Annotated in this window: 54 protein-coding genes, 5 tRNA genes and 2 pseudogenes (1 of these 61 only partly in view); 20 read left to right on the top strand and 41 right to left on the bottom strand. The window is 42.2% G+C overall.

Features of this window, described 5'->3' with window-relative positions:
* The first annotated feature begins 274 nt into the window (after window positions 1–274).
* Together glpT and MHB62_RS01315 are read left to right on the top strand one after the other, a co-directional pair.
* Window positions 275–1,609: a glycerol-3-phosphate transporter gene (glpT, locus tag MHB62_RS01320; protein WP_003246460.1), complete on the top strand. Its 1,335-nt coding sequence runs from the start codon at window positions 275–277 to the stop codon at window positions 1,607–1,609.
* A gap of 98 nt (window positions 1,610–1,707) precedes the next feature.
* Entirely contained in the window at window positions 1,708–2,589 is an 882-nt protein-coding gene (locus MHB62_RS01315) for a glycerophosphodiester phosphodiesterase (RefSeq protein ID WP_003246382.1), read from the top strand.
* Window positions 2,590–2,635: 46 nt separating this feature from the next.
* On the opposite strand, the gene MHB62_RS01310 is transcribed toward MHB62_RS01315, so the two are convergent.
* On the bottom strand, window positions 2,636–4,255 hold the full coding sequence (locus tag MHB62_RS01310; protein WP_015715164.1) for an APC family permease: 1,620 nt from the start codon (window positions 4,253–4,255) through the stop codon (window positions 2,636–2,638).
* Between the two features lie 268 nt (window positions 4,256–4,523).
* Between MHB62_RS01310 and MHB62_RS01305 the strand changes: the two genes are divergently transcribed.
* Window positions 4,524–4,784, top strand: a complete 261-nt coding sequence (locus tag MHB62_RS01305) for a hypothetical protein (protein ID WP_003234883.1) — start codon at window positions 4,524–4,526, stop codon at window positions 4,782–4,784.
* Window positions 4,785–4,824: 40 nt separating this feature from the next.
* Here the strand turns inward: MHB62_RS01305 and cypC are convergent, their stop codons facing one another.
* Window positions 4,825–6,078: a fatty-acid peroxygenase gene (cypC, locus tag MHB62_RS01300; RefSeq protein WP_003234884.1), complete on the bottom strand. Its 1,254-nt coding sequence runs from the start codon at window positions 6,076–6,078 to the stop codon at window positions 4,825–4,827.
* A 170-nt stretch (window positions 6,079–6,248) separates the two neighbouring features.
* Between cypC and blaOXA the strand changes: the two genes are divergently transcribed.
* The gene (gene blaOXA / locus MHB62_RS01295; RefSeq protein WP_003234885.1) at window positions 6,249–7,052 is read left to right on the top strand and encodes a class D beta-lactamase; all 804 of its coding nucleotides are present in this window, start codon (window positions 6,249–6,251) and stop codon (window positions 7,050–7,052) included.
* A gap of 26 nt (window positions 7,053–7,078) precedes the next feature.
* On the opposite strand, the gene MHB62_RS01290 is transcribed toward blaOXA, so the two are convergent.
* The 4 genes from MHB62_RS01290 to MHB62_RS01275 all read right to left on the bottom strand — a co-directional run bounded on the left by MHB62_RS01290 (window position 7,079) and on the right by MHB62_RS01275 (window position 10,537).
* Window positions 7,079–7,270 carry a DUF5370 family protein gene (locus tag MHB62_RS01290; protein ID WP_003234886.1) on the bottom strand — a complete coding sequence of 64 codons (192 nt, stop codon included), beginning with the start codon at window positions 7,268–7,270 and terminating at the stop codon, window positions 7,079–7,081.
* Window positions 7,271–7,286: 16 nt separating this feature from the next.
* Window positions 7,287–7,535, bottom strand: a complete 249-nt coding sequence (csgA, locus tag MHB62_RS01285; protein WP_003234887.1) for a sigma-G-dependent sporulation-specific acid-soluble spore protein CsgA — start codon at window positions 7,533–7,535, stop codon at window positions 7,287–7,289.
* A gap of 111 nt (window positions 7,536–7,646) precedes the next feature.
* The gene (locus tag MHB62_RS01280) at window positions 7,647–9,035 is read right to left on the bottom strand and encodes an amino acid permease (RefSeq protein WP_015252942.1); all 1,389 of its coding nucleotides are present in this window, start codon (window positions 9,033–9,035) and stop codon (window positions 7,647–7,649) included.
* Between the two features lie 317 nt (window positions 9,036–9,352).
* Window positions 9,353–10,537, bottom strand: coding sequence for a DUF4885 domain-containing protein (locus MHB62_RS01275; RefSeq protein ID WP_014478665.1), 1,185 nt, complete (start codon window positions 10,535–10,537; stop codon window positions 9,353–9,355).
* 131 nt (window positions 10,538–10,668) lie between these two features.
* On the opposite strand from MHB62_RS01275, the gene MHB62_RS01270 reads away from it, so the two are divergent.
* Complete coding sequence (locus MHB62_RS01270; RefSeq protein ID WP_015715159.1) at window positions 10,669–11,526, top strand: hypothetical protein; 858 nt, start codon at window positions 10,669–10,671, stop codon at window positions 11,524–11,526.
* 85 nt (window positions 11,527–11,611) lie between these two features.
* Entirely contained in the window at window positions 11,612–12,382 is a 771-nt protein-coding gene (locus tag MHB62_RS01265; RefSeq protein WP_017694962.1) for a protein kinase domain-containing protein, read from the top strand.
* On the opposite strand, the pseudogene MHB62_RS01260 reads toward MHB62_RS01265, so the two are convergent.
* The 21 genes and pseudogenes from MHB62_RS01260 to adaA form a co-directional block, all read right to left on the bottom strand.
* Window positions 12,367–12,626 (bottom strand): annotated as a pseudogene (locus MHB62_RS01260) (hypothetical protein). The gene MHB62_RS01265 and the pseudogene MHB62_RS01260 sit on opposite strands and share 16 nt — an antisense overlap.
* A gap of 58 nt (window positions 12,627–12,684) precedes the next feature.
* Window positions 12,685–13,671 carry a two-component system sensor histidine kinase YbdK gene (gene ybdK, locus MHB62_RS01255; RefSeq protein WP_017694961.1) on the bottom strand — a complete coding sequence of 329 codons (987 nt, stop codon included), beginning with the start codon at window positions 13,669–13,671 and terminating at the stop codon, window positions 12,685–12,687.
* Window positions 13,668–14,339: a two-component system response regulator YbdJ gene (gene ybdJ / locus MHB62_RS01250; protein WP_015252948.1), complete on the bottom strand. Its 672-nt coding sequence runs from the start codon at window positions 14,337–14,339 to the stop codon at window positions 13,668–13,670. The genes ybdK and ybdJ overlap by 4 nt, the downstream gene beginning before the upstream one ends.
* 1 nt (window position 14,340) lies before the next feature.
* Window positions 14,341–15,318, bottom strand: coding sequence for an alpha/beta hydrolase (locus MHB62_RS01245; RefSeq protein ID WP_015715154.1), 978 nt, complete (start codon window positions 15,316–15,318; stop codon window positions 14,341–14,343).
* A gap of 248 nt (window positions 15,319–15,566) precedes the next feature.
* Window positions 15,567–15,992 carry a sporulation killing factor biosynthesis/export protein SkfH gene (gene skfH, locus MHB62_RS01240; RefSeq protein WP_003246390.1) on the bottom strand — a complete coding sequence of 142 codons (426 nt, stop codon included), beginning with the start codon at window positions 15,990–15,992 and terminating at the stop codon, window positions 15,567–15,569.
* 4 nt (window positions 15,993–15,996) lie between these two features.
* Window positions 15,997–16,512 carry a sporulation killing factor biosynthesis/export protein SkfG gene (gene skfG, locus MHB62_RS01235; protein ID WP_003234897.1) on the bottom strand — a complete coding sequence of 172 codons (516 nt, stop codon included), beginning with the start codon at window positions 16,510–16,512 and terminating at the stop codon, window positions 15,997–15,999.
* A gap of 46 nt (window positions 16,513–16,558) precedes the next feature.
* Complete coding sequence (gene skfF / locus MHB62_RS01230) at window positions 16,559–17,974, bottom strand: sporulation killing factor system integral membrane protein (RefSeq protein WP_003234898.1); 1,416 nt, start codon at window positions 17,972–17,974, stop codon at window positions 16,559–16,561.
* A complete protein-coding gene (gene skfE, locus MHB62_RS01225) occupies window positions 17,967–18,686 on the bottom strand; it encodes a sporulation killing factor ABC transporter ATP-binding protein SkfE (protein ID WP_003234899.1) in 720 nt (239 codons plus the stop codon). Before skfE ends, skfF begins: the two co-directional genes overlap by 8 nt.
* Before the next feature lie 18 nt (window positions 18,687–18,704).
* The gene (gene skfC, locus MHB62_RS01220; protein WP_032722868.1) at window positions 18,705–20,195 is read right to left on the bottom strand and encodes a sporulation killing factor biosynthesis protein SkfC; all 1,491 of its coding nucleotides are present in this window, start codon (window positions 20,193–20,195) and stop codon (window positions 18,705–18,707) included.
* Window positions 20,192–21,424, bottom strand: a complete 1,233-nt coding sequence (skfB, locus tag MHB62_RS01215) for a sporulation killing factor system radical SAM maturase (RefSeq protein WP_003234902.1) — start codon at window positions 21,422–21,424, stop codon at window positions 20,192–20,194. Before skfB ends, skfC begins: the two co-directional genes overlap by 4 nt.
* A gap of 66 nt (window positions 21,425–21,490) precedes the next feature.
* Window positions 21,491–21,658, bottom strand: coding sequence for a sporulation killing factor (skfA, locus tag MHB62_RS01210; RefSeq protein WP_009966416.1), 168 nt, complete (start codon window positions 21,656–21,658; stop codon window positions 21,491–21,493).
* Between the two features lie 415 nt (window positions 21,659–22,073).
* Window positions 22,074–22,490, bottom strand: a pseudogene (locus MHB62_RS01205) (hypothetical protein); the annotation flags it as partial.
* A gap of 77 nt (window positions 22,491–22,567) precedes the next feature.
* On the bottom strand, window positions 22,568–23,740 hold the full coding sequence (locus MHB62_RS01200) for an MFS transporter (protein ID WP_003234904.1): 1,173 nt from the start codon (window positions 23,738–23,740) through the stop codon (window positions 22,568–22,570).
* 126 nt (window positions 23,741–23,866) lie between these two features.
* A complete protein-coding gene (locus MHB62_RS01195) occupies window positions 23,867–24,169 on the bottom strand; it encodes a helix-turn-helix transcriptional regulator (protein ID WP_003234907.1) in 303 nt (100 codons plus the stop codon).
* 496 nt (window positions 24,170–24,665) lie between these two features.
* The gene (locus tag MHB62_RS01190; protein WP_003246482.1) at window positions 24,666–25,040 is read right to left on the bottom strand and encodes a DUF2294 domain-containing protein; all 375 of its coding nucleotides are present in this window, start codon (window positions 25,038–25,040) and stop codon (window positions 24,666–24,668) included.
* A 57-nt stretch (window positions 25,041–25,097) separates the two neighbouring features.
* Window positions 25,098–25,388, bottom strand: a complete 291-nt coding sequence (locus tag MHB62_RS01185; protein ID WP_017694954.1) for a DUF6407 family protein — start codon at window positions 25,386–25,388, stop codon at window positions 25,098–25,100.
* A 60-nt stretch (window positions 25,389–25,448) separates the two neighbouring features.
* Window positions 25,449–25,979, bottom strand: coding sequence for a carbonic anhydrase (locus MHB62_RS01180; protein WP_017694953.1), 531 nt, complete (start codon window positions 25,977–25,979; stop codon window positions 25,449–25,451).
* A gap of 76 nt (window positions 25,980–26,055) precedes the next feature.
* Window positions 26,056–28,668, bottom strand: a complete 2,613-nt coding sequence (locus MHB62_RS01175; protein WP_029726933.1) for a DUF2309 domain-containing protein — start codon at window positions 28,666–28,668, stop codon at window positions 26,056–26,058.
* Window positions 28,669–28,682: 14 nt separating this feature from the next.
* Window positions 28,683–30,200: an NADH dehydrogenase subunit 5 gene (locus tag MHB62_RS01170; RefSeq protein ID WP_029726932.1), complete on the bottom strand. Its 1,518-nt coding sequence runs from the start codon at window positions 30,198–30,200 to the stop codon at window positions 28,683–28,685.
* 518 nt (window positions 30,201–30,718) lie between these two features.
* Window positions 30,719–31,258 carry a methylated-DNA--[protein]-cysteine S-methyltransferase gene (gene adaB / locus MHB62_RS01165; protein ID WP_032722867.1) on the bottom strand — a complete coding sequence of 180 codons (540 nt, stop codon included), beginning with the start codon at window positions 31,256–31,258 and terminating at the stop codon, window positions 30,719–30,721.
* Complete coding sequence (gene adaA / locus MHB62_RS01160; protein WP_032722866.1) at window positions 31,245–31,880, bottom strand: bifunctional transcriptional activator/DNA repair enzyme AdaA; 636 nt, start codon at window positions 31,878–31,880, stop codon at window positions 31,245–31,247. The genes adaB and adaA overlap by 14 nt, the downstream gene beginning before the upstream one ends.
* 272 nt (window positions 31,881–32,152) lie before the next feature.
* Here adaA and alkA point away from each other — a divergent pair, with 272 nt between their 5' ends.
* Window positions 32,153–33,064 carry a DNA-3-methyladenine glycosidase II gene (alkA, locus tag MHB62_RS01155; protein ID WP_032722864.1) on the top strand — a complete coding sequence of 304 codons (912 nt, stop codon included), beginning with the start codon at window positions 32,153–32,155 and terminating at the stop codon, window positions 33,062–33,064.
* 266 nt (window positions 33,065–33,330) lie between these two features.
* On the opposite strand, the gene MHB62_RS01150 is transcribed toward alkA, so the two are convergent.
* The 12 genes from MHB62_RS01150 to MHB62_RS01095 form a co-directional block, all read right to left on the bottom strand.
* Window positions 33,331–33,471 carry a hypothetical protein gene (locus tag MHB62_RS01150; RefSeq protein WP_017694947.1) on the bottom strand — a complete coding sequence of 47 codons (141 nt, stop codon included), beginning with the start codon at window positions 33,469–33,471 and terminating at the stop codon, window positions 33,331–33,333.
* Window positions 33,472–33,517: 46 nt separating this feature from the next.
* Window positions 33,518–35,320, bottom strand: a complete 1,803-nt coding sequence (gene glmS / locus MHB62_RS01145) for a glutamine--fructose-6-phosphate transaminase (isomerizing) (protein ID WP_015252962.1) — start codon at window positions 35,318–35,320, stop codon at window positions 33,518–33,520.
* 433 nt (window positions 35,321–35,753) lie between these two features.
* Window positions 35,754–37,100, bottom strand: coding sequence for a phosphoglucosamine mutase (gene glmM / locus MHB62_RS01140; RefSeq protein WP_014478651.1), 1,347 nt, complete (start codon window positions 37,098–37,100; stop codon window positions 35,754–35,756).
* Between the two features lie 18 nt (window positions 37,101–37,118).
* Window positions 37,119–38,573, bottom strand: coding sequence for a CdaA regulatory protein CdaR (cdaR, locus tag MHB62_RS01135; RefSeq protein WP_032722862.1), 1,455 nt, complete (start codon window positions 38,571–38,573; stop codon window positions 37,119–37,121).
* A complete protein-coding gene (gene cdaA, locus MHB62_RS01130; RefSeq protein ID WP_032722861.1) occupies window positions 38,566–39,387 on the bottom strand; it encodes a diadenylate cyclase CdaA in 822 nt (273 codons plus the stop codon). The genes cdaR and cdaA overlap by 8 nt, the downstream gene beginning before the upstream one ends.
* A gap of 160 nt (window positions 39,388–39,547) precedes the next feature.
* The gene (gene rsiW / locus MHB62_RS01125; protein WP_029317269.1) at window positions 39,548–40,174 is read right to left on the bottom strand and encodes an anti-sigma-W factor RsiW; all 627 of its coding nucleotides are present in this window, start codon (window positions 40,172–40,174) and stop codon (window positions 39,548–39,550) included.
* Between the two features lie 13 nt (window positions 40,175–40,187).
* Window positions 40,188–40,751: an RNA polymerase sigma factor SigW gene (sigW, locus tag MHB62_RS01120; protein WP_014478649.1), complete on the bottom strand. Its 564-nt coding sequence runs from the start codon at window positions 40,749–40,751 to the stop codon at window positions 40,188–40,190.
* Between the two features lie 230 nt (window positions 40,752–40,981).
* A tRNA-Gln gene (locus MHB62_RS01115) sits at window positions 40,982–41,053 on the bottom strand.
* Window positions 41,054–41,057: 4 nt separating this feature from the next.
* Window positions 41,058–41,142: transfer RNA gene (locus tag MHB62_RS01110), tRNA-Tyr, on the bottom strand.
* A gap of 22 nt (window positions 41,143–41,164) precedes the next feature.
* Window positions 41,165–41,237, bottom strand: a tRNA-Thr gene (locus MHB62_RS01105).
* A 4-nt stretch (window positions 41,238–41,241) separates the two neighbouring features.
* Window positions 41,242–41,317: transfer RNA gene (locus tag MHB62_RS01100), tRNA-Val, on the bottom strand.
* Between the two features lie 3 nt (window positions 41,318–41,320).
* Window positions 41,321–41,395, bottom strand: a tRNA-Glu gene (locus tag MHB62_RS01095).
* Between the two features lie 179 nt (window positions 41,396–41,574).
* On the opposite strand from MHB62_RS01095, the gene MHB62_RS01090 reads away from it, so the two are divergent.
* The 13 genes from MHB62_RS01090 (at window position 41,575) to MHB62_RS01030 (ending at window position 56,005) form a co-directional block, all read left to right on the top strand.
* Entirely contained in the window at window positions 41,575–42,030 is a 456-nt protein-coding gene (locus tag MHB62_RS01090) for a DUF523 domain-containing protein (RefSeq protein WP_021481932.1), read from the top strand.
* Window positions 42,031–42,042: 12 nt separating this feature from the next.
* Window positions 42,043–42,525 (top strand): GNAT family N-acetyltransferase, encoded by a 483-nt coding sequence (locus MHB62_RS01085; RefSeq protein WP_032722859.1) that lies wholly within the window; start codon window positions 42,043–42,045, stop codon window positions 42,523–42,525.
* 109 nt (window positions 42,526–42,634) lie between these two features.
* The gene (murQ, locus tag MHB62_RS01080) at window positions 42,635–43,549 is read left to right on the top strand and encodes an N-acetylmuramic acid 6-phosphate etherase (RefSeq protein WP_015252967.1); all 915 of its coding nucleotides are present in this window, start codon (window positions 42,635–42,637) and stop codon (window positions 43,547–43,549) included.
* 16 nt (window positions 43,550–43,565) lie between these two features.
* Window positions 43,566–44,417: a MurR/RpiR family transcriptional regulator gene (locus MHB62_RS01075; RefSeq protein WP_032722858.1), complete on the top strand. Its 852-nt coding sequence runs from the start codon at window positions 43,566–43,568 to the stop codon at window positions 44,415–44,417.
* Window positions 44,418–44,442: 25 nt separating this feature from the next.
* Window positions 44,443–45,810 (top strand): PTS transporter subunit EIIC, encoded by a 1,368-nt coding sequence (locus MHB62_RS01070; RefSeq protein WP_015252969.1) that lies wholly within the window; start codon window positions 44,443–44,445, stop codon window positions 45,808–45,810.
* Between the two features lie 56 nt (window positions 45,811–45,866).
* Window positions 45,867–47,192: an N-acetylmuramoyl-L-alanine amidase gene (amiE, locus tag MHB62_RS01065; RefSeq protein WP_029317272.1), complete on the top strand. Its 1,326-nt coding sequence runs from the start codon at window positions 45,867–45,869 to the stop codon at window positions 47,190–47,192.
* 27 nt (window positions 47,193–47,219) lie between these two features.
* Window positions 47,220–49,148, top strand: coding sequence for a beta-N-acetylhexosaminidase (gene nagZ / locus MHB62_RS01060; protein WP_032722856.1), 1,929 nt, complete (start codon window positions 47,220–47,222; stop codon window positions 49,146–49,148).
* Window positions 49,149–49,161: 13 nt separating this feature from the next.
* Window positions 49,162–50,406 carry an exo-beta-N-acetylmuramidase NamZ domain-containing protein gene (locus MHB62_RS01055; RefSeq protein WP_404978343.1) on the top strand — a complete coding sequence of 415 codons (1,245 nt, stop codon included), beginning with the start codon at window positions 49,162–49,164 and terminating at the stop codon, window positions 50,404–50,406.
* Between the two features lie 190 nt (window positions 50,407–50,596).
* Window positions 50,597–52,186 carry a bacillibactin transport transcriptional regulator Btr gene (gene btr, locus MHB62_RS01050; protein WP_032722854.1) on the top strand — a complete coding sequence of 530 codons (1,590 nt, stop codon included), beginning with the start codon at window positions 50,597–50,599 and terminating at the stop codon, window positions 52,184–52,186.
* A 90-nt stretch (window positions 52,187–52,276) separates the two neighbouring features.
* Window positions 52,277–53,230, top strand: a complete 954-nt coding sequence (feuA, locus tag MHB62_RS01045; protein WP_032722853.1) for an iron ABC transporter substrate-binding protein FeuA — start codon at window positions 52,277–52,279, stop codon at window positions 53,228–53,230.
* An 18-nt stretch (window positions 53,231–53,248) separates the two neighbouring features.
* The gene (locus MHB62_RS01040; protein ID WP_003234979.1) at window positions 53,249–54,253 is read left to right on the top strand and encodes an iron ABC transporter permease; all 1,005 of its coding nucleotides are present in this window, start codon (window positions 53,249–53,251) and stop codon (window positions 54,251–54,253) included.
* Window positions 54,246–55,256, top strand: coding sequence for an iron ABC transporter permease FeuC (gene feuC, locus MHB62_RS01035; protein ID WP_003234980.1), 1,011 nt, complete (start codon window positions 54,246–54,248; stop codon window positions 55,254–55,256). Before MHB62_RS01040 ends, feuC begins: the two co-directional genes overlap by 8 nt.
* Entirely contained in the window at window positions 55,253–56,005 is a 753-nt protein-coding gene (locus MHB62_RS01030) for an alpha/beta hydrolase (RefSeq protein ID WP_003234982.1), read from the top strand. The genes feuC and MHB62_RS01030 overlap by 4 nt, the downstream gene beginning before the upstream one ends.
* Window positions 56,006–56,014: 9 nt before the next feature.
* Here MHB62_RS01030 and MHB62_RS01025 read toward each other — a convergent pair whose 3' ends face one another.
* Complete coding sequence (locus MHB62_RS01025) at window positions 56,015–56,935, bottom strand: bile acid:sodium symporter family protein (protein WP_010886390.1); 921 nt, start codon at window positions 56,933–56,935, stop codon at window positions 56,015–56,017.
* Between the two features lie 145 nt (window positions 56,936–57,080).
* Window positions 57,081–57,671, bottom strand: partial view of a SulP family inorganic anion transporter gene (locus MHB62_RS01020; protein WP_003234986.1) — the end only. Its footprint extends 846 nt past the window's final position; 591 of the gene's 1,437 nt are visible here — the last part of the coding sequence; its start codon lies beyond the right edge, outside the window — the gene reads right to left on this strand; it ends in the stop codon at window positions 57,081–57,083.

Raw genomic sequence — 57,671 nt, 5'->3', positions numbered from 1 at the left:
TTTTTATGTTACTAGTAAAAAAATATAATTGCATTTAGTAAAAGGATAATATTCACTTCCCTAAGGCCCAATTTGAAAATTACCCGTTTACATTCGCTCCGGACTATGATAATTTAAGAAAGCGCTATCATGATAAGTTAATAGCTTGGATGGAGATGAGGAGAGCCAGGAATCCAACCCCTTTTGACAAGGGGTGTTTTCTGGCTCTTTTTGTTTTTCGGGAAAGGAGGCACGCCACACATCCAGCACAAACAGCAAAGGGGGATAATTATTAATGCTTAATATATTTAAACCGGCTCCTCATATTGAGAGACTGGATGATTCAAAGATGGATGCGGCATACAAACGGCTCAGACTGCAAGTATTCATTGGTATTTTCATTGGCTACGCAGGCTACTACCTGCTGCGGAAAAACTTTGCCTTTGCCATTCCTTATCTGCAGGAACAGGGATTTTCGAAAACAGAACTGGGTTTGGTGCTGGCCGCTGTGTCCATTGCGTACGGCTTCAGCAAATTCATCATGGGAATGGTGTCTGACCGCTGTAATCCGAGATATTTTCTGGCGACAGGCCTATTTTTATCAGCAATCGTTAATATTCTATTCGTTTCAATGCCTTGGGTGACTTCGAGCGTCACCATCATGTTTATTTTTATGTTTATCAACGGATGGTTTCAAGGAATGGGCTGGCCGCCATGCGGCAGGACGATGGCCCATTGGTTCTCCATAAGTGAACGCGGCACAAAAATGTCGATCTGGAATGTCGCCCATAACATAGGCGGCGGTATTCTTGCTCCGCTTGTCACTCTTGGGATCGCGATGTTCGTCACTTGGAAAAGCGTGTTTTTCTTCCCTGCCATCATCGCCATTATCATTTCATTTTTAATTGTTTTATTGGTTCGTGATACGCCTCAATCCTGCGGACTCCCGCCAATTGAAGAGTATCGGAATGACTATCCAAAACACGCTTTTAAAAATCAGGAAAAAGAATTAACAACAAAAGAAATTCTTTTTCAATATGTGCTGAACAACAAATTTCTTTGGTACATCGCTTTTGCCAATGTATTTGTTTATTTCGTGCGATACGGCGTGGTTGACTGGGCGCCTACTTACTTAACAGAAGCCAAAGGCTTTTCTCCTGAAGACTCACGCTGGTCGTATTTTCTTTACGAATACGCAGGCATACCGGGAACGATCTTGTGCGGCTGGATCAGTGACCGATTCTTCAAAAGCCGCCGGGCACCGGCAGGCGTTTTGTTTATGGCGGGTGTTTTCATTGCCGTATTGGTGTACTGGCTGAATCCGGCCGGCAATCCGCTCGTGGACAATATCGCCCTGATCAGCATTGGCTTCTTAATCTACGGACCTGTTATGCTGATCGGCCTTCAAGCAATTGACCTAGCACCGAAAAAAGCAGCCGGAACTGCAGCCGGTTTGACCGGATTTTTCGGATACATCGGCGGATCCGCCTTCGCAAACGCCATTATGGGCTTTGTCGTGGACCGTTTTAACTGGAACGGCGGCTTTATCATGCTGATCTCATCCTGCATTCTTGCCATCGTCTTCTTGGCTTTGACGTGGAATACAGGAAAACGGGCAGAGCATGTTTAAGAAAGACACATAAAAGATTAATAGTTTTCCAACACGCCGTTTACATCCGTTTTTTATTATGAAAGACAGGTAGTGCTTATCTATAAGGAGGAGAAATCATGAGAAAAAATAGAATACTGGCCTTGTTTGTTCTGTCGCTGGGCTTACTCTCATTTATGGTAACGCCAGTGTCGGCAGCGTCAAAAGGAAACCTGCTGTCACCTGACCGTATCCTGACCGTCGCGCACAGAGGGGCTTCTGGATATGTGCCTGAGCACACGATTCTGTCTTACGAAACCGCTCAGAAAATGAAAGCTGATTTTATTGAATTGGATCTGCAAATGACAAAAGACGGAAAATTGATTGTCATGCATGACGAAAAACTGGACCGCACCACAAACGGAATGGGTTGGGTGAAAGACCATACGCTCGCAGACATTAAGAAGCTTGACGCCGGTTCTTGGTTTAATGAAGCCTATCCGGAAAAAGCAAAGCCGCAGTACGTCGGCCTTAAAGTTCCTACATTAGAAGAGGTATTAGACCGTTTCGGAAAGCACGCGAACTACTACATTGAAACAAAATCGCCTGACACCTACCCAGGTATGGAAGAAAAACTGATCGCTTCTTTGCAGAAACATAAATTACTGGGAAAGCATTCTAAGCCAGGCCAGGTGATCATTCAATCGTTCAGCAAAGAAAGCCTGGTAAAAGTCCATCAATTACAGCCAAACCTGCCGACCGTTCAATTGCTGGAAGCCAAACAAATGGCGTCAATGACAGATGCTGCCCTGGAAGAAATCAAAACATACGCTGTCGGTGCGGGCCCGGATTATAAAGCTTTAAATCAAGAAAACGTCCGTATGATCCGCAGCCACGGCCTCCTGCTTCATCCTTACACAGTCAATAATGAAGCTGATATGCATCGCCTGCTTGATTGGGGCGTAACAGGAGTGTTCACCAACTATCCTGATCTTTTCCACAAAGTAAAAAAGGGTTATTAAAAGCAAAAAACCTTGCGACAACTATCGCAAGGTTTTCTTCTATATTTTATTCTTTTCCGGCAGCAGCTTCTGACTGTCCATTAAGCAGCTGAGAATTTATCTCTTTCGCATCCTTTAAGTATTCTGTCTGGTAGCCGCTCTTCAGCGCCCACACATAGAATACAAGGGATACCATCGCAATCAGAACCATATCCCAGCCATAATGAATGACATTCAGGCCGCCGAATTTATCACTGCCCAAATAAGAAATAACCATCATGGCCAGCAGATAAAACACCATCCAGACGCCGGCTTTAAAGTTCCGGCCAAACCCTTTCCATTTCGCCTTCGCCTGATAATAGAAATAAATCGGAAGACCGATCAGGATAATAAACAGAACCTGTCCTGTTAACGGCCAGCGCGCCCAATACAGCACCAGTGACGCAAAGATAAATCCAAGCGGAGCAATCACATTTAAGCCTTTTAAACGAAGAGGCCTGTACAGGTCTTTCCCCGTCCGTCTCAATGTCATCACTGTGATCGGGCCGGTGATATAAGAAATTAACGTAGCAACAGAAATAATTTCCGCTAATACGCCCCATCCTCTGAACAGGAACAAAAAGATGAACGAAACAATCAAGTTAAAGAACATTGCTTGTCGCGGAACGCCGTAAATCGGATGAAGCTTCCCGAATATACTCGGCATGTATTTGTTTTTTTCCATTCCGTAAATCATTCGGGACGTTGTCGCCGTATACGTAATCCCAGTTCCAGACGGTGATACAAATGCATCTGCATATAACACAATAACAAGCCAGTTAATATTCAGCGCAATCGCCAGATCAGCAAAAGGAGAATTAAAATTCAGATGGCTCCAGCCGTGAGCAATATCAGAAGGATTCACCGCTCCGATGAAGGCGATCTGCAGCAGGACATAAATCACTGTCGCAACGAAAAGAGAGCCGACAACCGCAATCGGAATTGATTTCCCCGGATTTTTTGCTTCACCCGCCATATTAATCGGGCTTTGGAAACCGTTAAACGCAAAAACGATACCGGAAGTGGCAACCGCCGTCAGCACACTTGCCCAGCCATTCGGCGCAATGCTTTGACCGCTAGTAAAGTTTTCTCCATGGAATCCGACAAACAGCAAAGCTCCAATCGTAAGACCCGGAATAATAATTTTAAAAATCGTAATTAATGAATTCGCTTTGGAAAATAGATTAACTGTCCAGTAGTTCAGCAGGAAATAAATGAGAAGCAATACAGAGGCAAATGCTAGTCCTTCCCCAGTCAGCGTTCCATTCTTCACCAAACCGCTTGTCCATTTCGCCCATTCCCAAGGCCAAGAACTCATATATTGAACGGAGGCCACCGCTTCAACCGGAATGACGGACACAATCGCAATCCAGTTGGCCCAGCCTGCAATAAAACCGATAAACGAACCGTGTGAATATTGCGTATATTTTACCATTCCCCCAGCTTCAGGGAACATAGATCCTAATTCACTATAAGAAAGAGCAATAAATAAAATGACGACCATTCCAATAACCCACGAAATAATAGCAGCTGGTCCTGCTATTTGGGCCGCACGCCACGCCCCGAACAGCCAGCCTGAGCCAATCATCGACCCGAGCCCGACCATCATGAGGGAAAACGTTCCCATTCTTCGATGCAATTGATTCATATCGTTAACACCTTTCATGTAGGATGACATTTTCTTGCTAATTATATTATTATTCTGATTACTTTACTTTGTCAATATTTATCGAATTTTGACTGAAAATAATAATAAGTCAATGTATATTACCTTCCAATACAGGAATGAAGTCACTAGTTTCTTTCTAAATAGTATTTACTGTAAATTTCAATGATAAAAACACAAGAGGTTTAGCTATAACCAAAACGGGAATGATACAGGAAACACTATTCTTAAAATAGAAAGGAGTATCACCATGAAACAAAAGCTGTTACTTTCAGGTCTCGCTGTTTCAACTGTCGGCATCACTTCTTATCTATTAAAAGACCCGTCAAATCGCCAAAAGGCAAGAGAATTCATTCACAGCATGAAGATGAAAATAACAAAACAGCCAGACATGGAAACGTTCCCAGTCGATAAAGCCGGCCACCCGGACCCGCAAGATATCGAGGACAACAAAATGGTATCTGAAGGCTCCATGTATCCCGTCCAATACTACGATGAAAAAAAGAAGTAATTAAAAAGCTCTCTTCGATAAGGAAGAGAGCTTTTTTGATTTACCTTTTCCGTCTGATTCCGCTCATTACAAAGCCGCTTTCAGGCAATGACGGCATTCTGGCGAGACTGTAATGCAGTGATTGTTCCGGAACGTCGTATTCAATCTGATTGACGAGAAAATCCAGGCTTGCTTTCATGACTTCAATTGTAATGCCTTCCCCTGGACAGCGATGACCTTTCTCGGCGTGTCCCCCGCCTTGAGGAATTAAATCAAACGGATTTTCTTCCCGCTCCGCAAATCGTTCCGGCCGGAATTCATCGGGATGATCCCATAGACGAGGATCGTGATTTGTTCCATACACATCAAGCAATACCGATGTTCCCTTCTTAAACTCACAGTTATTCCATACGAAGTCTTTTTTGACTAGCGCCCCTAAAAACGGGCCGAACGGATAATATCTGCGGACCTCCTGTACAAACATTTCTCTTTCCCGGCTGCTTCCCGACCGCAGCCATTCCTTATACTTCGGATGCTCATGAAGCGCCAAAGCTGAAAACACAAGAAAGTAAGAAATAGCAACAATCGGCCGCAGTACATTAATCAGCTCAATGGCTGCCATGCGGGAATCCAGCTCGCTTCCATCTTCTTGTTTGTGAAACGCCATTTCATGCAGCGCTGTTCCGGGAGTCGTTTTCAGCAAGCCGGCACGAGCATCTTCAATCATGACTTCAATCCACTCTTCCGCACGCGGCCTTGCTCTTCTTCCCTTCCAATGCCGCGGTCCCACAGCACCAAACGCATCGACCATGTCAATGAAGTCATCCGCTCTCTCTTTGACTTCCGTTTCCTTCAGCGGAACACCTGCCCAATAGCACGCTACCCGGCACAGGATTTCTTTTGCTTCTTCAAATAACACAACCTCATCTGCCTTCTCCCATCTTGTGACTGCTGCTTTCCACTCCTCTGTCATCAACTCAGCCAAACGTTTTTGATGCGGCGGTGTCATCAATGACAGAAAAAGCATCTTCCGATGGATATGCGCGCTGCCATCCATCGCCTGAATTGCATTGACGCCAAACAACGTTTTCTGCACCCGCTTAGGCAAAGCGTTCTGCCGCTGGAATCGATCCGTATCATAAAACACCTTCGCCGCCTCAGCGCCAGTCATGCAAATAAAGTTTTTTCCCAACAAACGGGCCTGAAACAGATCTGAATTGTAGCTCTCTGTTCTGTTTTTAATAAATAAATACCCTTCCTTTAGCAGTGTCAGACTGTTATCGAGACTTTTGTCATGTGGAATCTGCTCATTCATCCGCTTACCCTGCCTTCCTTTTTACCCTCTATTTTCACGTTATCTTCCGACTATAAACCCAGTAACAGTATTTGTTTACAAAACCAAATTTAAGCGCTTTTTGATTATTTTTTAAAGGAAGAACAAACGAAAGAGAGAAAAGGTTTAATCAAAACGAAGGGGAGAACAAAATGAAAAAATGGATATATGTTGTGCTTGTGCTGAGTATTGCAGGGATCGGCGGCTTTTCCGTCCACGCAGCATCATCTGCTCATGAAAAACACTTGAATGTCAGCAGAATGAATGTCGATGATGAATTCAAGGATACGGATGGAACCTTCATTCTTCACGATTTACAAAAGGATCAGACATTTGTCTATAACAGAAAACGGGCAAATCAAAGACAAACTCCGCAATCCACCTTTAAAGTCGTGAACGCTTTAATCGGTTTGCAGGTCAAAGCTGTAAGAGATGAATACGATGTTAAACGATGGGACGGGGTCAAGCGTGAATTCGAATCATGGAACCGCGACCATACGCTTGGCTCGGCCATGCGCGAATCCGCAATCTGGTATTATCAGGCATTAGCGAGAGATATCGGCGAGGAAAGAATGAAAACATGGCTTCATACTCTATCTTACGGCAACGAGGATATCAGCGGGGGAATCGACCAGTTTTGGCTGCAAAGCTCGCTCACAATATCTCCGCTGGAACAAGAAACTTTTTTGGAGAAACTGGCTAACGAGGAGCTTCCATTTGACAAGCCGGTAATGAAAACCGTCAAGCGCATGATGATTCAAGAGGAAGGCGATCATTACACGCTCTACGGGAAAACCGGAACTCGCCTGACAGATATGGGATTAGGATGGTTTGTCGGATTCATCAAAACAGAGCATGGCTCTTATGTCTTTGTCACCAATGTCGATGATTCCGGCACAAAAGCCAAAAACATCACCGTGGATATCCTGAAAAAGTATGGCCTGATCACATCCTAAATAAAAGAGCCCTGCACGGCAGGGCTCTAAATCTCATGCTCAAAACAATAATGATTCACAAGCTCTTCAATCAAATCATGATCGGGATATTCCCCGTTAAATTCAAATTCGATTTCTTCCACAAATTCTCCTTGATGGTACACATGGATGGCTCCGTTTTGACGGACAACGCTAAACTCCGGCTGAAATGTATATCCGCTTCGTTCAATTGCTCCCATTTCTTACCCGCCTTTCTCAAAGCAGTAATTCATACACCTCGTTTAATTCCTTGGCCCGTTTTTGATCCTGTTCATTCTGGGCATACTTAATTTCTTTTTCTAATACATGGTTCAAAAAAGACATTTCATTATCATCTAAGTCTTTTACAAATTCCTCTTCATTTGCATAACGCTTCGCCAGCATCTTCTTGCAAATACGCTGGCAGACTTCATTTTCTAGATGATTCGAAAGTGATTCGCGCAAATAACCGAGTGTAACATCCATTTTATGAACACCTTTCCTTCTGCTATCTTTACCCTATAGCTTGCTAAAATAGGGAAAATCCATACGCAAAAAATAAAAAAAGAGACATCCGCGAATGTCTCTTTTTTATCGTTATTCAGCTGCTTGTTCGCTTTTTGTCAAATTGGCCTGCGTGCGTTTGCCAATCCCAAACACATAATAACTAATGACCACAAGCGCTAAGAAAATCACGCCTACAATCAGGGAGATACGAGTATCATCGTTAAACCACATGCCAACCAGAACCATCAGCAAGAAAGCAATCGTCAAATAGTTAGTAAAAGGAGCAAACGGCATTTTGAATGGATGTTTATCTAATGCAGCACCCTTCGCTTTTCTGAATCCGATATGGCTGATCAAAATGATAAACCAAGGAATCATCCCTGGGAGCACGCTTGCGCTGTATACATAGACAAAGATCTTCGGCGGCGCGATATAGTTCAGTACAACACCGACAGCCAAACCGATCAGCACCGCAATTGTGCCATACAGCGGCACACCATTGCGTGAAATCTTCTTAAAGAATTTCGGTGCTTGTCCATTGACACCCAGTGTATACAGCATGCGGCCCGCGCTGAAAATACCGCTGTTACAGCCGGACATTGCCGCAGTAATCACGACAAAGTTAATAATGCCGGCCGCTGCCGTAATCCCGATTTTCGAGAACGTAGACACAAACGGACTTCCGAGTGAGTTGAGCTCATCCCAAGGATACACCGTCACGATCACAAAAATAGCGCCAATGTAGAAAATCAAAATACGCCAGATAATACTTTGAATCGCATTTCTTAGCGTGTTTTGCGGGTCCTTCGCTTCACCCGCTGTAATCCCGATCAGCTCAACTCCTTGATAGGCTGCAATGACAAGAGACAGTGCAAAGAAGAAACCTGAGAAACCTCCTGCAAAGAAGCCCCCGTGAGACCACAGGTTCGACAAACCGATCGCATCTCCGCCATTGCCAAAACCGAAGAAAATAATTCCGATTCCCGCAATAATCATCAAGATAATCGTCACGATTTTAATCATCGCAAACCAAAACTCAAATTCGCCAAACGACTTAACAGAAATTAAATTCGCCGCACCAAGAATCACCATTGCCACGATACCAGGTATCCAAGCAGGCAAATCCGGGAACCAATACTTCATATAAGAACCGACAGCGATAATTTCTGACATGCCGACGATAATCCACTGGAACCAGTTGCTCCATGCTGTTATATAACCTGCCATCGGATGAATATATTGATGGCCGAACGTCGCAAAAGAACCTGTGCTCGGCTCGACATACAGCATTTCACCCATCGCACGCATAATAAAAAAGATAAAAATTCCGCATATTGCATAAGCCAGAAGGACAGATGGGCCAGTCCATGAAATCGTGCTGGCAGAACCCATAAACAAGCCAACACCGATTGTACCGCCCAAGGCGATCATCTGAATATGGCGCGCGCCCAGGCCCCTCTTTAATTCTTTATTTGCCACTCCTCTTCCTCCTCCTAACAAAATACTCATAAATGAGAAAACAGCAGACCTGCTTGCCTTCACATGAATCAGTGATAACAATCAGAAAATTCAAACTTAAAATTGTTATATAATCTCCTAAATTACTTATTTCATCATAATAAATTTCTCTGGAAAATACAATTGTTTTTTTCAGGCAAACACCTTTGTTCAGAGTTTTGAATCGTTCACTTCTTTTAAAATCTTTTATATAAAAATAATAAAATTATTTGAATATTGGGATTAATTCACCCCTTAGATTCTCATAAAAAATAAGCTGTCCTACATGAACAGCTTACCTAATAATTCACACCCGTTTGACGCTTTAATGCTTCAAGCCACCCGGTATCTCCGGTCCCATAGCTCTTGCTTTGTCCCACATCTCTCAGAGATCCATTGCTGTAATCAATTGAAAGGATGAAATCCGGAATGGCATTATACCCGGCTTCCGCGATTTTACTGAGCTCTGAACGATAGTAAGATATAGCATAAGAAGCCGTTTGTTTCTGCACTGGATCTTTTTCAAGCTCTTCCTTATATACATCCATTAAGTCACGTCCCTCAGGCGTGACGTACCGCCCATCAATCACTTCTAAATCCTTCAAATGGTAGCCTGTAACTTCATACATCTCACGAGCAGCCTGATACTTTTGATAGGCCTCTTCGGAAAATTGTGCTGAATCACTGCTTTGGCTTTTCATGATGTGCAAAAATAGTTCTTTGCTGTTGTCTCCAGATTGCAGCACTTGCTCAATTTGCTTGATCAGATCCTGATCGTCTGACCCGCTTACCCGCACCTGATAGTCAATCGGTGTGATTGTAAACGTCAGCTCTGTCCCCTCTGGAATATGAATATGGTTTCGATTCAACAGTACTTGCAGCTGCTGGTTAACCTGTCCCCGCTGATACACCTTTTCATTCTCAGCTTCCACTTCCCCATGAAATGTGACATTCCGAAACACAGCATCCTGAAGGTTATAGTTTTGCGCCTTCCCTTTGAATAACCATTCTGTTTCATTATCGTAAGCGGCCTGTCTTTCTGCAGCTGACAGATCACTTCTGAAATAAGGAGACTTTGAATTTTGGTACTTATCCTTAATATAGCCTAATGGATCAGACTTTGTTTTATTAATCGCATTCATCCTGCTGTATTTTTCATCTAGTATTTTGATTCTGATATCACTCTCAGATTCATAGTGGTTTTGGGATTGAATCACTGTTTCTTCCCCTGTGTCTGTCACTGTTCGATCATTCGCTGATTGATACACTTTGCTGAACGCCCCGCTGTTTCCCGACACGCTGGTTTTAGAATAATTGAACTGATTGATTCCCCCAGTTGAAGATTGTGACTTAAGCCTGCTGTATGCCTTTTCCAGAACTGCCGCTGGATTTTCAGTCGCATTCTCCCGTTTGGCAGGCGCATTCTTGCTCAATATGTTCTGTGCCATCAGCTGAGTGCGGATAAATTGCCGATTCAGACGCATTGAATTCCCTCCCGAGTATTCTCTCTTATTCTTTTTTATCGGCAAAGATAATGTATATATTAACCTCAAAAAACATTTATTTACACCTAAATCGTTATTATGTATGATGGAAATAAAAGGAGGTTGTTTGCATGGTGAAAAAATGGCTTATTCCATTCGCTGTTATGCTGTCTGTCTTATTCACCTTTACGTATTCGGCATCAGCTGCCGGAGTCACTGCTATCACAGGAAACAATTCATTTGATACCGCAATGCCGATCGGTTATTGGAAATATAAAAATATCGATACAACAATACTGGAAGCTGGTCAAGATGAAGCCTATTTCACTTTTACGGCTAATAAGGGAGAAAAAGTATACGTGAGGAGTACATACCAGAGCGCGTATACAGGGATGAAAATTGAAATTTATGATAAGAATAGAATACCTGTTTCTCAAGGGACAGAAGTCATTAACCCTAATACGTTTTCTTCTTTTATTTATGCAAATGCAGACGCCCAAAACACGACGGATACCTTTTATGTGAAAGTGTCACGAGGCACCTATACCGGAAACATGTATTTTACACTTTCAATTGAAGACCGAATCAAATCAGGCAGCGGAACATTCCAATTCAGCGGCGTTGCTGAAAATAAAGGAAATACAAGCCTTAGCCCCTCAGGTTCTGATTCCAGCGTGATCAAGGTTGATTTAACAAACCAATCCGGGATACCGCGTGATGCCATTGTAACCAGAGTTCAGACAACCGCCACTCAAACACCAAGCCAGGGAAATACACGCCACCTGATCATGACGAGCGAAAACAACGAATGGCGCCGTGCTCTTGTAAACAGCTCGACTTCAGGGTCTTATGATATCTCTTTGTCAGATCAACTCAGTGTGGCAAAGGTATGGAGTTTTAAATATAATACATTAGCGACAGCCAGATCGACGATGAGCAACGTAAAAGCAAAAATAGATTATGAATACGACGTGACAAAGCAGTTTTAACTTATACCGAGCCGGTGATCCGGCTCTTTTTTATTCTCTGTCTAGAAGGTAAACTATAGTCAGTACAACCAAGGGAAGTGCAGACATGGCATTAAAACTTCTAAAAAAACTGCTATTTGACCGCCCTCTAAAGAACGGCGTTATCTTAAATCATCAATACAAAATCGAAGAGTGCCTCGGTATGGGAGGCTACGGTTTGGTTTATTTGTGCACCGATATCCTAACTCAAACACCTTATGTCTTAAAACAGCTTCGGCCGACAAAAGCGAAAAAGGAAAAAGAGAAAGTCCGATTCCAACAGGAAATAAAACTGCTCAATAGCATTCACCACCCGCAAATTCCGGGCTTCATAGATGAGTTCATCATAGACGGACAGGCTTATTATGTCATGCAGTTCATTGAGGGAGAGAATATAGAAGAATTATTATTTTTTCGAAAACAGCCGTTCACAGAGCTTATGGCATTACAACTGATTTCGCAGCTGCTTGAGATTATAGAATACCTGCATGATCGCCTTATCTTCCACAGCGACATCAGAACGCCTAATATCATCATCAATGACGGCAGGCTCTGCCTCATCGATTTCGGCCTTGCCAAACAATTGACTCCTGAAGAAATGGAGGAAATAAAGGTACGAAAACAGGATGACTTCTTCGATCTCGGAGAAACGCTGTTATTCCTGCTGTACTCTCAATATAAAGGAAAAAAGAAGAAAAACGGCACTTGGCTGGAGGAATTAACACTGACAAAGGAAGTAACCTTGCTGCTGAAAAGATTATTGGGCATTGAGGAAGAGTATCAGCACACCGCTTCCATTCGCGAGGATCTAAACCGGGCCATTCAATCGGTCACATAAAAAAACCCTTGTCCCAAAAGCGGAACAAGAACTTTTTTGGATTAACTGCTGCTGTAGCTCCGGCGTTTGTAACGATGACTGCCGCCATAACGGTCGTAGTGTCTTCTTTTGCCCGAGCTGCTGTAGCTGCGATAATGTCTGCGCCGGCTGCTGCTGTAATGCCGGTGTCTGCGATATCGGTCACTAGAACTGCTTGAGAGGTACTTAATCGTTTTGATGATTTTTTTAAACATATGCTGTTCACCCCATTTCTTTCTCCCTATTATATAAATTTTATAGGAGAAAGAAAAACATCAGCGGGGTCACTCTTTTGAAAACAAGAACCCCGTTCCGCTATCATTTGTATGCAGCTCATAAGTAATCGCAAGCAGCCTGCATGTATCCTCAATAATCTTTAACCCAAGTCCCTCACTGCTCTCATTCCGATCAAATCCAATACCGTCATCACGAATAAAAACATTGTCATGTTCAATCGTGACTTCCATCTTTTCAGCTTTTGAATGCTTTAACGTATTTTGAAAAATATTATCAAACAGCCTTTGCATCCATAACGCGTTGCTCATCCATATCACATCTTGATCTGCCGCCTTATAGTGCAGCTCAATCCCACTCATACTGTATAAATAATCCCACTTTTTCACCGCTGTTTCTAATAGCTCGTTTAGACGCACTTCTTCATTTACAATATAAGAGCTTTCCAGCGTCTCAGCGGAATATAGATTGAATTCATTGGTTAATTCCGAGATATATTCGATTTGCTGATACAATGATTCGAATACAGCCTGACCATGACATTGGTCTTCCAAATAAAATAACTGCAGCCTGAGAGCCGTTAAAGGTGTATTAATGTCATGCCGCAGTTTTTGCAAAAGCTCCTTTTTGATTTCCTCTTGCTGTCTCAGCTCCAGTTCACGATATGTCGTCCGTTCAATTAACAAATTGACCGACTTGATCAGTTCCCCGATTTCATCAGCACGCTTCACTTCAATTTTATCGGGCACCCTTTGATCACTCGCCAAATGCCGAATGGTTTGATTTAATAGATTGATTTTATGCAACAGAGAATGAATCGACTTTGAAAATAAAAAAGCTAACAATAAGAGTGATATCAAAAATACAACGATCATTGCCGGGTACGCAAACGACCTGTGAAAGGGCATACCATGATTCATCGGTTTAAACATGCTGTCATAAATCACCGACATCAAAACACTTACCGCCAGCAATAGCATTGGAACACTAATGACGGCCGTAAACAATAACAACTGATATTTTGTCTTAAGCTTCATTTCTTCACAACGGTATTCAGCCGATACCCTTCTCCATATATATTTTCAATCATCTCACCCGCTTGATCATTGATTTTAGCTCTAATTTTTTTAATATGCACATTGACAATATTCGGGTTTCTATCTTCGAGTTGCCATAGATATTCAAAGAAATGTTCCTTTGTCAGGATACTGTCTCTATTTTCATATAAATAAAAGAAAATTTTCCGCTCAATCGCAGTAAATAATACCTCATCATGCAGGCTTTCATTGAACACTTTTTTCGTTACCGCATCAATATACAAATGTTTGATTTGCGTAAAGGTCCCATAATGATGCTCAAGCATATTCCGCATTCTTAATAGCAGCTCTCTCGGATCAAAGGGCTTTACCATATAATCCTCGCCGATCTGTAAACCTTGAAGCTTGCTGTCCATATCATTACGGGCCGAAAGAAAAATTACCGGAATGCCCAGCCCCAGCTCTTTGATTTTTGCAGACATTTGATACCCGTCTTCACCCGGCAGCATCACATCCATAATGACCAAATCCACCTTCTGAATCACCGAAAGCACATCCGCTCCATCTGTTTTCCATATCACACGATATCCCTCACGCTGCAAAATCTTTTGCAGCAATTCACCAATCATCACATCGTCTTCCACGATTAAAATATGATATCCCTTCATCCTAGCGAACCTTTCTCATAAACTCCATGGACAGTTTATATATTTGATCAGGCTGATATAAATAAATACTGTGTGTTCCCCTCAGTTCCTTTATATCGGCAGTATTGAATTGAGCCGCAAACGCTTCATAGTCTTTTCGGTTTTGTATAGCATACTTTGAATGTCTATTTTGGTCAGAGACCGCATCTAAAATCAAGACGGGAGTTTCCTTTGGTGCCGGCAGATTCACAGATTTGCTGCCGTTTTGGTAAGACTGTAAAAGCTCATGCTCCATATCTGCATTAAAAAATTGCTTAAAGTTAATGGCTTTATAGATTTCTTTTTCTTCATCAGTTAAAAACGACTGCCGAATCACCTCAGGATTATATACAGCGGAAGGCATAAACCGATGAAAACCAATCGAGGTTAACAGGTGGAACCCTCTCACTTTCAATCTGTCAACTCCGCTCAATTTATACGTGACGTACTGCTGGGGCAATCCAATATCCATCGCAATAATGGCCTTGATTTCCTTAGGATATTTCTGTGCCCAATACATCGCTTCAATCCCGGATATCGAATGAGGCATTAAAATATAAGGAGGCTTATTTCCGCTTTTCATAAGCGCTTTCCTCGTCTGTTCCAATACCGTATCAATATCTCTGTCATCGTGAGACACTTCACTGTATCCATAACCTGCCCGATCTACAACAGCAATCTTATTTTCTTTTGAAAACTTGCTGTACAGCCCCTTCATTTCATAAGCAGGCGCAGCAATCCCCGAACCGGACATAAACACAAACGTATCCTTCCCGCTTCCCTCTTGATACACATTCATCTTTTTACCGTCAACATCGACTACTGTGCCTTTACCTTTCAGCAGTGCCGCCTCCTTATTTAGCTGGAAATGGTGATAAATAAATACCGAGACGGATACAAGCAAAACCAAAGCAGCCAAGCTGACAAAAACAATTTTTAGGACTTTCCATAATGTTTTCATATGATGCTCCTTTCACGTGATACTGAAAGGATACAATATGAAAATAAATTTCTGATTAACTTTGGAACAGTTTTATTTTCACATTTAACTTTGCCCTTACGGAAAGGTGTACATTTGGAGCATAGCAGAACATTTGATGAATTTACCTACTAATAAAAAAATATTTCATTAAAAAACCTTCCTGCTTATAGGAAGGACCGTTTCATCATAATATTCAACCGTTTGTCGCACATACAAGACGGAAAATTTCACAAGCCTGCAATCTTTTTTAACATCTTATCCCAACCAACATCTCCCATCGTTTTAGTAATGATCTGACCGTATTGACTTAATAGACAAAAGCTGGGGATGCCTTGTACGTGACAAGTTGTGACGATCTCATAGTTTTGGTCTAATACAATCGGAATAGCTAGTCCCCTATCAAGAGCATACGTCAAGACAACCTCCATAGATTTCTCTTCTTCTATATAGGGGACATGTACTCCGATTACTTTCACATTCATATCCTTTATATCTTGAAGGACTTTGTCTGTTAATTGGTGACAGTTTGGACAGCTCATTGACCAAAAATAAAGAAGAAGATATGTGTCACTTGGAAATGTAAAATCATTCTGTGATTGATTCAACCATGGTAAATGACTTGGCCATTCAGTCAACATTTGTTCATCTTTCATCCTTTCAGTCCTCCTTATCTTTCAGCTGAAAAGCAATCAGCTTTCCTAACGCCTCTTCAGCCGCAAACGGAGCAACTATTCCTGAAGGATGTTCATGCTCGTATTTTAGACATTTATACATCTTAGGTTCAATGCAAGACGGATCAATCCATGCAATACACCAAGATGCCCAAAAGCACGATTGCCCTTCACTTTCTTGAGCGATTTTGATGACAAAGGGCAGACTGGGCTTCCCGATTCTCATTAATGAAATCGCCGCTGCCATTCTTGTATCTTCGGCATGACTTTTTAATAAACATGATAGCTCCTCCGCTGCTTCACTCGCGTCTTCCCCAAACTCACCTAAAACAGCTGCAGCAATATTACACAAAGAGCCTTCCTCTTTTAAGGCCTCAACCAAAACTGGTATTGCATCTTTTCCCGATTTCTTTAGCTCACCTATCGCTTGAACAATTGTGATCTCATTTGTATTCGCTAAATTCTGAACAGATAACGACAATTTATCACCATTTGAATTCATAAAAGAGCCCCTCTCCTCGTTTTAAAACAATAACTCTACATAACCACTATCTGAAACGATAAAACAGGCACCAACTTAGGCTCCCTATGCAGACGACCACCACTAATGTATACCAGTCAGCAGTCAATAAATGAATGACATACAAACAAATGCCGCTCAGGCCTAATGCCATAAAAAATGACTTGTAGTATTGAGGCAATGAAAGCTTAATATCGTTTCGGTTTGTATGGGTAAAAGCAAAAAGCCTTATTGTCATGAACCATATATATATCCCTAAGCCATATATATACCAATAAACTAAATTCCCAACTGCCATAAAAGTAATAGAAACACAGTAAAGAATATACAACCAGACTGTATTCGTCAGCTCTAGAATAATGATTTTTTTCCAAAGGGCACCGGGGAATAAATGAAGGGTGCCTGATTGAGAATGTCTGACAATTCCTGAATAATAGGAACTTAACATGACTGCCGAGACGATAAGAAAGAAAAGAAGATAAAACCATTCTGGATACATGAAAATGACGACATAAAAGACGCCACTGAGCATGACCGTATGAATGCTATGAAAAAATAAATATTTTTTAAAAAGCAACAGTTCCAACCACAGAAAAGACCAAATGCCATTTAGACCTTGCAAGCCCCACCAAGTCGTTTTTGGTTTCTGTATAATTTGACCTGAACCAAATTGACGTTCTTGAAATTCCTCCCAGAATTCAGCTTCTTTCACCAACGATTCCTTCATTTCTACCTGACGGCTCGTAAAAGCAATTGTCATAAAAGAGACTGTGATAATCCCAATAAATACAACCACATACAACGGTGACAATGTATCAAACACTAATCCAACGCCACTAATAAAACGGGCAATGCTCTCCCATATCCCAGATGAATGTTGGAGAAAGAAGAAGCGATAAAGACATATGGAGTAAATGCCTAACATTAGAAGAAAGACTAAAACGTATACCCTTTTCATTTTCTTCACTGTTCTGGCACAAGAGACCGACATCAACCACACTTCAGCGATAAAAAAGAGCCCTACAAAAATTATGGATCGGCCTAATAAATTGATATGATCACCAGACAGAAGCACAATTAATACATCACCGAATATGGCTGAGATGATCCAAAGCAACGCCTTCCAAGTGACGCTGAAAAATAAAACACTATACACAACTTTTGAAAAAGATGTGGCAGTGCCATAAAGCCATATAATATCTGCCATTTGACTTGGTAATCGATTTGAAAAAAGTCCAAATGCCGTATAAAGGATAAAAACACCTGTAAGTACCCAACCAGCAATACTCATATCCCATGTCGTAGATCTAGAAACAAAACTTACTTGAAATCCGATGGCCCCAACAAAAAGGAGCATGATCAAAAAAGGCATTTTTTTTTCCTGACCTTGACTTACAAAACGCCTTTTTGACTGAAGCCATAAAAAAGAAATGATATTATTCATCTGACCATTCCCCTAGAAGACGAATCACTTCTTTTCTCCATTCCGCTTGTTCTTCGAATTGAGGAACATACAAATCCTGCATGAGTTTGCCGTCTCTAATTAATATCACCCTGTCTGCTGTCTCTATAACAAACTCTAGACTATGAGTTGATACAAATGCTGAACACCCTTGATCGGTTTTAGTTTTTAACCAGTTAGAGAGCCACTGTTTTGATGGGATATCAAGGCCCACAGTCGGTTCGTCTAATATATACAGCAAAGCGTCTTGAACAATCGCCCCCGCCAGGACAACCCGCTGCTTTTGGCCTCTTGACAGCTGACCACACAATTGGTTTGCTTTCTCCTCCAAGTGCACTTCCTTCAATGCATGATAAACCCTTTCTTTTACATCTTTTTTACCTGGATGATATCCTCTTGCCCTAAACTGAATATGTTCAGCAGCAGTTAAAGCGGGATACAAATATGGCTGATCAGGAATAAGCGCGACTTTTTTTTGAACATTTATATCTCCTGGAGGAGAACCCTCAATGAGGATATCTCCTTTATCCGGCTTATAGAGACCTGTCAAACATCGAATTGTCGTTGTTTTTCCAGCTCCATTTGGCCCCAATAGCGCCACGATTTCTCCTCGTTGAATTGAGAAAGACAAATGTTCAACCCCATCACCATTTCGATAGCATTTGCTTAAATTTTGTACTTGCATCAATTGCATCAAATCTTCTCCTAATCATTAGAGTGAAGTATGCTTTGGCTGATCATGATGCATATGTTTCTGAAGCTTGAACTGCCACAGCGGCATACAGACGAGTACTAAATTATGAATGAAATGAGCTACTAATACACAAATAAAACCAAATTTGATGAAGAGAACTCCCAGAAAGCAACCGAATATAAATAGATGCAGCCAACGTATCCACCTTGGGTCATATCCAGTTACTTGGTGCATCACCGCCCATAAAAAGGAAGATACAATAATGGAGATGAGGATATTTCCACTCATCCACCAAATGACTGGAATCATTAATAGCCGATAGATGACCTCTTCTCCAATTGAACTTTGTATGCTCATATTCAATCCTTGCCTAAAGGTAAAACCTGATAGAAAGACAGTTCGGTTAGAAAGCTCAGGTGAAATTCGTAAATATTGCTTTTTCTCCAATAAGTTAAACAGCAGAGAAGTCACTCCTAAACTAATGAGCCCTGCTCCTATTCCATAGAAAATCTGAACTATTGGTTGTTCAAGCGTTTTCCATCCAAAATCACCAGCAAGCGCATTTCCTGCCAATGAACATATAAATACTACAAATCCTGTTAATAATCCTGTAAGAAGTGTAGACAAAATACCTAATAAACTGACCGTTTTGACACTCATTCTTGCATCATAAGCATTTACAATTGTTAATTGAATATCTTCTTTCAGCGTCAATGACTGGCATATTATAATCAACAAACCCAGAACAAGACTGAAGATTATGCTTGTTTGCACATCCATAAATACAAGGATGAGAATCGCAAGGATCATCGCTAAAGCTGAACCCAGCATACCAGATACTCCGAATGTCGATTCCACTTGTTCATCTCGAATGACTTTACTCATTTGATCTGTTAGTATTTCTTGTTCAGTACCAATATAAGAAATTCGGCCGCCCTGTAATTCAACAGTCACTTTGAGCCGAATATCTCCCGCTTCCGCTATGTACCAATAAGTACTGACCTCGCGAAAATCCTCCTCTTTTTTACCAGTACCAGTCATATTTGCTCTAGACCAAAGTCCATCAGGTGAAGCCATTAACCTCTGCTTGAGTGTCTCTGGAGAAACTTGTTCAAACTTCCCCGAAAGGGTTTTTTTCGGAACATCCGCATAAAAAAAAGTGATTTCTCGATTGGCATTGACACCAACTACAAATGATTGATTCTGGTGAACGAAACGGACTCTCCATGATTCGACCAACCCAACATCATATAAAACCTTTCTATTTTTCTTAAGTATGCCTAAGTGATGAAGTTTATTTACTGTATCGTGGTCATACCAATATACTGAATAAAAATCCCAGTTCTCTACATCTATCCCAACAAACTCTTTTATAAATTGAATGCTTATTTCTTTTGCCTCATCTTTGCTTAAGAGTAGTGAAGCAATTGTTGGGGGTTTGAATTTAATAAATAACAGTAATCCAACAACTGCTAAAATACTCCAGAACACCAATGATAGACTATTCATTCCTGAATCCCTGCCTTGACTTCTTTTTGAAAAGGTAAGTCCGGTTCAGATAGCTCAATTTTCCCTATACATTTGCAATTTTTTGCTTCACATTTTAACTGAAGCAAACGAGCAGGTGAACCAATGTCAGCCATGCTATCTTCTAAAATATGCCCTAGCGGCAAATCTTCTAATTGGCAAGGAGTTACGTATCCATCTGCTCTTATATACCAAGCAAGATATCCTGGTGTACAAAAATCTGTTGTGAACGAACTCTCTTCGTGCTCCCAATCAATTATGTTCAGGCGATCTCCCCATTTATGACGTGCTTCCCTAAGCTGTATTTGAACCATTTCTTCAAAATCAATATCCAAAGCCTTAAAGCCTTCTGTCGCACGTCCAACAGATAACGTTTTTCCTGCACGAAAGATAAAAGCACCCGCATTGGCACATTGCTCCACCACATCTGATACTTCATCAGCATTGGACTCATTAATGGTCATAGCGACAATCACTGGAATGTTTGCTTCTGATAATTTTTTAATGGTATTCATACTTTCTTTAAAGCCGCCTTTTCTGCCTCTTAATTGGTCATGTGTATTATCCATACCATCAATACTAATCTGTACAGAAACATTGCCTAAGTGACTAAGTAATTCAACTTCTTCATCTCGCCAGTTCAATCCATTACTAAATACATTCACATTGGTAAACAACGAACTTGCAACAACGACTAATTCTTTAAACCCTTTGATCAGCTTTGCTTCACCCCCGGTCAGCGTAATATCAGCAACTCCATGGGCTGCTAGCTTTTGCATAACCAATATCCATTGTTCACTAGATAATTCCTCAGGATATGGTTTACCTGAGCTGGCATAGCAAAACGAACAGCTTAAATTACAAGCATTTGTCAACTGTAAGGTACAACTAATAGGTAAATATGAATCTAGCGAACCCGAAACGTGTAAAGGCTGATCTAACAGCCCTTCCGTCCAAGCCTCCGTAAATGGATGGGCACTAAGCTCTTCTTTTAATTGGTCAGCACTCATCTCTTCTTTTTTCATAATCTCCCAAATACGTGCCGTTTTATGAAGATTTTTGTTTTTTGATAACAGAAACGCCAACTGTGCTCCACGTCCACTGAGTCTGAAATAAAACATACTTTTTCTATCAATCATTACAGCACCATGAGGCTGTAAATGAACCGCTAACTCTGGCAAATCAAAATCTTTAACACGATCATATGACATATAAAATCCCCCTTAAGAGAAAATAAGGAGTATAAGCAAATACGCTCAACTCCCTATTCTCAAATGTTAAATAGCTCTCATAGCAGGATGCGGAAGTGCACAAACACGTGTCATAGCAATACTCTTCGAGGCCCAACAGCCCATGCAGCCAGCAGCTTTCACAATCGAAGTACCTCCCGGCTTCATAAGTCCTTTTTTACTCACAGATTCCCATTCTTTTTGGTTTCTTTTCATAAGTAAACCTCCTCTCAATTTTTGCATAGAGTCTATTGACATAGCTCCCATGCGATACGATAATACCAGATTGCAATTGTCGAAGTAAGGGGGATTTTGTATATTATCCTAAAAATTACATTAATTAGTATAAATAGAATATTTTAACCCTTTAAAAATAGAAAAGCTGACAAGCTATCCTCTCGAGAAAAACAGGAGCTCACCCCTAATTTTCCACTTATGTTTTGAATATTTTCTTGTTCTATAAACAAAACGTCAAAAAGACGGTCCATTATGTTATAAAAATTCTGATGCCTAATAGATTGACAAAAAATCTCTTCGAGGAAATTAAATCAAGAGATTATTTTCAAATAAACTTTAGTGATTAAGAAAGCAATGACTTTGGTTAAATGAATGAAGTCTCCTGTAATTTAAATCAAATATCTATACTAAAAACCCCTTCGGCTAAAATATCCAGAGGGGTTAAACATCTTACTCCACAGTAACACTCTTCATTACGCTGCTTATCGACATCACAACCGAGATGCAGGGCAGCATTAGTAAGCAATCAGCTGCAATCGACAACGGAAACAGAGCAAGCGCTGTGTTTACTTCCGGCAATACGAATCTGTCATCCGCATTGTCTAGGCCTTTCAGCGAGATGATGCAAGTGTTTACTCCCCAAGTGGCAACTTCCTTGACGTTTACGCGGATGTTCAGGTTTACGTTCTCTTGTGTTTCCAGTGTTCGATCAAGGCAATCGTACTGTACTTCAGCTCGCCGCGGCAAAGCCTTAAGAAATCTCATTCAGCTTCAGTGCACCTTCGACACATACAGAACGATGTCGGCCCTTGGAAGACTCATGCATGGACTGACTACGCTAAAAAAAACACCCGCTTGTATAACGAGCGGATGTTAGAACTTTCGAAATTATTGATTGATATCTTTTAGCGCTTGTTTCGGTTGCGAATTGAAAATCAGCAATGATGCAATAATTGCAATCATAACCCCTAACGCACCAACCCAGGTAATCGAGGCCAATGATACGTTTTCCACAAAAACCCCTCCTATACCTGCGCCGACCGCCATGGCGAATTGCATCATTGACTGATTCATGCTAAGCAAAACACCTGACATTTCCGGTTCTATTGTAGCCAGGTGAAATTGCTGTGTCGGACCGGTGGACCATGCGGCAAACGACCATAATATGAGAATCACCAACACTCCGATATAGGAATGAGTAACAAGTGACAGCAGAATCAGTGTGACGATATGCAACGTCATCCCGCCAACGAGTGTAAAGGGTACTCCCCATTTATCGGTGCTATATCCCCCAAACTTTGATCCAACCAAACTAGCAATTCCAAATATAAGCAAAACACCGCTAAGCAACTTGCCATTTATACCTGAGATGTTCAAGAGATACGGTGACAAATAAGTGTAAGCAACAGAATATCCCCCGAGCCAGAAGAAAGTGATTGATAATCCCATAGCAACTTTCCGTTTTTTGAAAAGAGCAAGCTGTTGAAGCAAAGGCACAGGCTTATCCCCTTCAGTATACGGAAGAGTAAAGAAAATAACGACCATTGCGATCAATCCCAACAAAGCAATTGCTCCAAATACAGACTTCCAGCCTAATGCTACTGCTATCATTCTTCCAAGCGGAACACCAATGATTAAAGAAGCGGTAAATCCCATCACGACCGTAGCGATGGCACTGCCCTGCTTCCCTTCCGATGCAATCTTAGCCGCAATCGTTAATGCGGTGACAACAACCACACCTGCTCCCATCGCCATAATGATCCGCGCTGCAATAAACCATCCATAACCAGGCAGTACAAAAGCCAGGACATTACCGAACACAAACAAACCTAGGGCATACATCATCAATTTGCGTCTATCCATACTTGCTGTCAACGCCATAAGTATGGGTGTAGAAAGAGCATATACAAGTGAGAAAATGGTAATAAGCTGGCCCGCGGCAGCTAAAGTGATCCCGAGAGTATGAGCAATTTGATCCAAAATTCCGGAAATGATGTACTCTGAGGTTCCAACTAAAAAGCTGACAATGGCTAAAATATAAATTTTCCAAGTGTTAGACATAAAACATTCACTCCTTAATTATTAATAAACATATCACGAATTATCGATATGTTATTATAAAAAATAAACACATCGTAATATGTCGATATGTATGATATAAAAATAAACATCTTTTGATGTTTATTTTTATATCTCTGTTTTAAGAAAGTCAGCAAGTTTCCCAATGGCTTCTTCATCTCTTTTGTAATACGTGTACTTTCCGATTCGCTCCGCCTTAATTAGGCCGGCTCTTAAAAGGATGGTAAGATATTGAGAAGCTGTCGATTGCGTCATTTTCAATTTGTCTGTTATTTGACTGACACATACCCCGATTGTGTTCATATCAATCCCTTCATGGGGTGCAAAATGACGATCGGGCTCCTTCAGCCATTGTAAAATTTGCAGCCTTGATTCATTTGATAAGGCTTTGAATACTTCAATTGGTTCCATATCGATTATTATATCGTTATATTTCGATATGTCAATCCGTTTTTTGGATATATTTAATTAAAGGTTTATCTCTGACTAATTCCGTGAAATGAAACTGAAGACAGCATATCAATTTTGTTCACCGCTTAAATTTATCATCAAGCTTTACGAAATTGGTCTCATAATCATTTCACAAAACACTTGGGTGAACCTGGAAGGTGACAAGGATGTTTTCAATTAAAATGAATTTAATATTGTTCAAGTGACTAATCACCAGCATCAAATTCATGTATTTAAAATAGATGTAAAAAAACATCCGCTCATAACAACAGCGGATGTTAGATCTTTCGACAGGAATAACAAGTCAGTGTACTATGAATTGACATCTCTTTATGTCCGCTTAGGATATGAATAAAAGTTATCAATGATACCATAATTGTAAAACAAAAGAATCGGCAGTTCTTTATGTTCAATTCACAACAAATTCCATACCGTCTTAACATTTATTTTCTTTAGATTATAAGATCTTTTCCAAATTTTTCTCTAGATCATTACATAATTTAAATACCATCACTCGTTCACCTGTCCGGGAGCTTAAATCAGTATGAAAACTTTTCACTTTTTCTCCGGTTATTTTTAAGATAATATCCTTAAGGCCTTCTATACCTGATTCAACTAACTCCGAACGAGTTTGTTTGATAGATAACATACCCTCTTTTGATCCACAAACTACATATTCGGCTGGTGTTAAAATCCCTTTTAAATTGACGATGATCATGTCCCGCAGTATATCAGTCTTAACAGATACAGACCCCCGCCCAAGATAATCCTTCTCCCATTGAGTAATGGACTTACTGATCTCTGATTCAATAGAACCCTTAGACTTTTTCATATCTAATACATCTCCTGAGCAAAAAAATTGGCATATTCTATTTGTGATTTCGTCTCATTAATATTCTCTTACAACATATCCTTCATATACACCTTCAATATCCAAATCAGTTTTACCGTTTCTTGTGACCACTATCATTTTGGATAACATATTTTCTTCCATCATAGAGTGGACATGCAAAAATCGAACATTTCCTGAATGGGTTTCCTCAACTTCTTCATAAGACTTTAGATGATAAAAATCAATTGCTTTTCTAATTAGTTTTTTCATAAATTCCATATTTTCACGATCAAACGAGTTCATGTCCTCTATTGTTTTCGTGACAAAATCAGTTAAATTAGCGCTCATACAATCTCCTTAGAACTGCTTTCTCCATATATGGGTGCGTTTAGAAGTTGAACCTGTATTTCATCGTGACAAGCAATGATCAGGTATGGCTTGACCTGTTTTAGCATCAGGACCCTCCGCGATTGAGGGTTTTCCATCCTTATGATGAACGAATAAACCTCTAACTTTAACATATGACGGCACTAGGGGATGATGTCGAATCATATCAACACTTTTTTCAATGGTGTCACTGCTATTTTCATTTAGCCATTCATCGACCGTACCACCTAAAAATTCAGGCTTGCAATTTTGAAAAAGATAATCCAATGTTTGTATTTTATCTTTCATTGTTTCAAGTTGAGTTAGTCCATTACCTGCGGAAGTCTTCTTATCTTTTGTTCCTACTACAAAAATCTCCTCAACATCTTCCTGGTAAATCGCAAAAATAACAGACCTCATGATTTCTCCATAAGGATGTGAAATACCGGCACCATAGCTTTGTATAGTCAACATATTCTCTGCAGAAGTGTTAGTCGCTTCTTGTAAAATAGGCTCCAAACCGTTTTCAATATCCGTCAAAAATAATACTTTTTTATTTTGGTTTACATTCATACAGCACACCTCTTCCTTATGTTTATCATTTTTATTTTGAATAACAAATCCATTTGATAAATGCTTAGATTCATCATTACCAGCTTTCCCAACATCCTTCTGGATCAAGACTAGCCAGTCGGACCCATCCATTTTGAACTTTTTGCAGAAATGCTGAATCATTATTTAATAACCGTTCTACATATTCTCTAGGTGCTTGGATGAGTATCAATAAACGAAGAGGAGAATGATAGGCCTCGTGATCTGATTCCATGACGGATTGCCAAGGCAGTCCGGCTAACAAATCGCTTGCATTCCCCTGCATAACGCCGAGACCTGCAGTAACGGTTTGAGTTGCTTTATTTCCGCTGCCATAATAATGAGGTGCTACCGTTGATGCGTAATATTGTAAATTAATCCATTGGGCTACAGTTCCAGGTCCTGCAATAATATTTGCTAGGAGTTCACCGCTTTCATCCTGCTTCCAATCATAATTATGGAGAAAGGCTCTGCCTTCCAAATCACAATCCTGAGTTAGTTCACGTTTACCGATAATAAAAGCGGCATTACGAGCCAGTCCCCATTCCGGACGTATCTCACTCCAATCTTCCGCAAATCGGTTTGCCTCAGCCTTCGGATTTTTTAGCTTCGATTGGAAATTCGGTAATTGGGCTAGACGTTCTGCGTTTACATGATGTCTCACTTTCGGCATAACGGCTTCAATTTGTTCAAATGCTTCTTGTGCAGCTTCGGAAAGCTCTGGTACATAAAGCCAATGTAATTCATCTACTGTTGTATTATGTTCAGCTGCTGCAAAAACCGTATCCTCAGGAATTTTAATTCCTTCAGCTAAAAGAGCTTCTCGTACCTCTGATAGATTACATAAAGCAGCTAAAACTCTTGCATTGAATCCACCGGCCGCTCCACCGCAGGCACCACAATCAAGGGCTGCAGAATAAGGATTATTAGTGCTTTGACTGCCATGCCCGCAAATTACGACCAATGGTGCGATGTTCTCTGTTAACCCCATCATTTTTAATGCTTGGCGAGCATAGTTCACTTTTTCTTCATCAGTAAAACCCACAGGTATTTCTGCCTCTGTAGCATCATGATGAAGCGAGAGTTTTGTATCAGGTTTGCGTAACCAAGCCTCACGGAGATTACGAATGAAACGACCCGCCTTTCTTGGCACAAAGCTACGGGCTGCCATTTGCAGAGTAAGCCAAGGTCCGCTTAGCTCAGGCAGTAGTAAGCTCGAAAGCGCATTCTGCTTCATCGTTTTAAAGGTATGGCTTAAAGAATGAATTGCTTGCTTCCGTTGATTGTATTTTTTGAATACATCCTCATCTGCGAACTCTTTTATTTTATATTGCGGTTTTTGTATGATCGGCAAGGAAGCATGACTGTGTTTACTGCCAAGTTCACAAGTTGCAATTGGCACCCCGAAGAAACCAGCAATACCAATCGTTTCAAACGGACCTTCTTTTTCTAGTTGACGACGAAAAGGTTCTGATCGTACATCGATGCAGAATGCTAATTGAGCTAATGCAGATTTTTCACCGCCGGTTTCACGTTGTTTCGAGATGATCTTCTGGCTTAATCGATCAGTGTACGTTTGTTCCCAAGCTTCTAACCAAAGTTTCTTGCGAAGTTTCTCATCAAAGCTGTAGGCAAATGATAAATATTCGTTTTGTTCAATGGCCGTCATCTGTGACCATTCTTCTAATGTATGCCCACCCCAATGAATCCAAGCTGCTATAAGGGGAGCAATTGAAATTGTTTTCTTAGATCGTTCATTCAAAGGTAAGTATGGCTTTATAAGAGCCCACTCCATGGATATTCGAACCGCTAAGTATTCTGTTAGGAGTGCATGTTCGTGGCTCGATTGCTGGGAGCGCCAAAGCATCATCCCTGCCCATCCAGGTAATGAAAGTAAATGACCTTCAAGATAAGTCTGGATTTCTGACTCTGGGATTTCTAGTGCGAATAAGGCTTCCTGTAAAGCCAAATGTGCCTCTTTCGGCCAACCTTTTAACCTTTCTCGCTGCTTTTTACTAAGTGCTGGATCATATTGAATGAGATGCTGCCAAGCACGATAGAAACCTTCCTCACGATTAGGCATTGTCCAGCCTGCTTGAGAGTCATCAAGATATAATTTACTCCATTTAATGACATGATGATCTAGTATATTGACTAGCCTTTCACCATCTTGATTCTCTATATACGAACTTAGTGGCTGCATAAACACATTCTCGATATGATCCAATCCACTACATTCACCTACTAATTTCTCCAGCTCATGTGATGATAAAAGGTCGGAAGGCAGGGGATCTAACTTTAATGCAGCATGACAAAATCGCTCTGCCACGTCCCGTGGAATGTGATAGGAATGTGAATCAAGCCAACGCTGCAGCCCCATTTCCACAAAATCTTCATCAATCTCACCTTTATTCTTTGCTGAACGGATCATAGACGCACTAGGGTATATATCAACATCACGAGTGTTTTTCAACCAACTTGCAACCTGATCAAAAGGTTGGTTTTCAAGTCCCATCCACGGATTACGTGCAGCAAATGTAGAAATAGGCCAAAGTGGCGCAATCACTCGGCTGGCAGATGTAATGAAAACGTTAAGATCCCTTTCTTGAACATCAATATCTGTATCTATCTTGTTTACATTATCTTTCGTTAATACGGATGTAATGCCCATCTCAGATTAGCTCCTTATGAAATATATTGTTTAAGGTAGTCTGGGTGACTCTCTACTGACTTTGGTTTTGCTTCACCTAATCGAACTAACCAAAGATAGAGTACCGCGAAAAAAACGGAAGAACGATGACGAGCAACCCACGTACCTAAAGCACTGCCAAATAGTAAGAGACATACGACAATCATGACAGCTGACATTGGAGGTTGAACACTTTGAAAAATGGTTGTATGCAGCCACTTATAGAAAAGGTGATGAATGATAAAATATACGAGGGCTGCTCCTCCTAAAACAGTTAAGCCGACAATTCGGCCAATTCGGCCCTCTCCAAAAGCGACAAGCTGATTCCAAGAAACGGACAATGACCACCCTAAGATCAGCGCACTAATGAATTGAGATCCCTCTCCAGGAGCAGCGAGCCAAAAAGCAACACCTATAACTAAGGATAAAATCCGACCAGCCATGATCCATAAATAGGATGTTCTTTCATTAGTGCGAGCCGATACTTCATGACGCCCTACTGCTGAACCAGCTTGTAGAAACAACGTAGCTTTGAATAAACCATGTAAAATAAGATGAATAATGGCTGCTATATAGGCGCCTAATGCACACTGAATGAGCATAAACCCCATTTGTCCAATCGTGGAGCCTACTAACTGGCGTTTATAATCAACCTGAACTAAACTAATTCCAGTTCCAATCAATACAGAAATGCTAGCAAGCAGAAGTAAGATAATCGAAGCGATACCACCATGAAATAGAGGTGAAAATCGAGTTAGTATTATTCCTCCAGCATTTACTAAACCTGCATGCATAATTGCAGAAACTGGGGTGGGAGCAACAATAGACTCAACCAACCATCTTTGGAACGGCCATTGAGCTGCAGGAATGATCACCGCCAGTACAATCAATAGCTGAATCCCTGTTCTCTCCCATTCTCCCAGCCCAGCTAAACTTTCATTTGTTACAACCAATGATAGCTGCCATTGACCTGTGGCATGAAAAAGCCACATCATCGCAAAAAACAAAGAAAACCAACTTAACAAAAATAACCGGCCAGAAATTTTGGCTGCTTCACTAGCCACTTGCCAAGCACTGTTTAACCTAATAAGTAAGGTTAATCCAACAAGAGTCGCTCCCCAAAATAGAACCATCAAGCGGAGATCACCACTTAACCATGTCATTGAAGCAGCTCCTGTTGTGAAAGTAAAAAGCGTAAAATATTTTCGATAAGATCGATCCCCCATTAAGTAACGTACAGAAAAACGCTGAATGATGAATCCAATTGCAAGAACAAAGAAAGTCATTAAACAAGCTAAGGAATCTAAGTGCCAAGGGCCAACATTTCCACTCACACCACTATTGGCAAGAATCAGTAAGGAAACCAAAAGTGGTAAAGCCAAGATCCCAATATGAATGCGAACAAAACTCAAGGGTACTCGCGGATGTAAAAACAATAGTCCACTAATCCCAGAAGCCATAAGCATAATAAAAAATAATGTTAATAATGATGACAAACTCAGCGAAACTAACATTCTAAATTCTCCCTTTTTTAAAACTCATTATTGGTCAAAAGACCTTTCAATCAGATCATATTTGTCTATTATTTATTTCAATTTTTATTTATCTCTATTTTTTTCCAACAAAAAAGCCGACAACTTCAAAATTTCAATGATTATGTTAGATCATTGAATCCTGAAAATTGTCGGCTTCACTTCAACTAACTTCAGCGAAGTTTTTTGAAGTGCTACCTTATTATTGGTCTTTACTTTATGCTATGTTTTCATTTCCTTTAATATAGTCCTGATTATCAAATAAATCGACTATGTTCTCTTCCTTTTTTATTAGGATACTTTTTCATCCTATCAATATTTAAAATTAAATATGAAAAGAATGCTAAAGGCCTACATATTTTAAAAGGAAAAATAAACATCTGCATCGATTTATTAAGTTACGTATAAGATATGCTAAATTTTAAAAGTTGTCAAGTTTATCAGTAAACTGGTCTTTACTTTCCTCTAAAAGAATCCAACCCATTATAGATGATTCACTTTCAATGAGGAACATCCATTTCAGATGAAGCTCGCTTTTCCAGATCGAGGAGCAGTGTCTTCATTTCAAATCCGCCCCGATAGCCAGTTAATGAGCCATTCTTTCCTATTACACGATGGCACGGTACAGTAATTAATACCGGATTAGCCCCAATAGCCGCACCTACAGCACGAACAGCTGCTGGTTTATTTATATCATTTGCAATGTCGGAATAGGATTTCGTCTGTCCATAAGGAATTTCACAAAGTGCATTCCAGACGGCTATCTGAAATTGCGTACCGGCGTACTCAACTGGAACAGTAAAGTTTTTCCGCTTTCCTTCTAGATATTGAGTGATTTCAACAGCATAGGGTTCAAGCTTATCATCATCTTCAACAAGAAGACTTCCTGGAAAGCGTTTCTTAGCCCATTCGAACAATTCCTCGATTGGTTTGTTCTGTGAACCTACAAACACAAGCCCCTTTAAAGTTGAAGCAATATAAAAATTCCAATTCTTGAACATTAGTAAAGACCAATAAAGGGTTGGTTTATTTGTTTCCATTGTACGTTTCCTCCATTTTACTCATTTGACGAAATTGTGCTGGTGTCTGTCCAGTTTTCTTTTTAAATAAAGTAATAAAATAAGGCGCGTTAGCTATACCCACACATATAGCGATATCTCCAATCGATTTATTTGTCTGAATCAAATACTTTTTAGCCGCGTGTACTCTAACTTGTTGTATATACTCAACCAGCGTAATGCCTTTAATCTTTTTAAATGTTCGATGCATATGATACGGACTCCCATGACAAATATCTGCTAACGATTCTAGCGTTAATTTTTCTGTGAAATTTTTATCAATGTATTCAGTAATTAAATCAACCCACTCGCTATCAGGCATTTTTTCATTAGTGGGCTTGCAACGTTTACAAGGGCGAAAATTTGCGCGGAGAGCTTGTTCTGCGTTTGGAAAAATGCATACATTTTCTTTTTTCGGAACGCGAGATTTACAGGATGGTTTACAGAATATCCCTGTCGATTTAACAGCGTAGAAAAATTGATTATTGTACGCTGCATCATTATTTATAATTGCTTGCCACTTTTCATCTGTTATCATTTCTACATCATTCGAAATTCTATGATCATGGCTCTCTTTATGTCCGTTATTGATACTATCCGGCATTTATCTCACCTCTCCTTACATGGCTCATCTAATTCATTTTGAATTGAATCCCAATTTAAATTTTCGACACGCGTTTTTTATATCTTGGGCCATTTTTATCTACTCCCGTTTAGCATTCTTGATAACTACACTATAACCTCATAAATAGAAAAAAATAAGATGGTTAGAATGTAATAGCAAGATAACAAAATGAGTAAAGATGATTATGTGATAAACTAATTTCAACCAGCGTGAGTTTTCTTATAATTATTTAAGATAAGGAGAATGAAAAAGTGGCATGGCATGAAGTCAATGATGTTATTGTCATTACATTACCTGAAATTTTCGACATGAATGCGAACCTAGGCTACCTAACCAGGGAAAAAAATGAATGCATGTATGAAATAGAGAACAATATCATTACAAAAGTTATAGCCATTGGGGAAATTCGGTCCTTAGTGCAGGTAAGCGTAATCAATAATAAACAAATGATTGTTCAATTCCTAAACGATTCTAGACCTGTTGAGCAGTGGAAACGGGAAGAGATTGTAAAATATATTCATGAATGGTTTGATCTTGATAACGATTTAACTCCATTTTATGAAATGGCAAAAGCAGATCCATTACTTAAAATGCCTGCCCGAAAATTTTATGGGTTGCGAGTGATCGGCATTCCCGATTTATTTGAAGCTTTATGTTGGGGAGTTTTAGGGCAACAAATTAACTTAGCCTTCGCGTACTCCTTAAAGAAGCAATTTGTAGAAGCATTTGGCGATTCTATTGAATGGAATGGTAAAAAGTATTGGGTGTTCCCACCGTACGAGCGAATTGCACGGTTAACCCCTACCGACCTGGCAGATATTAAAATGACGGTGAAAAAAAGTGAATATATCATTGGAATAGCCAGATTAATGGCAAGTGGAGAATTATCGAGGGAAAAATTAATGAAAATGAACTTTAAAGATGCTGAAAAAAACTTAATTAAAATACGAGGAATCGGTCCTTGGACAGCCAATTATGTTCTAATGCGCTGCCTTAGGTTCCCGACAGCTTTTCCAATCGATGATGTGGGTCTTATTCATTCGATAAAAATATTACGTAATATGAACCGAAAGCCTACGAAAGATGAAATCTTAGAAATATCGGTTCCATGGAAAGAATGGCAATCATACGCTACCTTTTATTTATGGCGTGTCCTTTACTGAATCATTTCAACTTAAACCGGAATGTACTCAATAAAAAAAGAATGAGCTTTAAAACCTAAGGCCCACAAGTACATTGTAAGTGCGACTTCTAGAATTCTTTTGCCTTTATTAATTGACAATAAAAAAACACGTTATCATTCCAATAGGCTCTCCGGTTTTCGGATTTCTAGCATGCTTTATTCCAACTGCTATCAAAAGCGTATCATAATGAGGAACTGCTCTCTTATATCTGTATTAACATTAGAAAACTCAGTTAGGCAAAAGTTTTAATGCCTTTTAACCTGATTGACCGACCTAATGAGGAAACATCTTAAATCTATAGCCATGGCCGATAGATAGTCGAGTCCTGTACCATCACCTTCTTTAATCCATTTTTCCACTGTAGACGTTCTTTCTCTTTTGGACATAAAAACACCCCTTTAGATAATCTTATCCAAAGGGGTTAAACATTTATTACTCCACAGTAACACTCTTCGCAAGGTTACGCGGTTTATCAACATCACAGCCGCGATGCAGTGCAGCATAGTAAGCGATCAGCTGCAATGGAACAACAGATACCAACGGAGCAAGCGCTGGGTTTACTTCCGGCAGTACGAATCTGTCATCCGCATCGTCTAGGCCTTTCAGTGAGATGATGCATGTGTTTGCTCCGCGAGCAGCAACTTCTTTGACGTTTCCGCGGATGCTTAGGTTTACGTGCTCTTGAGTTGCCAGTGCGAATACTGGTGTTCCTTGTTCGATCAAGGCAATCGTTCCGTGCTTTAGCTCACCGCCGGCAAAACCTTCTGCCTGGATGTAAGAAATCTCTTTCAGCTTCAGTGCGCCTTCGACACATACGAAGTAGTCAAGGCCGCGTCCGATGAAGAAAGCATTTCTGGATACAGTCAGGTATTCACGGGCGATCATTTCCATTTCGTCTTTCTGGTCGCATAGAGCTTCCATTGCGTTTGCAGCGATACCGAGTTCTTTGACGAGGTCAAATCCGATATCGATGCCGTTTTTGTCAGCAGCCACAGAAGCAAGAACCGCAAGAACTGCAATTTGTGCAGTGTATGCTTTCGTTGACGCAACAGCGATCTCAGGGCCTGCATGAAGCAGCAATGTATAGTCAGCTTCACGAGAAAGCGTTGATCCAGGTACGTTTGTGATTGTCAGGGCTTTGTGTCCGAGTGCTTTGACTTGAACGAGAACCGCGCGGCTGTCTGCTGTTTCTCCGCTTTGAGAAAGGAAAATGAAGAGCGGTTTCTTAGACAGAAGCGGCATGTTGTAGGAGAATTCACTCGCTACATGCACTTCAACCGGCACGTTTGCCCACATTTCAATATATTGTTTACCGACAAGTCCTGCATGGTAGCTTGTTCCGCAGCCAATGATATAGATGCGGTCCGCTTCCGCTACAGCGGCAGCGATATCGCCAGGCACAGACAGCTTGCCGTTTTCATCTTGATACGTTTGGATGATTTTGCGCATAACAACAGGCTGCTCATCCGTTTCTTTCAACATGTAGTGAGGGTACGTGCCTTTTTCGATATCACTGGCATCAAGCTCAGCAATATAAGACGCACGTGTAATCACGTCACCATCAAGGTTTTTGATGACAACTTGGTCATCAGTGACGATAACCATTTCTTTATCCATCAGCTCAACATATTCGTTGGTTACTTGAAGCATCGCCATTGCATCAGATGCTACGACGTTGAATGTATCTCCAAGACCTACTAATAGAGGGCTTTTGTTTTTCGCTACAAAAATCGTTTCTCTGTTGTCGTTATCGAATAAAGCAATTGCATAAGAGCCTTTTAACAGTGTAAGTGTTTTACGGAACGCTTCTTCTGTCTCAAGTCCTCCATTGACGAATTGCTCGATTACTTGAACGACTACTTCTGTATCGGTGTCACTTTTGAGCTCTACATCTTGCAAATACTCTTGCTTCAGCTGAACATAGTTCTCGATCACGCCGTTATGAACAAGTGTAAAGCGGCCCAGTGCGCTTTGATGCGGGTGAGCGTTCAGATAGCTTGGTTCGCCGTGTGTAGCCCAGCGAGTATGCCCAATTCCGGCTTTCGCCTCTACATTGGCATCCACAACTTCACGAAGATCTGCAATGCGTCCTTTTTCTTTGAACACATGGATTCCCTGTTCGTTGGCAACAGCAATACCAGCAGAGTCATAACCGCGATACTCAAGCTTCTCTAACCCTTTTAATAAAATTTCCTTCGCATCAAGCTGACCGATATAACCTACGATTCCACACATATTTTTCTTCCTCCTAAGATTGTAAAAGGAGACGAAGAAAGTCAAATTTCAAGGGGACTTTCAATCGTCCCCTCCTACATGTTTTTTGGAAGATCATGTGATTTCTCTTTGTTCAAGGAGTCACCCCCTTGGTTTGAAGAAATCCTTACGGCTGTGATCTGCATACTCAGCCGGGAGGCATCCGCCGAAAATTCGATAACCTCCATCCTCGTCAACTAAGCCTTTTTCCGGGCGCTTAGTTCGGGCGCTATAATTATAGGTAAAGCAATAATCCCGTCTTCTTTTCCTATTGAGAAAATAAGAACAAGACAAGCTTGATTTTACAACATGTGGCATAAACGGTCAATTGTTTTTTAAACAACTTTGCCGTATGTCTCACAATTATCTTATGTAAACCTCGCTTGTCTTGTTCACTCTCTGATAATAGACTTCGTTACTCTAATCCCATTTCTGACCGGACGACTTCAACAATGCGATTGACATACTCATCGCACAGCTCTTTCGTCTTCGCTTCAGCCATGACACGGACGAGCGGTTCAGTTCCTGAAGGGCGCACCAAAATCCGGCCGTCGCCGTTCATTTCTTTTTCAACTTCAGAAATAACTGCTTTTACTTTTTCATTTTCTTCAACTTTATATTTATCAGTCACTCTCACATTGACTAACAGCTGCGGGAACTTCTGCATTTCAGCTGCAAGCTCTGACAGTGGCTTGCCTGTGGCTTTCAAAGTGTTCATCAGCATAATAGCAGACAATAATCCGTCCCCTGTCGTGTTGTAATCAAGGAAAATAAGATGTCCTGACTGCTCTCCGCCGACGTTGTAGCCGTCTTTTTTCATTGCTTCTACTACGTAGCGGTCGCCGACAGCTGTCTGTACGCTTTTGATGCCTTCTTTTTCGAGCGCCTTATAGAAGCCGAGGTTGCTCATCACGGTTGAAACCAAAGTATCATCCTTTAAACGGCCCTCTGATTTCAGGTGTTTTGAGCATATGTACATGATTTGGTCGCCGTCTACAATATTTCCTTTTTCATCGACAGCAATCAGGCGGTCGCCGTCACCGTCGAATGCAAGGCCGAGATCCGCGTTTTTCTCTTTGACAAACGCGCTGAGCGCTTCGGGATGAGTCGAACCGACGCCGTCATTAATGTTTAATCCGTTCGGGGAAGTCCCCATTGTAGAAACATCTGCATCTAAATCAGCAAACAGGTGTGTCGCCAAGGATGACGTTGCGCCATGGGCACAGTCCAAGGCCACATGAATGCCTGTGAAATCTTCATCAGCTGTCTGTTTTAAGAATTGCAGATATTTTTGTCCGCCTTCAAAATAATCGTTTACAAGTCCAAGGTCTGCTCCGACAGGTCTTGGCAGCTTATCCTCAGGTTCGTCCATCAGGCGCTCAATTTCAGCCTCTTGTTCATCAGAAAGCTTAAATCCATCTCCCCCAAAGAATTTGATGCCGTTATCCTGCACTGGGTTATGAGAAGCGGAAATCATGACGCCCGCCTCTGCATCCATCGCTTTTGTCAAATAAGATACACCTGGTGTAGAAATGACGCCCAGACGCATGACTTCTGCGCCAATGGATAAAAGTCCGGCGACAAGGGCTCCCTCCAGCATATGGCCGGAGATGCGTGTATCGCGGCCTATCAGCACTTTTGGACGTTGTTTGTCTTTTGTCAGCACATAACCGCCGAAACGTCCGACTTTAAAGGCCAGCTCAGGTGTAAGCTCACTATTGGCGACACCTCTTACACCGTCTGTTCCAAAATACTTGCCCATTTTATAATCGCTCCTTTTTTATTCCGATGAGGATTGTGAATTCTCAGTGGATTCATCCTCATCCTGATCTTGGTTTTGATCTTTATTTTCGTCTTGGTTTTGATCGTTGCTGTTTTTATCAGTGTTCTTTGTATCTTCTTGCTGATTGTTCTTTTGATCATTTGTTTGTTTATCTGTGTCATCCTGGTTCCCTGATGTATTGCTGCTGTTATCATTCGTTGATGTATTGCTTTTCTTAGACGTCAGCTTGATTTTGGCGTTTTTCCGCCCCAAGGACCAAGTTACATTCTGTGGCCCGTTCACTTCAAGCTTCACGCTATGCTCCCCGTCCTCTAAATCTGAAACATTCACATACAATTCAATATCTGATTTTTTCAGCTTTTTTATATTCGTGGGAGAGCCTTTAGCCGTTACATCTATCGCTTGTGATTCAGGATCAAGAAATTCAATGTTTTGTGAGCTGCTCAGCCCTACAGTCTTGATAGGGACATTCTCGAACTTCTGATCCGCTTCACTATCGACTTCTATATGCAAAGTCACCTTTGACGGTGAGATTTTTTTGACACCGTCAGGAAGCGGAATATCTGCCTCGATATCGGAATCCTTGTTAATTTTACTTAAATCTAAGCTGACGCCGTCAATAAATTCAAGAGAATCCAACACATCCTGTGAGCCGTAAACCGTTACCTCACTGGGGCTGGATTCAATATTCGCTATGCTGACACCGTCAGGAAGGCTTCCTGTCCGTTCAATTTTAAAGGGCACTTTTTTACTCGGGCTTGTCACCGGAACGGTAATCTTGATGACCGAGGGCTCCACGTCGACAGGAAGCGCGTTTCCGTCTTTATCATAGACAGTCACTTTCGCTTCCTTTTCAATCGTTTCATCTGCGTTTTCCAAATTCACTGAAGCTTTTACAAGAGAAATATTATCGATGACATTTTTCGATCCGGTAATCTGCACATTTTTCGGACTGACAATCGGCTGCTCCGGAGAATAGCCTTTTTTCATCTTGCTTTTGTTGTAGTACTCCACTTCTACGGGAAAACTTTTGGTCGTCCGTTCCTGAATGGTCACTGTCGTAACAGACGGATTAATTGAGATTGCCAGCCCATCCGACACGTTTTTGGCCTTAAGCTCAACCTTATGTGTGCCGGTTTTCAAATGTTCCATATCGGCATATATTTCAAAGTTTTTGGTCTGCCGAGCCTTTTTCACGGCGCTTGTCGAGCCTTTTATCGTGACATTAACCGTTTGCGGAACACCCGTCACGACGTAATTTTCATCATCATAATACGCTTTAACCGGAATATCAGTCAGAGTTGCTTCATCAGTTGTTGATGTCGGAAAGAAAGATTCACCCGGTTTTTTCGGAGTCGGTGCTTGGTTGCTGTTAACCGCCACATAAAGCAAGAGCGCGAAAAGCAGAGCAATGATTTTCACAGCCCAGCGGTTGTTTAAGAATTTATCCATTTTTCTTGCCCCTCCAATACCAGCGGTTAGAAGAAGTGTCTCTGGTGTTTTTCTTAAACTCGGCTTCAAGCATTTCTTTCAGCGCTTCTTCTGTAAGCTCTCTGTGAAGGTCGCCGTTCTTTGCCACACTGACGCAGCCGGTCTCTTCAGACACAATAATCGTCAAACTGTCTGTTACTTCACTGATACCGACAGCTGCTCTGTGCCGCGTGCCCAGTTCTTTTGAAATAAACGGGCTCTCAGAAAGCGGCAGATAACAGGCGGCCGCGGCAATTTCATTATTTTTCATAATCACCGCACCGTCATGAAGCGGGGTGTTTGGAATAAAAATATTGATCAGCAGCTCAGAGCTGACTTTGGCATTTAGTGGTATGCCGGTCTCAATATAATCCCCCATTCCAGTATCCCGCTCAATGGTCAGCAGGGCGCCTATACGGCGTTTCGCCATATAATTGATCGCTTTTGTAATGGCCTCAATCGTTTTCTGCTGCGCTTCTTCAACAGGCGTGCCGCTCCTCGAAAAAAAGCGGCCGCGGCCTAGCTGTTCAAGCGCTCTTCTCAGCTCAGGCTGAAAAATAATAATAATTGCTAAAAATCCCCATGTTATCGCTTGGTCCATCAGCCATTGAAGTGTGCTGAGGCCCAAATATTGGCTGGCCATACGAACAAGCACGATGACTACAATTCCTTTTAACAGCTGAACCGCTTTCGTGCCGCGTATCACCATAATCAATTTATATATCACATACCAAACAAGGAGAATATCAACGGCATTGCCGAGGTACTGCAAAAAAGGGATATCCTCAAAAGCCATTTCCTCGTCCTCCAAGATTTCAGTCATTTCGTATTTTGTGTTTTACGTGTTACGCATATGTACTTTACATAGCGAGCCCATTATACCACATTTCGATTTAGCAAGTGAAATGTGCCAGCCCTCTCAGCCCGCAAAAAAAGAGCAAAGCGGCTAACGCGCTTTACTCTTCTCCGTTCGGACTGAATGCATCGAGTACACTTTTCCCCGCAGACTTCATCTTGTACCATGTCCAATCGAATAATTGATTGATTTCTTCAATCTGACCGGTGACTTGTCCAGCAGAGGCCATATATTTTTCTCCGTTTACGACGGTTACATCCCCGTCTATTTTGCCTTTAATAATCAGCTTGCCGTTTTTGACAGTGACATCACCTTTGACCGTCTCACCTTCTGGCACGGTCACAGTATGGTTATGAACCACAAGATTCGGCTGCTTGGACACGCTGAAATTGTGGTCATTATGCCAGCTGTTAAAAAAACCCCCGCCCATCAAAATGATGAATACCGCAGCAGCTGCGATAACGGGATGGGATCTGAACCATCTTTTTACAGAAGCTCTTTTCTTCTCCTTAGGCAATTTTGCCATGACATTAGCGGTAAAATCCGCGGGGGCTTCGACATGCGATGTGCTCCGTACGAGCGCTATGGATTTCTCCATCTCGTAAAAATGCTTTCTGCATTTCTCGCATGTCTCCAGATGTTCATTTAATACGTGTTCATCTTTTGGAAGGATATCTCCATCAAGATGCATATGCATAAGCTGCACAATTTGTTCAGGACAGCTCATTTCATCACCCCACTTAAAGATCCCTTAATTGTTTTCTAAGAGCCTCTCTGCCTCTGTGAATCCGCGTTTTCACAGTCCCCACAGGAATGTTTAGAATCTCCCCGATTTCAATTAATGAGAGTTCGTCAATATACTTTAATACGATGACTGTTCTGTATTTGTCAGGAAGCTTTAAAATTTTCTGCTGTATCGTGTTTGAGAGCTCCAGCGACACAACTGCATCTTCAGGCAAAACACCATCTGCGGCGATTTGAGAATACATGGTCAAGCCTTCCGTACCAGCCACCTCTGCATCGAGGTAATAATCCGGCTTCTTTTTGCGAATGCGGTCAATGGTCAAATTGGTCGCGATTCGATAAAGCCAAGTTGAAAATTTCCGGTTAATATCAAAACTGTCGATATTAACGTACGCTCTGATGAAAGCTTCCTGTGCAATATCCTCCGCCTCATGCACATTGCCAAGCATACGGTAGCAAAGCTGATAAATTTTATCTTTGTAAATATCTACGATGTCCGCAAATGCATTCTGGTCGCCTTTTTTGACTTGTTTAATTCTTTTTTTAATCATCATTTCCATATTTATCTAACCTCTGCCTTCACCGGTCTGTATGTATACGAGCTTCGTTTCAAAAGGTTTCAATTTTTTTATAAAATAAGTTTATCAAATTTTTGGCAGGGTGTAGATGGTAATTCGTGAATAAACTACCTTAACATATTTTTAAAATTATTATACAGACTGAACAGTTAGAAGTTGGAATGATTTTTCCGAAAAGAAAAAAGACACCTTTTGATCAAAGGTGTCTGTGACTGGGCTAGCTGGATTCGAACCAACGCATGACGGAGTCAAAGTCCGTTGCCTTACCGCTTGGCTATAGCCCAATAATGGTGGAGGGGGGCAGATTCGAACTGCCGAACCCTGAGGGAGCGGATTTACAGTCCGCCGCGTTTAGCCACTTCGCTACCCCTCCACATAAAATTTTGAAAAAACAGTGCCGGCAAGAGGACTTGAACCCCCAACCTACTGATTACAAGTCAGTTGCTCTACCAATTGAGCTACACCGGCAAGATGGTGGAGGATGACGGGCTCGAACCGCCGACCCTCTGCTTGTAAGGCAGATGCTCTCCCAGCTGAGCTAATCCTCCAAATGGTGACCCGTACGGGATTCGAACCCGTGTTACCGCCGTGAAAGGGCGGTGTCTTAACCGCTTGACCAACGGGCCGTTGTGTTCTCGTCGAGCTGACAAAAGTTATTATATACAGGTCACCCCCTGTTTGTAAAGAGAAAAATTAAATTTTTTATTTTCAAACTTTTTAACTCCTTTTTTAACTGAAAAAGCCTCCCAACTAAAGCCATTTATTTTATGATAGAGACAAGCAAAGCAAGAGAGGAGAAACCAATATGATTCTAGTCAGTTCTTGCCTTGGAGGCATTGAATGCAGATATAACGGCTCTCACGCAGCGTCGGAGAAAATCAGAAAACTCGTCGATGAAAAGAAAGCAGTCATGGCTTGCCCTGAACTTCTCGGCGGCTTCTCTACCCCACGCGAACCCGCAGAAATCATAGGAGGCACCGGCGAGGATGTCCTCAATGGAACAGCGAAAATCGTGACAGCTTCAGGAGAAGACGTCACAGAACTATATATGGAAGGCGCCGCGAAAACATTGGCTTACGCAAAAGAAATCAACGCTTCTGCCGTCATATTAAAAGAAAACAGTCCATCTTGCGGAAGCGGTTTTATCTATAACGGCACATTCTCTGGCAAAAAAATCACCGGCAGCGGAGTAACCGCCGCACTGTTAAAACAAGCGGGCTACCGCGTCATTTCGGAAAACGAGCTTGACGACATCTTGTAAGGAGGCCACCCCATGACTCAAGACATTTCTTTATCCTTCTATAAGCCTGAACACTTGCCCGAGCTCCAATCATTCACGCTCACCAACGATGACAAACGCTTTACCTCCCTCCCGAAAGAGGTGCTGTCTCAGGCTCTGGGCATACAGGACCGATACCCGGTTGTTATCTTAAAAGACGACCTTCCAGTCGGTTTTTTCATTTTACATGCATCAAAAGAAACGCTTGCTTCCTATTCTAACAATCCATTTGCTTTACTGCTCAGCTCCCTGTCTTTAAACGCTGTGCACCACGGAAAAGGCTATGCGAAAAAAGCCATGCTTTTGCTTCCCGCTTTTGTGAGCGGATATTTTCCATGGTGCGACGAAATCATCTTGGCCGTCAATCATCTGAACATACGCGCAAAACACCTTTATATGAAAAGCGGGTTCCTTGATAAAGGACGGCGAAGAATCGGCCCGCTTGGAGAACAGTTGATCCTTCAACATTTCTTATAGTCTTGAGTGAAATAAAATTTCAAAAATTTAAAAACATAGTTGAAATATCATAACAGAAATGAATATACTGAATATTGAGATATATCATTTTAAAACAGGGGGCATCCTCATGTCAGAACCATTAAACCTTCACCGTCTTACAACGGAATCACGCAATAGCCAAACAGTTGAAATCCACAAAGCAAACACTCTTGGCATCCTCAAAATGATCAACAACGAAGATATGAAAGTCGCTGCAGCCGTTCAGGAGGTTCTCCCCGACATCAAAACAACTGTAGACTGCGCATATGAATCGTTCCAAAATGGAGGCCGGCTCATATATACAGGCGCCGGCACAAGCGGCAGACTCGGCGTCATGGATGCTGTTGAATGTCCTCCCACCTACAGCGTAAGCCCAGATCAGGTCATCGGAATCATGGCTGGAGGCCCCAAAGCCTTTTTACAGGCAGCAGAGGGCATTGAAGACAGTGAAGAAGCAGGAGCTGAAGATTTAAGAAACATACAGCTCACTTCAAATGACACCGTCATTGCCATCGCAGCAAGCGGCCGCACACCGTACGCCGCAGGCGCCCTAAGATACGCCCGCAAAGTCGGAGCACACACCATCGCCCTTACTTGCAATGAAAATTCCGCCATCAGCAAGGATGCGGATCACAGCATTGAGGTTGTCGTCGGACCTGAGGCCATTACAGGATCAACACGTATGAAAGCCGCAACCGCACATAAAATGATTCTAAACATGATATCTACCGCTGTAATGGTCAAAATCGGCAAGGTTTACGAAAACTTGATGGTAGACGTCAACGTTAGCAACAAAAAACTAAAAGAACGCGCCATCAGCATCATCCAAAGCCTTACAAACGCTTCATACGACACAGCCAGATACACTCTGGAACAAGCCGATCATCACGTCAAAACAGCAATCGTCATGCTCAAAACAAGCACAGATCAGAAACAAGCAAAGACATTACTCGATGAAGCAAACGGTTTCATTGACAAAGCAATCGAACATTACCATCCATGATAAGGAGAGAACTAGAATGGCCACAGGCGGTTTAGCGATCATCCAATCAATGAAGCATAAGCTCCCTCCATCCGAGCGCAAACTTGCAGATTATATCCTAGCCCATCCCCACAAAGCAATCGAAAGCACGGTCAACGAAATCAGCGCCTTAGCCAATTCAAGTGACGCTGCCGTCATCAGGCTCTGCAAATCACTCGGTTTGAAAGGATTTCAAGATTTAAAAATGAGAGTAGCAGGCGATCTGGCAAAGCCTACTTTTCAGGGCTACCGGGATATTGTTCCCCACGAGCCGCTGCCCTCCATTTCCGAAAAAACGGCCGGCAATGCCATTCAAGCCATTCAGGATACTTCAGACCTGATGGACTACAAAGAGCTTGAGCGAGCGGTTTCTATGCTTCTCAAAGCTCATACCGTGCATTTTATCGGCCTCGGGGCTTCCGGCATTGTCGCCAAGGACGCCCAGCAAAAGTGGCTTCGCATTCATAAACAAGCAACCGCGTTTACAGACACTCATCTTGTGGCATCTTTAATCGCAAATGCAGATAAAGACGACATCGTATTCGCCATTTCGTTTTCAGGAGAGACACAGGAAATCATTGAACTGTTTGCCATGGCCAAGGAAAAAGGCATCACAACGATCAGCCTCACACAATTCAGTCAGACATCCGTCTCCGCACTGGCTGATGTCCCTTTGTATACAGCCCATTCCAATGAAGCCTTGATTCGAAGTGCAGCCACTTCCTCCCGCCTCGCCCAGCTTTTTATAATTGATGTTTTGTTTTTAGGCATGGCGGCTGAGCAGTATGAAACGACAACCGGTTATATAGATAAAACGAGAGCAGCCATACAATCTATGAGAATAAAATAAGGCATCTTGAAGGGGAGGGGTTTTAATGAGCAAAGAAAATAACTACCATCATCTCGCACAGAAAATCCTTGAGCTATGCGGAGGAAAATCCAATATTTCTTCATATACGCATTGCATGACACGCCTGCGCATTACGCCTTACGATGAAAGCAAAGCAGATGCTCAGGGTTTAAGAAAGCTTGACGGCGTATTGGGGGTCGTTGAAGCTGAAACCTTACAAATTATCCTCGGCACAGGAGTCGTCAATCATGTTACAGCTGCTTTCTCAAAGCTCGTGTCAGCAGAAGAAGGTGCCGATGTCAAAGAAGCAGCGGCCAAAAAGAAAGCCGATATCAATCGAAAAAACGCCACTCCTTTTAAACTTTTCTTACGTAAAATTGCCAGCATTTTCATCCCTCTTATTCCCGCTCTAGTCGCTTCCGGTTTAATTACTGGGATTACCAAAGCAATTATTCAAGCAGGCTGGCTCTCTGCAGACTCACAAATTGCGATTATCCTGACAGTCATCGGATCAGGGCTGTTCACTTATCTCGGCATTCTCGTCGGTATTAACGCTTCGAAAGAATTTGGCGGGACACCCGCACTTGGGGCTTTGGCCGGGATCTTGATTATCAATCCGGAGATCGCAAAAATCAGTTTATTTGGAGAAGAGCTTCTCCCGGGCAGGGGAGGTCTGATCGGCGTCCTTTTCGCAGCCATATTCATTGCTTACACCGAACAATTTATTCGCCGTTTTATTCCTCAATCACTCGATATCATTGTCACACCCACCGTTTCACTGTTAATCACCGGAATCGTAACGTATGTCGTATTTATGCCTTTAGGCGGATTCATTTCTGATGCTATTACATCCGGCCTTCTGTCCATCCTGGACATCGGCGGCATCGCTGCAGGCTTTATTCTGGGCGCAACCTTCCTTCCTCTCGTTGTAACCGGACTGCATCAAGGCTTGACGCCTGTGCACATGGAACTGATCAATTCAATTGGCAATGATCCTCTGCTCCCTATTTTGGCTATGGGAGGTGCAGGACAGGTAGGCGCGGCCTTTGCCGTTTTCATGAAGACGAAAAAAACAACACTGAGGAAAGCAATCGCCGGCGGGCTTCCATCGGGACTGCTCGGCATTGGTGAACCGCTTATTTTCGGAGTCACGCTGCCGCTTGGCCGTCCGTTTTTAACAGCATGTTTAGGAGCTGGAATCGGCGGCGCCTTTCAAGCTTATTTTCAAGTAGCCACCATTGCGATTGGTGTCTCCGGACTGCCGCTTTCTTTTCTAGTCCTGCCTTCGCAAATCATCCTGTATATCGTTGGGCTCTTTATTTCCTACGCGGCCGGCTTTTTATTGACCTATGCATTCGGATATAAAGATGAAATGGCTTCTCAGTTCGATTAAATTGTTTCTATATTAGGGATAGTAAACGGGATAGAAGCACAGAAAGGGGCTAGCCTGTGAAAACAAAGACACTGTTCATATTCAGTGCCATTTTAACCCTATCGATATTTGCGCCAAATGAAACCTTCGCACAAACAGCAGACAACTTGATTGAGCCGAAAACCATAAATGCAGAAACTGCACAATTCTCGACGAAGAAGCTAAGGAAGGTAGATCAGATGATAGAACGGGATATTGCAGCAGGATTTCCAGGCGCCGTTCTTGTGGTGGTGAAGGATGGACGCATCATAAAAAAAGCAGCATACGGCTACAGTAAAAAGTACGAAGGATCAGAACTGCTGCGCCGTCCGGCCAAAATGAAAACCCGCACGATGTTTGACTTAGCCTCAAATACAAAAATGTACGCAACAAATTTTGCATTGCAGCGCTTAGTCAGCCAAGGAAAACTTGACGTCTATGAAAAAGTTTCTGCATATTTGCCGGGTTTCAAGGATCAGCCGGGTGACCTCATAAAAGGAAAAGACAAGATACGTGTCATCGATGTCCTCCAGCACCAATCAGGGCTCCCATCAAGCTTTTACTTTTACACGCCGGAAAAAGCCGGCAAGTACTATTCCCAGGAACGGGACAAAACGATTGAATATTTGACGAAAATTCCGCTCGATTACCAAACTGGGACAAAGCACGTATACAGTGACATTGGATATATGCTACTCGGATGTATTGTCGAAAAACTCACCGGTCAACCGCTTGATGTCTACACGGAGCAAGAGCTCTACAAACCGCTCAGGCTGAAGCATACCTTGTACAATCCGCTGGAAAAGAGCTTTAAACCGAAACAGTTCGCAGCTACTGAACGCATGGGCAATACACGTGACGGCGTTATTCAATTCCCTAACATCCGCACAAACACGCTGCAAGGAGAGGTGCATGACGAAAAAGCGTTTTACTCAATGGGTGGCGTGTCTGGGCATGCCGGATTGTTCTCAAATGCAGATGATATGTCCATACTGCTGCAAGTCATGTTAAACAAAGGTTCATACCGAAACATTTCTTTATTTGATCAGAAAACAGCCGACCTGTTTACAGCACCTTCAGCAACAGATCCGACATTCGCTCTTGGCTGGAGGCGGAACGGAAGTAAAAGCATGGAATGGATGTTTGGCCCTCATGCCAGCGAAAATGCTTACGGGCATACCGGTTGGACGGGGACAGTTACAATTATTGATCCAGCATACAATTTAGGCATCGCATTGTTAACAAATAAAAAGCATACACCAGTTATTGATCCGGAAGAAAATCCAAACGTCTTTGAGGGTGATCAATTTGCAACAGGCAGTTATGGAAGTGTCATAACCGCGATTTATGAAGCGATGGAGTGAATGATTAGACGATAGGAGGAAGTTTCTATGAGACCTGTCTTTCCGCTTATCCTTTCAGCCGTTCTCTTTCTTTCATGCTTTTTCGGGGCCAGACAGACAGAAGCCTCTGCATCCAAACGTGCAATCGATGCCAATCAGATTGTCAATCGTATGTCGTTAGATGAAAAACTCGGCCAGATGCTGATGCCTGATTTTAGAAATTGGCAAAAGGAAGGCGAGTCCTCTCCGCAAGCCCTTACAGAAATGAATGATGAAGTCGCCAGCCTCGTCAAGAAATATCAATTCGGAGGCATCATCCTTTTTGCAGAAAATGTAAAAACAACAAAACAAACTGTCCAGCTGACAGACGATTACCAAAAGGCAAGTCCAAAAATCCCGCTCATGCTGAGTATTGATCAGGAAGGCGGCATTGTAACGAGGTTAGGGGAGGGCACTAATTTCCCTGGGAATATGGCGCTGGGCGCAGCCAGAAGCAGAATCAATGCGTATCAGACCGGCAGCATCATCGGGAAAGAGCTCTCTGCCTTAGGCATCAATACAGATTTCAGCCCTGTCGTGGACATTAACAATAATCCTAATAATCCTGTAATCGGCGTACGGTCATTCAGCTCCAATCGAGAACTGACATCACGCCTCGGTTTATACACGATGAAAGGGTTGCAGCGGCAGGATATCGCGTCTGCCCTCAAACATTTCCCGGGACATGGAGACACGGACGTTGACAGCCATTATGGACTGCCGCTCGTTTCCCATGGCCAAGAACGGCTTCGTGAGGTCGAGCTTTATCCTTTTCAAAAAGCAATTGATGCTGGTGCTGATATGGTGATGACAGCCCATGTTCAGTTTCCCGCCTTTGATGACACCACTTACAAAAGCAAACTCGATGGATCGGACATTCTGGTTCCAGCTACACTTTCAAAAAAAGTGATGACAGGTCTTCTTCGTCAGGAAATGGGCTTTAATGGTGTGATCGTTACCGATGCACTCAATATGAAGGCAATCGCAGATCATTTCGGACAGGAAGAGGCTGTGGTCATGGCCGTAAAAGCTGGTGTCGATATTGCATTAATGCCAGCCTCAGTCACTTCAATGAAAGAAGAACAGAAATTCGCACGTGTTATTCAAGCTTTGAAAGAAGCCGTGAAAAACGGGGATATTCCTGAACAACAAATCAACAAATCAGTTGAAAGAATCATTTCCCTGAAAATAAAACGCGGCATGTATCCAGCGCGAAACAGCGACAGTACAAAAGAAAAAATAGCCAAAGCCCAAAAAATCGTAGGAAGCAAGCAGCACCTGAAAGCAGAGAAAAAAATAGCTGAAAAAGCAGTAACTGTATTAAAAAATGAACAGCACACTTTGCCGTTCAAGCCTAAAAAAGGCAGCCACATCTTAATTGTGGCACCTTACGAAGAACAAACTGCTTCAATCGAACAAACCATTCACGATCTCATCAAGCGAAAGAAAATCAAACCCGTATCCCTCAGCAAAATGAACTTTGCCAACCAAGTATTTAAGGCCGAGCATGCAAAACAAGTAAAAAAAGCTGATTATATCATAACCGGCTCCTATGTCGTCAAAAATGACCCTGTCGTCAACGACGGTGTCATCGACGACACAATATCAGATTCAAGCAAATGGGCCACCGTGTTTCCGAGAGCTGTCATGAAAGCCGCACTGCAGCACAACAAACCATTTGTCTTAATGAGCCTGCGCAACCCATATGATGCCGCCAATTTCGAAGAAGCAAAGGCACTGATTGCAGTCTATGGCTTTAAAGGATACGCAAATGGCCGTTATCTTCAACCTAATATTCCGGCCGGAGTGATGGCGATTTTCGGCCAGGCAAAACCTAAAGGCACACTTCCAGTTAACATCCCATCAGTCACGAACCCGGGGGACACCCTTTATCCATATGGCTACGGATTAAATATCAAAACGGGAAAACCGCTTTAATAAGGAGGGACACATGAGAAAAACAATATTCGCTTTTCTGACAGGGCTCATGATGTTCGGAACGATAACCGCTGCCTCTGCTTCACCCGATTCAAAGAATCAAACGGCTAAAAAACCTAAAGTCCAGACTGGGATAGACACGCTCTTGCCAGACTATAAAAAACAGCTCAAGGGAAAACGCATCGGACTGATCACCAATCCAACCGGAGTAAACGCATCTCTGAAAAGCAGTGTCGATATTCTTTACGAGAACCCAGATATCAAACTGACAGCTTTATTCGGCCCTGAACACGGCGTCCGCGGTGACGCCCAGGCTGGAGACGAAGTAGGCTCTTACATTGACGAAAAAACCGGGGTTCCCGTATACAGCCTCTACGGAAAAACGAAAAAACCGACTCCAGAATTGCTGAAAAATGTCGATATTCTAATGTTTGACATTCAGGTTGTCGGGACCCGTTTCTACACGTACATTTATACAATGGCATACGCAATGGAAGCCGCTAAAGAAAACGGCATTCCATTTATGGTGCTGGACCGTCCGAATCCTCAAGGCGGGAATCATATTGAAGGACCAATCTTAGAACCTGAATACGCCTCATTTGTCGGATTGTATCCCATTCCATTGAAGCATGGGATGACGATAGGCGAATTGGCTTCACTGTTCAACAAAGAATTCAGTATTGATGCCGATCTTACAGTGGTAAAAATGAAACACTGGAAACGAAAGATGGATTTTGACGATACCCGATTGCCTTTCGTCCTCCCTTCGCCTAACATGCCGACGGTGGAAAGCACATTTGTTTATCCTGCAACCGGGCTGATTGAAGGAACAAATATATCCGAAGGGCGAGGGACAACAAAGCCATTCGAATTGATCGGAGCTCCCTTTATCAAAAGCACAGAACTTGAAGAAACATTAAACAGCCTCCATTTGCCGGGCGTTACATTTAGGGCAGCATCCTTCACACCGACGTTTTCTAAACATCAAGGAACGCTTTGCCACGGTGTGCAGCTCTATGTGACAGACAGAGATAAGTTTGAAGCCGTTAAAACGGGTCTTTCAGTCATTAAAACCATACACGATCTCTATCCTGAGGATTTTGAGTTCCTGTCAACAGGTTCATTCGATAAACTGGCAGGCAACGGCTGGATCAGGACAAAAATTGAAAATGGAACTTCGGTTGAGGACATCATAAACAACTATGAAAAAACACTCCAACAATTCAGCAAAACAAGAAAAAAATATCTCATTTATTAGAACGTAAGCATCGTATGTTACACGTGTAACATATTCTTACTGAACGAAAGACCCTTACTTTTACACATAAGTAAGGGTTTTTTTCATGCTAAAAACCCACCCGCTTTATATAGGAAAACTTTCATTTATTTGGTACAATTTTTATTGAAAATGATTATCAATTGAAAGCTTCTGAAAAGGTGGTCTACTCGTGCAAAATGCAGTGATTTATCAACCGGTACAAATTGAATATCTAAAAAAGACAAGTGATCTCTTCTCAGAACAGCAATTAGCCGATTCATTCGTGCTGATTTTTCATTTAAAAGGAAACGGCTATATTTCGATCGGAACAAACACCAATCCTCTGCAAAAAAAGACACTTTATGTTTGTCCGCCTAACGAGACCTTTGGCTTTACGCCAGCAGCCGATGGACATATAGATGCCTGTATAATCAGGCTTCAAAGCTATATCAAGGAAACCGGGCAAGATATTTTCACACCGTGCACAGAATCGGAATTAGCCAACCTGAAGCTTATGAATGTTTCACATATCGAAAATCTTGCAGTCCGGCTTCAAGAGCTTGCCGCACTATGGAATGAATCGTCTCAGCTTTCTCAGCTAAAATGTGTGATTGAAGTACAAAGCCTGATTTATGACCTCTTTACTGCAAGTTTATCTGATCAAACGGATACACATTCAGCAATCGAAAAAACAAAACACTATATCGAAACCCATGCCGATACAAAAATCACGCTTGCCCAGCTGTCGCAAATGGCAGGAATCAGTGCCAAACACTACAGTGAAAGCTTTAAAAAATGGACAGGGCAGAGCGTAACAGAATTTATTACGAAAACACGAATCACAAAGGCAAAACGGCTCATGGCAAAATCAAACTGCAAATTGAAAGAAATCGCACACCAAACCGGTTATCAAGATGAATTTTATTTCAGCAGAATCTTCAAAAAATATACAGGCTGTTCACCTACAAGCTATATGAAAAAACGCCGAAAGAAAATCGCCGCATACGGAAGGGGCACAATGGGCCATCTCATCCCTCTTCACCACATACCTTTTGCGGCCGCTCTGCATCCGAAATGGACGTCTTACTACTATCAGCATTATTCGACAGATATACCCGTCCAGCTTAGTGCATACCGGTTTAATGAAAAGTGGGAAGAAAACCTGTACACGTTATCACAGGCAGAACCAGATGTGATTGTCAGCATGGATTCTATTTCTCCAGAAGAACAAGATCGCCTGAATCGCATCGCAGAAGTCATGTACCTTCCTTCAGAAGAAAGCTGGAGAACCCACTTTCTGCAAACTGCCTCATTTTTAAAGGAAGAGTCCGAAGCAGAAAAGTGGCTAGCGGATTATGACCAGCAGACAACAGCCGCCAAAAAAACACTTCAGCACGTTCAAGGGCTGCGTTTTCTCTTTTTGAGGCTGCATAAGCAAAACTTCTATCTGGCACATAACCGAAGTGTCCGCGAAGTTTTCTTTGGGGATTTAGGATTCAGCTCGGCAACAACGGCTGACACACCTTCAGAACAAGCGATTTCGTTAGAAAATATCGCAAATTACCAAGCTGACTGTATGATGCTTTTTCTTTTTAAAGAGCCGGAGACCATAGCTTACTACCACCAATTACAGCAGACAGAAGCATGGCAAAACCTAAGCGCGGTACGAGATAACCGTGTTTATCTTCTATCCCTTGACCCGTGGAATGAATACTCAGCTTGCGGGCACGAACGCATCGTTCAGCAAACTGTTTCTTTACTATCCGGAGATTGTCCATGATAAATCAGGAATTTGTCCATGGTGTTATATCTGTTCATTCTCTATAATTCCAATTGATAATAGTTATCAATTGAACAGGAGGCTCTATAGATGAAAAAGATATCTCTTACCTTATTAATCTTACTTCTCGCGCTGACGGCGGCAGCTTGCGGCAGCAAAAATGAATCAACTGCCAGCAAGGCAAGCGGCACAGCATCTGAGAAGAAGAAAATTGAATACCTTGATAAAACATATGAAGTAACTGTACCGACAGACAAAATTGCCATTACGGGAAGCGTTGAATCAATGGAAGACGCGAAATTGCTTGACGTTCATCCGCAAGGCGCAATTTCATTCTCCGGCAAATTCCCTGATATGTTCAAAGACATCACTGATAAAGCCGAACCAACCGGAGAAAAAATGGAGCCAAATATTGAAAAGATTCTTGAAATGAAGCCAGATGTTATCCTTGCTTCAACAAAGTTTCCGGAAAAAACGCTGCAAAAAATCAGCACAGCAGGCACGACGATCCCAGTTTCTCATATCTCTTCAAACTGGAAGGAAAACATGATGCTTCTTGCCCAGCTGACTGGAAAAGAGAAAAAAGCAAAGAAAATTATTGCAGACTATGAACAGGATCTAAAAGAAATAAAAACAAAAATCAACGATAAAGCGAAAGATTCAAAAGCGCTTGTCATCAGAATCAGACAAGGCAACATTTACATTTACCCTGAACAGGTGTATTTCAACTCCACACTATACGGTGATTTAGGCCTTAAGGCGCCGAACGAAGTAAAGGCTGCAAAAGCGCAAGAGCTGATTTCATTAGAAAAATTAAGTGAAATGAACCCGGACCATATTTTCGTCCAATTTTCTGATGATGAAAATGCAGACAAACCTGATGCCTTAAAAGATTTAGAGAAAAATCCAATCTGGAAAAGCCTTAAAGCAGTCAAAGAAGACCATGTGTATGTCAACTCAGTGGACCCTCTCGCACAAGGCGGCACAGCTTGGAGCAAAGTCCGTTTCCTGAAAGCGGCTGCTGAAAAATTGACACAAAACTAATTCAGAGTAGGTTTTTGTATGTATTCAAAACAGTGGACACGTATCATATTGATTACTTCTCCATTTGCTATAGCGCTGTCACTTTTGCTTTCAATCCTTTATGGGGCAAAGCATCTCAGCACAGATATTGTTTTTACATCTCTTATTCATTTCGATCCGGGAAACACAGACCATCAAATTATATGGCATTCCCGGATTCCAAGGGCTGCCGGCGCTCTGCTCATAGGGGCAGCCCTTGCTGTTTCTGGAGCGCTTATGCAGGGCATTACGCGCAATTATTTAGCTTCGCCATCCATTATGGGTGTTTCAGATGGTTCAGCGTTTATCATTACGCTTTGCATGGTTCTGCTCCCGCAATCATCTTCGATTGAAATGATGATATACTCTTTTATCGGCTCAGCGTTAGGAGCGGTGTTAGTATTCGGCCTTGCCGCCATGATGCCAAACGGATTTACCCCCGTGCAGCTCGCCATCATCGGCACAGTCACAAGCATGCTGCTCAGCAGCTTATCAGCGGCCATGTCGATTTATTTTCAAATTTCTCAGGATCTCAGTTTCTGGTACAGTGCCAGACTTCATCAAATGAGTCCAGATTTCCTGAAGCTTGCCGCTCCGTTTTTCCTGATTGGCATTATAATGGCCATTTCTCTCAGCAAAAAGGTAACCGCTGTATCATTAGGGGACGACATTTCTAAAAGCCTGGGGCAAAAGAAAAAAACCATTAAAATCATGGCGATGCTTTCCGTCATCATTCTAACCGGCAGTGCCGTAGCGCTGGCCGGAAAAATTGCGTTTGTCGGGTTGGTTGTTCCGCATATCACGAGATTTCTCGTCGGCTCTGATTACAGCAGGCTGATTCCGTGTTCCTGTATTTTGGGCGGAATCTTTTTAACCCTGTGTGATCTCGCAAGCAGATTTATCAACTATCCGTTTGAAACACCGATTGAGGTCGTAACATCCATTATCGGCGTACCTTTCTTCCTTTATTTAATTAAACGAAAAGGAGGGGAGCAAAATGGCTAAAAAATATGCATTGTTCATCGCTTTGATTCTTGTTGTCAGCTATTTCAGCTTAACGAGCGGATCATTTTCTGTTCGTCCTGCTGAGCTGCTCTCCACTCTTTTTCAAATCGACCCGAATCCGCAGTATGAAATTTTGCTGTTCGATTTAAGACTGCCGCGGGTTGTCATGGCTGCTATTATTGGACTCGGTCTTGGCATTGCAGGCGCTGTTATCCAGGCCATCACGAGAAACGGGCTTGCTGACCCTGGAATTCTCGGAATCAACGCAGGGGCAGGAGCTGGCATTGTAGCGTTTATGCTCTTATTCCAAGGCCAGAAGGAAGTGACATCCATAGCTGCAGCGATGGGAATGCCGCTCTTTGGATTGATAGGCGGGCTCATCGCGGCGATCCTGATTTACATATTTGCATGGCACAGAGGCAATTTAGATTCAGGAAGAATTATTTTGGTAGGGATTGCGATCAATTCAGGATTCAGCGCCCTGTCTTTGTTTTTATCTTTAAAAATGGACCCGCAAGACTATCAAATGGCCATGGTGTGGAAAAACGGAAGCATCTGGTCTGCCAACTGGACGTATATTACAGCTGTACTCCCATGGATGCTGCTGTTTATACCGATTCTTATCGGCAAATCCCGCCTGCTCGACACCATTCGTTTTGATGAAGACACAGTCAGAAGCCTCGGTATTTCATCAAATAAAGAAAAAACCATCCTTCTCGTTGCCTGTGTAGCAATCATCAGCGCCTGTGTCTCCGTAGCGGGAAGTATGGCGTTTGTCGGCTTAATTGCTCCCCATATCTCACGGAGACTGGCTGGCGTCGAACATCGCTATATCCTGCCACTGAGCGGTTTAATCGGGATGCTTCTTGTGATAAGCGCAGACTTTGCCGGAAAACTGTTTTTTCAGCCCGCAGAAGTGCCCGCAGGCATCATTTTGGCGATCCTCGGAGTTCCTTATTTCTTATATCTGCTTTTCAAGCAAAAAAAGGGGGAGAATGCTTGAAAGGATCTCTTTCAGAACACAAAGCCGGCAACAGGAGGTTCACGCTGTACCTCCCTCCTTCCTACAGCACAGACAGCGGGGGATTTCCTGCTGTTTACGTGCAGGATGGCAGTTCTTTGTTCCAAAACCAAATCGAATTACTAGAAAGCGCCTTTCAACAGCAAAGGCTCCCTGAACTCGTGCTGATCGGTATCGAACCCGAAAACCGGCTTGATGAATACACCCCATGGCCGGCTGCATCACTCAGTGATCGGTTCACGGACTTCGGCGGAATGGGATATCACTATCTGTCTGATATAACGAACCAGTTCATTCCGCTAATCGAAGAAAACTGGAACGTCACCAGGGAACCGCAGTCAAGAGGAATGATCGGTGCCTCATTAGGCGGCCTCATCTCAATGTTCGCCATATTAAAATATCCGTCAATGTTCGGGAAAATAGGCTCTATATCAGGTTCATACTGGTACGAGAACGCAGCGGAAACCATTCATATATCTTCTTTAAAGCCCGGCACTGCACGTGTTTTCATGTCTATCGGGAGTGAAGAAGGCCGTGAAAAACAATCCATTCAGCGACATATGCTGAAAAAAACAAAGCAAGTTCATCAAAGTCTAAAAGAAAAAGGCTTCACTGAAGACCAGTTGTGTCTTTCAATTGAAAAAGGAGCGGTGCACCACCACAAGTATTTCTGCAAACAGTTCATCAACGCGCTCGAATGGCTATACGGAAAAAACCGCTCAACCCTATGAGCGGTTTTTTTATGCCTTCTGCAACATTGGTTTTAATTCAAAACGATTCAGCATATAGCCAAACAAAGCAGCCAATATCTGCTGAAACAGCATGCCGATCACAACAGGAACGGCAACCTGAGACGGGAAGAACGTAACGGCAAGAACTGCGCCGGCACTAATATTCCTCATGCCTCCCGTAAATATAAGAGAGACTATTTCCTCTTGCCGCCTTTTCATCATTTTTCCGATCAGCCAAGCAGCGGCATAACCTGTTAACGCGATAAAGAATACCGTTACAGCTATTCCTGCAAATCTCAAATCAATGGATTTGAAATAAGGAGCAATCGCTGAACTGTTAATCGCAATCACTGCCATCAAGCAAAGCTTTGAAAAAGGCGACAGCGCACTGCTCACAAACGCAGTTCTTTCTGGAGATGACATCTGATTAAACAGCATGCCCAAAAAAGAAGGAATCACGACCATTACAATCAGACCTTTCATCATTCCCCACACATCCATGTGAACCTGAGCGCCGGCCAGCAATGAAAGACTCAGCGGTACGATTAGCGGTGACAGCACAGTATCAACTAAAATAATCGAAAGTGTCAAACCGACATTCCCTTTGTACATCGCTGCCCAAATCAAGCTTGTAATCCCCGTAGGAATCACAACAGCCAATGTTAAACCGGTAATCGTCAAAGGATCACCTTTAAATATAAGATGGCCGCTGCCCCAAGCAAAAAGCGGCATGAAAATATGAAGAACGAATAGTGCAAGAATCATAGGGAGAGGATGAGACAATGCATGTCTCAAAGATTGAAAGTTCGCGCTCAAACTGCCTGCAAACGTAATAAAAGCAAAGATCCAAGGCACAGCCCATTCATACCCATTTAAAAACTGAGACAGCAGCACGCCCAGCACCACACTAGTCGGCGTTAACAGCGGCATCACTCTCCCCAATACACGGTTCAGCTTCTGAAGCATCATATGCAAGTCCCCTATTTAAAATTTCTCTTCTCTCTATTATATCAATGCTGCTTAAGTGTATGTTATATAAAAAAGCCCAGATCTCATTCATCTGGGCTTCTCTATTTTATGCCATCTGTTTCATTAGAGATTTACTCGCTTTATTCAAACCTTTTAACTCAGCTTCAATGCCTTGTTCCTTAAACTTCGCAACAATCTTATCAAGTGCGGCCGCACCAGAATCGTCCCATACGTGAGCTTCAGTTAAGTCAATCACAACCCGCTCAATATCCTCTTGATATATAAACGCATTCGTAAGATCAGTCACTGACGCAAAAAAGATTTGCCCCTTCACTTGATACGTTCTAAGCTTTTGATCCTCTGCATGAGAAACGATTTTCAGCTTCGAGATTTTTGCTACAAAGAACACGGCACTTAAAAGAACACCGACAAATACACCCTTAGATAAGTCATCCGTCACAACAACCGTAACCACAGTCACAACCATGACAATCGAGTCCGTGAGCGGCGCTTTTTTGAGACCTTTTAAAGAAGACCAATCAAAAGTGCCGACAGACACCATAACCATTACAGCTACTAACGCCGCCATTGGGATTTTCACCACGACATGACTTAACACCGCAATTAAAAACATCAGAAAAGCACCGGCAACAAATGCTGACAAACGTCCGCGACCGCCCGCTTTTGTATTAATGAC

The sequence above is a fragment of the Bacillus sp. FSL K6-0255 genome (genome assembly GCF_045040725.1).
Taxonomy (GTDB): Bacteria; Bacillota; Bacilli; order Bacillales; family Bacillaceae; genus Bacillus; species Bacillus subtilis.
Note: the sequence above shows the minus strand (reverse complement) of the source record. Positions and strands in the feature narration are given on the sequence as shown.

Excerpts from the sequence above, each read along its gene's own strand:
- MHB62_RS01170 (WP_029726932.1), bottom strand. The coding sequence starts at position 30,200 with ATGTTAGTTTCGCTGAGTTTGTCATCATTATTAACATTATTTTTTATT.
- skfH (WP_003246390.1), bottom strand. The coding sequence starts at position 15,992 with ATGAAAGATGAACAAATGTTGACTGAATGGCCAAGTCATTTACCATGG.
- sigW (WP_014478649.1), bottom strand. The coding sequence starts at position 40,751 with ATGGAAATGATGATTAAAAAAAGAATTAAACAAGTCAAAAAAGGCGAC.
- MHB62_RS01025 (WP_010886390.1), bottom strand. The coding sequence starts at position 56,935 with ATGCCGCTGTTAACGCCGACTAGTGTGGTGCTGGGCGTGCTGCTGTCT.
- ybdJ (WP_015252948.1), bottom strand. The coding sequence starts at position 14,339 with ATGAAGGGATATCATATTTTAATCGTGGAAGACGATGTGATGATTGGT.
- skfE (WP_003234899.1), bottom strand. The coding sequence starts at position 18,686 with ATGCAATTGATGCAAGTACAAAATTTAAGCAAATGCTATCGAAATGGT.
- feuC (WP_003234980.1), top strand. The coding sequence starts at position 54,246 with ATGGCTAAAAAATATGCATTGTTCATCGCTTTGATTCTTGTTGTCAGC.
- MHB62_RS01245 (WP_015715154.1), bottom strand. The coding sequence starts at position 15,318 with ATGAAAACATTATGGAAAGTCCTAAAAATTGTTTTTGTCAGCTTGGCT.
- cdaA (WP_032722861.1), bottom strand. The coding sequence starts at position 39,387 with ATGGCTTTTGAGGATATCCCTTTTTTGCAGTACCTCGGCAATGCCGTT.
- blaOXA (WP_003234885.1), top strand. The coding sequence starts at position 6,249 with ATGAAAAAATGGATATATGTTGTGCTTGTGCTGAGTATTGCAGGGATC.
- MHB62_RS01310 (WP_015715164.1), bottom strand. The coding sequence starts at position 4,255 with ATGAATCAATTGCATCGAAGAATGGGAACGTTTTCCCTCATGATGGTC.
- glpT (WP_003246460.1), top strand. The coding sequence starts at position 275 with ATGCTTAATATATTTAAACCGGCTCCTCATATTGAGAGACTGGATGAT.
- MHB62_RS01200 (WP_003234904.1), bottom strand. The coding sequence starts at position 23,740 with ATGTCTAACACTTGGAAAATTTATATTTTAGCCATTGTCAGCTTTTTA.
- MHB62_RS01190 (WP_003246482.1), bottom strand. The coding sequence starts at position 25,040 with ATGAAAAAGTCTAAGGGTTCTATTGAATCAGAGATCAGTAAGTCCATT.
- nagZ (WP_032722856.1), top strand. The coding sequence starts at position 47,220 with ATGAGACCTGTCTTTCCGCTTATCCTTTCAGCCGTTCTCTTTCTTTCA.
- MHB62_RS01090 (WP_021481932.1), top strand. The coding sequence starts at position 41,575 with ATGATTCTAGTCAGTTCTTGCCTTGGAGGCATTGAATGCAGATATAAC.
- MHB62_RS01085 (WP_032722859.1), top strand. The coding sequence starts at position 42,043 with ATGACTCAAGACATTTCTTTATCCTTCTATAAGCCTGAACACTTGCCC.
- MHB62_RS01055 (WP_404978343.1), top strand. The coding sequence starts at position 49,162 with ATGAGAAAAACAATATTCGCTTTTCTGACAGGGCTCATGATGTTCGGA.
- murQ (WP_015252967.1), top strand. The coding sequence starts at position 42,635 with ATGTCAGAACCATTAAACCTTCACCGTCTTACAACGGAATCACGCAAT.
- MHB62_RS01180 (WP_017694953.1), bottom strand. The coding sequence starts at position 25,979 with ATGAATGTAAACCAAAATAAAAAAGTATTATTTTTGACGGATATTGAA.
- feuA (WP_032722853.1), top strand. The coding sequence starts at position 52,277 with ATGAAAAAGATATCTCTTACCTTATTAATCTTACTTCTCGCGCTGACG.
- cypC (WP_003234884.1), bottom strand. The coding sequence starts at position 6,078 with ATGAATGAGCAGATTCCACATGACAAAAGTCTCGATAACAGTCTGACA.
- glmS (WP_015252962.1), bottom strand. The coding sequence starts at position 35,320 with ATGTGTGGAATCGTAGGTTATATCGGTCAGCTTGATGCGAAGGAAATT.
- skfF (WP_003234898.1), bottom strand. The coding sequence starts at position 17,974 with ATGAATAATATCATTTCTTTTTTATGGCTTCAGTCAAAAAGGCGTTTT.
- MHB62_RS01275 (WP_014478665.1), bottom strand. The coding sequence starts at position 10,537 with ATGCGTCTGAATCGGCAATTTATCCGCACTCAGCTGATGGCACAGAAC.
- skfA (WP_009966416.1), bottom strand. The coding sequence starts at position 21,658 with ATGAAAAGAAACCAAAAAGAATGGGAATCTGTGAGTAAAAAAGGACTT.
- glmM (WP_014478651.1), bottom strand. The coding sequence starts at position 37,100 with ATGGGCAAGTATTTTGGAACAGACGGTGTAAGAGGTGTCGCCAATAGT.
- MHB62_RS01075 (WP_032722858.1), top strand. The coding sequence starts at position 43,566 with ATGGCCACAGGCGGTTTAGCGATCATCCAATCAATGAAGCATAAGCTC.
- skfG (WP_003234897.1), bottom strand. The coding sequence starts at position 16,512 with ATGAATTCAAATGGTGATAAATTGTCGTTATCTGTTCAGAATTTAGCG.
- MHB62_RS01070 (WP_015252969.1), top strand. The coding sequence starts at position 44,443 with ATGAGCAAAGAAAATAACTACCATCATCTCGCACAGAAAATCCTTGAG.
- MHB62_RS01175 (WP_029726933.1), bottom strand. The coding sequence starts at position 28,668 with ATGGGCATTACATCCGTATTAACGAAAGATAATGTAAACAAGATAGAT.
- MHB62_RS01265 (WP_017694962.1), top strand. The coding sequence starts at position 11,612 with ATGGCATTAAAACTTCTAAAAAAACTGCTATTTGACCGCCCTCTAAAG.
- MHB62_RS01270 (WP_015715159.1), top strand. The coding sequence starts at position 10,669 with ATGGTGAAAAAATGGCTTATTCCATTCGCTGTTATGCTGTCTGTCTTA.
- MHB62_RS01040 (WP_003234979.1), top strand. The coding sequence starts at position 53,249 with ATGTATTCAAAACAGTGGACACGTATCATATTGATTACTTCTCCATTT.
- cdaR (WP_032722862.1), bottom strand. The coding sequence starts at position 38,573 with ATGGATAAATTCTTAAACAACCGCTGGGCTGTGAAAATCATTGCTCTG.
- MHB62_RS01305 (WP_003234883.1), top strand. The coding sequence starts at position 4,524 with ATGAAACAAAAGCTGTTACTTTCAGGTCTCGCTGTTTCAACTGTCGGC.
- rsiW (WP_029317269.1), bottom strand. The coding sequence starts at position 40,174 with ATGAGCTGTCCTGAACAAATTGTGCAGCTTATGCATATGCATCTTGAT.
- MHB62_RS01195 (WP_003234907.1), bottom strand. The coding sequence starts at position 24,169 with ATGGAACCAATTGAAGTATTCAAAGCCTTATCAAATGAATCAAGGCTG.
- skfC (WP_032722868.1), bottom strand. The coding sequence starts at position 20,195 with ATGAATAGTCTATCATTGGTGTTCTGGAGTATTTTAGCAGTTGTTGGA.
- adaA (WP_032722866.1), bottom strand. The coding sequence starts at position 31,880 with ATGCCGGATAGTATCAATAACGGACATAAAGAGAGCCATGATCATAGA.
- MHB62_RS01150 (WP_017694947.1), bottom strand. The coding sequence starts at position 33,471 with ATGTCCAAAAGAGAAAGAACGTCTACAGTGGAAAAATGGATTAAAGAA.
- MHB62_RS01290 (WP_003234886.1), bottom strand. The coding sequence starts at position 7,270 with ATGGGAGCAATTGAACGAAGCGGATATACATTTCAGCCGGAGTTTAGC.
- skfB (WP_003234902.1), bottom strand. The coding sequence starts at position 21,424 with ATGTCATATGATCGTGTTAAAGATTTTGATTTGCCAGAGTTAGCGGTT.
- MHB62_RS01185 (WP_017694954.1), bottom strand. The coding sequence starts at position 25,388 with ATGAGCGCTAATTTAACTGATTTTGTCACGAAAACAATAGAGGACATG.
- ybdK (WP_017694961.1), bottom strand. The coding sequence starts at position 13,671 with ATGAAGCTTAAGACAAAATATCAGTTGTTATTGTTTACGGCCGTCATT.
- csgA (WP_003234887.1), bottom strand. The coding sequence starts at position 7,535 with ATGGATGTTACACTCGGTTATTTGCGCGAATCACTTTCGAATCATCTA.
- adaB (WP_032722867.1), bottom strand. The coding sequence starts at position 31,258 with ATGGAAACAAATAAACCAACCCTTTATTGGTCTTTACTAATGTTCAAG.
- MHB62_RS01315 (WP_003246382.1), top strand. The coding sequence starts at position 1,708 with ATGAGAAAAAATAGAATACTGGCCTTGTTTGTTCTGTCGCTGGGCTTA.